The sequence below is a fragment of the Streptomyces sp. NBC_00344 genome, assembly GCF_036088315.1.
Classification (GTDB): Bacteria; Actinomycetota; Actinomycetes; order Streptomycetales; family Streptomycetaceae; genus Streptomyces.
The window spans coordinates 2712264-2768649 of record NZ_CP107996.1 but is presented as its reverse complement, the minus strand read 5'-3'; the positions used below and the strand labels follow the sequence as shown (position 1 = coordinate 2768649).

Genomic DNA, 56386 nt, shown 5'->3' with positions numbered 1-56386 from the left:
GGAGACGCCTTCGGGCATGCCGGGGTACGTGGTGAGGCCTGATGCCGGTGGGACCTGATGCCGGTGGGACCTGGCCGCGGCGGGTTCCGGCCGCAGTGGCATCCGACCGCGGTGGGTTCCGGCCACCGGGCCGGCGGGCCGGTCAGTCGCGCCAGGGCAGTTCCGCGATGATCGTGGTCGGGCCGCCGGGGGGCGAGTCGACGACCAGGAGTCCGTCGACGGCGTCCAGCCGCTCGGCGAGCCCGGCCAGACCGCTGCCGGCGCTGGTGTCCGCGCCGCCCCTGCCGTCGTCGGTGACCTGGAGCATGATCCGGTCGTCCACCCGCCAGACATCCACGCCGGCCCGCGTCGCCCGGGCGTGCTTGCTGATGTTCTGCAGCAGCTCGGAGACCGTGAAGTACGCGATGCCCTCGATGGCCGCGGCCGGCCTGGCCGGAAGGTCCACCTCCACCTGCACCGGCACCGTGCAGCGGGAGGCCACGGCGGAGAGCGCCGCGTCGAGGCCGCGGTCGGTCAGTACGGCGGGGTGGATGCCGCGGGCCAGGTCGCGGAGCTCCTGCAGAGCGATCTTCACCTCGCCGTGCGCCTCGTCGACCATCCGGGCGGCGGCTTCCGGATCCGCTGTCAGCTTCTCCTTGGCGAGCCCGAGGTCCATCGCGAGCGCGACCAGCCGGGCCTGGGCGCCGTCGTGCAGATCGCGCTCGATGCGCCGCAGGTCGGCGGCCGCGGTGTCCACGACCACTCCGCGGTCCGACTCCAGCTCGGTCACCCTGCTGTCCAGCCGCGACGGGCCGAGCAGCCCGGCGACCATCAGCCGGTCGACACTCGCGAGACCGCGGATCACCCAGGGCGTGGCGAGCACGAGAAGCAGACCGGACAGGCTGGTCAGGGTGATCTCGAAGGGGTTGTCGAGGTAGACGCTGTGATGTGTGTCGCCGTACAGCTGTATGCCGCCGGTGCCGGTGTACAGCGGGAAGACCCACTGCCACAGCGGATAGGTGAACATGGCCCAGGCGTACGCCCAGAGGGTCAGCGAGACACAGAAGGCGAAGACCGCCCAGGGGAAGTGGATCAGCGAATAGACCAGATGACGCCAGGAGGCACCGCTCTTCAGCACCGCGCCCACCCACGGCATCAGACCGCGGGTCCTGCCCCGCACCGGAGCCGGAGCCGCCACCTCGACCCTCAGCAGCGCCTTCGCTCGGGCCCGCTCCATCGCCCCGAACCCCCGGCACATCGCCAGTCCGGCCGCCAGGACCGGAATGCCGAGGAAGGTGATCACCAGGCCGGCACCCAAAGAGAACAGGGTGATCGCGAAGCTGAACAGCACCACGCTGATCGGCAGCGACAGCATCAGATAGGTGAACTCGCGCCAGGTGCGTCCCTCGAAGGGTGCGCGCAGAGCGGCGGGCATCCGGTGCTCCCGCGTCTGCATGCCGTAGTCCGTGGCCATGGCGTCTTCCGTTCTGCTCGGCTGGGCTGATCGCTTCATCCGCATTCATCGTCCCGGGCCGGGCAGGCAGCGGCCATGAGGCGGAGCACCGTCTTCTACCGGGGGTTTTCCCCACCCCCGGGGGGTGGGGAGCCCGGCGCACCCCCCCCCGGGGGGGTGCGGTCCGGGCCGGGGCGCTCAGGCCCGGCCGCGGTCCCGCCAGGGCAGCTCGGCCGTCACCGTGGTCGGCCCGCCGACGGGGGACTCCAGTACGAAGAGACCGTCCACGGCGCCCAGGCGGTCGGCGAGCCCCGACATGCCGGTACCGCCGTCGAGGCTCGCCCCGCCCCGTCCGTCGTCGTGCACCTGGATCAGCAGCCGGTCGGCGGAGCGCCAGACGTCGACGGACGCGGTACGCGCCTGGGCGTGCTTGCTGATGTTCTGGAGCAGTTCGGAGACCGTGAAGTACGCGATGCCCTCGATGGCCTGGGCCGGCCGCTCGGTCAGGTCCACCCGGACCTTCACCGGGGCGGTGCAGCGTGAGGCGATCGAGGAGAGCGCCGCGTCGAGGCCGCGGTCGGTCAGTACGGCGGGGTGGATGCCGCGGGCCAGGTCGCGGAGCTCCTGCAGAGCCAGCTTCACCTCGCCGTGCGCCTCACCGACCATCACGGCGGCCGCGTCCGGGTCGTCGAGCAGCTTCTCCTTCGCGAGCCCGAGCCCCATCGCAAGGGCGACCAGCCGGGCCTGGGCGCCGTCGTGCAGATCGCGCTCGATGCGCCGCAGGTCGGCGGCCGCGGTGTCCACGACCACTCCGCGGTCCGACTCCAGCTCGGCGATCCTGCGCTCCAGCTCGTCGGACGGGGAGAGCAGACCGCGCACCATCGCCCGGTCCACGGTGGTGAGACCCCGCGCGATGAACGGCAGCACCGGCCAGAGGACGAACAGGCTGGGCATCACCAGACCGAAGGTCAGCACCCCCCACGGCAGACGAATGAATCCGTACAGCACCGCTCGCCAGCCCACCGGGTCCTTCAGGCTCGTCCACAGCCTGGACAGGAACCCCCCGTCGCGCTCGACGAACAGCGGGCTCGGCTCCTCGATCACGACCCCGAGCAGCGCCCGCGCCCGGGCCCGCTCCGTCCTGCCGAGCCATCGCGCACCCAGCAGACCGGCGGCGAGCAGCGGCAGCCCGATCACCGTGACCGCGAGAGCACTGCCCGTGGCAACCATGACCACTGCGTAAACAAAACCGGCGATCGCCGTCGGCAGATTGGACAGGAGATGCGCGATCTCCTTCCAGGTGTGCCGGTCGAGGGCGAAGCGCGCGGGAGGTGGCCGCCCGGAGTCGGGGCGGCGGGAGTTGGTCACGGTCATGAGGACAAGCCTGCCGGGCCCGGGCGGCGGATGCCATGGGGCAGCTGGGTGCGATGAAGTAGGGATAACCCCACCGTGTGCCTGATGCTGCTGCTTACCGAGTCTTTAACAGGGCCTAGACTCCCGTGCGTACAGGTCCCCGCATGCGGCGGACGTGACGGACGAGGCGACGAACAGCGCGCAGGGAGCGAGGGGCGGACGTGCCGGGACCGACCGTTCTCGCGGCGGATCAAGCGGCGGACCACGCGGAGTATTTCCACACCTATGCGGTCATCGGGGTGCTCGCGGTCATCGGCGTGCTCTTCGTCGCCGTGGCCTTCGGCGCCGGCCGGCTGCTGCGGCCCGTGGTGCCGACGCCGGAGAAGCTGCTGACCTACGAGTGCGGGGTCGACCCCGTCGGCGAGGGCTGGGCGCACACCCAGGTCCGCTACTACGTCTACGGCTTCCTCTACGTGATCTTCGCCGTCGACTCGATCTTCCTCTTCCCGTGGGCGACGGTCTTCGCCGCCGGAGGATACGGGGCGACCACGCTGGTGGAGATGTTCATCTTCCTCGGCTTCCTGGCCGTGGGACTGCTCTATGCATGGAAGAAGGGTGTCCTCGAATGGACCTGACGGCCCCCGGGACATCCGCGACCCCCGAGTTCCTGCCGGAGCCACGCCGTCTCGGCGTGCTCTCCAGGCTGGCACCCGAGCCCATGAAGGTGGTCCTCAACTGGGGCCGCCGCTACAGCCTCTGGGTCTTCAACTTCGGGCTGGCCTGCTGCGCGATCGAGTTCATCGCCGCCTCCATGGCCCGCCACGACTTCATCCGGCTCGGCGTCATCCCCTTCGCGCCGGGTCCGCGCCAGGCCGACCTGATGATCGTGTCCGGCACCGTCACCGACAAGATGGCCCCCGCGGTCAAGCGGCTGTACGAGCAGATGCCCGAGCCGAAGTACGTCATCTCCTTCGGCGCCTGCTCCAACTGCGGCGGCCCCTACTGGGACTCGTACTCGGTGACCAAGGGCGTCGACCAGATCATCCCGGTCGATGTCTACGTCCCCGGCTGCCCGCCCCGCCCCGAAGCGCTGCTCCAGGGCATCCTGAAACTCCAGGAGAAGATCGCCCGCGAGTCGCTCGGCGAGCGCTACTCCACCCCGTCGGCCGCCCAGCTGACGAGCGGACTGGTGACTCCGCCGCCGGTGCCGGGGGCGGAACAGTGACCGGGAACGCGTACGACCGGCTGCCCGATGCCGTCACCGAGCTGTTCGGCGAGGACGCCACCGCGGAACACAGCTACGACCTGCTGACCGTCGACGTTCCTGCGGCGTCGTGGACCGATGCGCTGCAGACCGCCAGGGACTCTCTGGGCTGCACCTACTTCGACTGGCTGAGCGCGGTCGACGAGCCGGACACCGGTTTCCGCGTCTGCGCCCATGTTGCCGCGCTCGGGGACGGCACCGTGCGCCGTCTGCTGGTGCGCACCACCGTCCCGCACGCCGCACCGGTACTGCCGTCCGCCGTCGGGATCTACGCGGGCGCGAGCTGGCACGAACGTGAGACCCACGAGATGTTCGGTGTCTCCTTCACCGGTCATCCGCACCTGATCCCGCTGCTGCTGCCGGAGGGCTTCGAGGGCCATCCGCTGCGCAAGGACTTCGTCCTCGCCGCCCGGGTCGTCAAGGCCTGGCCCGGGGCGAAGGAGCCGGGTGAGTCGAGCGCCTCGCACGGCGGTGGCGCCAGGCGACGGCAGATGCTGCCGCCAGGAGTCCCCGATCCCAACGAGTGGGGGCCGCAGAAGGGCCAGTTGCCACCGGCCCCGGCCCGCCCGGCCCGCACCCCGCGGGCGGCGGGCGACCGGCCGGTACGTCGGACGCGCAGCGTCAGCGAGGGTTCCGCCGGCCAGGCACCGCAGGCTGCACCGGGGGGAGCCGCACCGCAGGCTCCCGCACCGGGGACCTCGGCACCGGAGACTTCCACGCCGGAGACTTCCGCACCGCAGAAACCGGCCTCGCAGACAGCGGCACCGCAGACACCTGCACCGCAGGCTGCACCCGGGGACGCGGCACCGGAGGCCTCGGCACCGGAGACTCCGGCAGTCCCCGGATCGGCGGCAGCCGAACCGGCGGCGACGGGCGACGCCGCGCCGGCGGGCCCGGCAGCCGGCGAGGACGCTCCCTGGCGCAACGCACGCCCCGCGTTCGACCCGGCCGGTGCCGAAGGCGCGGAGCCGGCGAGCGGCACCGGCCGACGCCGGGATGCCGAGGCGGGCAGCGGGCAGGAACCGCGCACCGGACCGGAGGCGAGCAACGAACCGGAGCCCGGCGCCGGAAACGAAGCCGTCGGCGAACCGGACTCCGCTGTCGAGCCCGCACCCGGGCCCGGCGATGGCGACAAGCCCGGATCCGACCGCGAGCCCGGAGACAAGCCCGAGCCCGCACCCGACCCCGGCGACAAGCCCGACCCCGAGCACCGACCCGACACCCCCGCCGGAGGCGATACCGCGTGAACGACGTACTCGACGTCGCCCTCCGGCTGATCATCGTCTTCGCGGTCTTCCTCGTGCTGCCGCTGGCTGTCGGTCAGACCGAGCACAAGGTCATGGCCCACATGCAGGGGCGTCTGGGCCCCATGTACGCGGGCGGCTTCCACGGCTGGGCGCAGCTCGTCGCGGACGGAGTGAAGTTCGCGCAGAAGGAGGACATCGTCCCGGCCGACGCCGACCGCCGGGTCTTCCAGCTGGCGCCGGCCGTGGCACTGCTCCCGTACCTGCTCGTCCTCGTCGTGGTCCCGATCGGCCCGGGGGAGGGCGCGGTCGGTCAGGTGGTCGACGCGGGCATCTTCTTCGTGCTCGCCGTGATGGGCATCGGCGTACTCGGCTCGCTGATGGCCGGCTGGGCATCGGCCAACAAGTACTCCCTGCTCGGCGGCCTCCGTACCGCCGCGCAGCTTCTCGCGTACGAACTGCCGATGCTGCTCACCGCCGCATCGGTGGCGATGGCGGCCGGTACGGTCTCTCTGCCGGGCATCCTCGACGCCTTCGCGTGGTGGTGGATCCCGTGGCAGATCGTCGGCGGTCTGGTCTTCTTCACCGCGGGTCTCGCGGAACTCCAGCGCCCGCCGTTCGACATGCCGGTGGCCGATTCGGAGATCATCTTCGGTGCGTACACCGAGTACACCGGTCTGCGCTTCGCGCTGTTCCTGCTCGCCGAGTACGCGGGCATCGTCGTGCTGTGCGCCCTGAGTTCCGTACTCTTCCTGGGCGGCTGGCACGGACCCTGGGGCAGCGACGGTTTCGGCTGGGTCTGGATGCTGCTCAAGACGGCGGTACTCGCCTTCGGCGTCATCTGGCTCCGGGTGACCTATCCGCGGCTCCGTGAGGACCAGCTCCAGAAACTCGCCTGGACCGTACTCATCCCGCTCGCCCTCGCGCAGATCGCGCTCACCGGAATCGTGAAGGTGGCGATCAGCTAGTGCCCCCCATCCCCGGATCCGGCCTGGCCAAGGGCCTCGCCGTGACGCTCCGCACCATGACGAAGAAGACCGTCACCGCGCAGTACCCGGACGTCCAGCCCGAGCTCCCGCCGCGCTCCCGCGGCGTCATCGGGCTGTTCGAGGAGAACTGCACGGTCTGCATGCTGTGCGCCCGTGAATGCCCCGACTGGTGCATCTACATCGACTCCCACAAGGAGACGGTGCCGGCTGCCGCACCCGGTGGCCGGGAGCGCAGCCGCAACGTCCTCGACCGCTTCGCCATCGACTTCGCGCTCTGCATGTACTGCGGCATCTGCATCGAGGTGTGCCCGTTCGACGCGCTCTTCTGGTCCCCGGAGTTCGAGTACGCGGAGACGGACATCCACGAACTCACCCATGAGCGGGACAAGCTGCGGGAGTGGATGTGGACGGTCCCCGCGCCGCCCGCGCTCGATCCCGCGGCCGAGGAGCCCAAGGAGCTGGCCGCGGCCCGCAGGACGGCCGACAAACTCGCGGCCGAAAAGGCCGAGCAGGCCGAGCAGGCCGAGCAGGCCGAGCAGGCCCAGCAGGGTGATCAGCGGGAGGGGGACGCGTGAGCCTCGCCGCTGCCGTTTCCGCCGCTTCCGCCGTTTCCTCTGCGGGCCATCCCGGCTTCCTTTCCCCGTCCGGTGTCGAGATCGTGTTCCTGCTGGTGGGTATCGCCACCCTCGGCGCCGCCGTCATCACCGTCACGACCAGGCAGCTGGTGCACGCCGCACTCTGGCTGATCGTGGCGCTCGGCGGCCTGGCCGTCGAATACCTGCTGCTGACAGCCGAGTTCATCGCCTGGGTCCAGGTCCTGATCTATGTCGGGTCGGTGGTCGTCCTGCTGCTCTTCGGGCTGATGCTCACCAGGGCCCCCATCGGCCGCTCCCCGGACGCCGATTCGGAGAACCGGTGGGTTGCCCTGGTGGTGGCCGCGGCCGCCGCCGGTTCACTGGTCTGGGTCGTCGTCGACGCGTTCCGCACGACCTGGGTCAATCTGCACGGACCCGTCCAGGGGTCCACCGAAGTCACCGGTCAGATCCTCTTCCGGCACTGGGTGCTGCCCTTCGAAGCCCTGTCCGTGCTGCTGCTCGCGGCACTCGTCGGCGCGATCGTCCTGTCCCGCAAGTCCAGCAGGGAGCAGCGCTGATGCACCTCGCCTATCCCGCCGTGCTCGCCGTCCTGCTCTTCTGCACCGGGCTGTACGGAGTCCTGGCCCGGCGCAACGTGATCCTGGTTCTGATGTCCGTCGAGCTGATGCTCAACGCGGTCAACCTCAATCTGGTCGCCTTCGACGTGTGGCTGCGGGACACCCTGCATGCCGGCCAGGCGCTCACCCTCTTCACCATCGCCATCGCGGCCGCCGAGATCGGCATCGGCCTGGCGATCGTCCTGGCCGTGTACCGGGGCCGCGGTACCACCGATGTCGACAAGCTCCGGGACACGGCCGAACCGCCGGGTCCCGGCGGACCCGACGACCCGGACCGGGCTCCGGACACGCCGGCAGATCCCGAAGACCGCGAGGAGAAGGCAGAGGCTGCCGCGTGACCACGACGACCCTCGCCGTCCTCGTCCCCCTCCTTCCCTTCCTGGGTGCCGTGGCCGGCCTTCTGTTCGGCCGCACCGCACCGGGGTTCACCCGGCCGCTGGCGGTCCTTCCGACCTTGGCCGCGGCTGTGCTGGCCGTGGTGGTCGCGGTACGCCAGGGCGGCGGCCACACCATCGACGCGGTGACCCGGCTCACTCCCACCGGCTCGGTCCCGGTCGATCTGTCCCTGCACATCGACGGATTCGCCGCGCTGGTCGCCGTGCTGGTGGTGACCGTCGCGGGCTGTGTGCAGATCTACTCGACGGGCTATCTGCGCGACGACCCCCGCTATCCCTCGTACGCGGCGATCGTCTCCCTCTTCACCTCCGCGATGCTGCTGGTCGTCTACTCGGGCGACCTGATGGTGCTGCTGGTCGGCTGGGAGGTCATGGGCATCTGCTCGTACTTCCTCGTCGGTCACTACTGGGAGACGCCCGAGGCCCGAGCCGCCTCCCTGAAGGCCTTCCTGGTCACCAAGATGGGCGATGTCCCCTTCCTGATCGGGCTGTTCGCACTCGCCACCGACGCCGGCACGTTCAGGATCACCGGCATTCTGCAGACGGTCGCCGACGGCGCACTGCACCACCCCACACTCGTCGCGCTGCTGTTGCTGGCGGGCGTCGCGGGTAAGTCCGCACAGTTCCCGCTGCACACCTGGCTGCCCGATGCGATGGCCGGCCCCACTCCGGTCTCGGCGCTGATCCACGCGGCCACCATGGTCGCCGCCGGTATCTACTTCGTCGCCCGGCTGCTTCCCGTCTTCGCCGCGTCATCGGCCGCCATGATCGTCCTTGCGGTCATGGCCGCCGTCACCATGGTCGGTTCGGCGCTCGCCGCTCTCGCGCAGGACGACATCAAACGGGTCCTCGCCTACTCGACCATCGGACAGCTCGGCTATATGTCCGGCGCCCTGGCATCCGGTGACCGCGGCGCCGCGGTCTTCCACCTCCTGTCGCACGGCGCGTTCAAGGCACTGCTCTTCCTCGGCGCCGGTGTGGTCATCCACGCCGCCGGCACCAACTCGCTGGCTGCCATGAGCCGGATGGACCACCTGGCCAAGCGGATCCCCGACGCGTTCTGGACGATGACCATCGCCCTGCTCGCGCTCGCCGCCATCCCACCCTTCGCCGGGTTCTTCTCCAAGGAGTCCGTCCTCGGCGCCGCCGAGCACACGGCCTTCGGGCACAGCTCCATCGCCCCTGCGGGTGCGGGCTGGACCGTACTGGTCTCCGGCCTGGTCACCGCCCTGCTGACCGCCGCCTACGCCACCCGCCTCTGGCTGCTGGCGTTCCGCGGCAGGGGAACGGAAGCCCCCGACCACGGCAAGCAGCCCCTGGTCATGAACGGCGTGCTCTGGCTCCTCGCCGTCCCCACCATCGGCTTCGGCCTCACCGCGGGAGCCATCAGTGACTGGTTCGACGGTCAGAGCCTCGCCCCGGCCCTCACCACTTCCGTGCTGAGCACGGGCGTGGCGCTCGTCGGCGGCCTGATGACCTACGGCACCTGGCGCACCGTGCGATTCAGGGAGGCCGTCACCGGCCTCTCCCGCCCCGAGCTGGGTGCCGCCGCCGTCACCGCCCACCCCGACGCCGGCCCGGCGACGGTCGAGGCGGAGGCCATCGCGACCCACACCGCGGCCTACGGCAACATCGCGTCCGCCCCCGACCCGGCCGACCCCGGCCGTCTCCTCCTCGGCCCGCTCCACCGGCACGCGGCGAGCGGCTTCCACCTCGACGCGCTCTACTCGGCGCTGTTCGTACGCCCTGTGCTCGCCGCAGCCCAACTGGTCCGCTTCCTCGACCGCGAGGTCATCGACACGTATGTACGCGGCGCGAGTGCTCTACCGAGGTGGCTGGGCGCTGCCGTCCGCCGGGCCCAGACCGGCAACGTGCAGACCTACCTCAGCGCCCTGCTCGCCGGCTCCGTCGTCCTGGCCATCGCCGCCGTCGCCCTTGCCAACGCCTACGCCGGATCGTGAGCCATGATCGATATCAGCGCATCCGTGATGCAGTACCTTCTGGCGTTCATCGTCGCCGGCCCGCTCATCGGTGCGGTGGCAGCACTGCTGCCCGTCCGCCCGTCGTCCCTCCGCCACCCGTCGGCGGACGGTGAGGGGAACCCGGCCGACCGGACCGCCCTTCGCCTGGGCGTGATCGTCACCGGCGCTGTCCTGCTCGCCGCGGTCGTTCTCGCGCTCGGCTTCGACCGGGACCATCCCTCGACGATGCAGGCCACCACCGACATCAGCTGGATCCCCGCGCTCGATGTGCACATCCACCTCGGCACCGACGGCATCTCGCTCCCCCTCCTCGTGCTGACCGCGCTGCTGACCTTCCTCTGTGCGCTCTACAGCTGCTTCAACCTGCCCGCAGGCCCCTCCCCTAAGGCCTTCGTCGCGCTCGTCCTGGTCCTGGAGTCCGGCACTCTCGCCACCTTCGCCGTCCTCGACCTGCTGCTCTTCTTCCTGGCCTTCGAGATGGTCCTCATCCCGATGTACTTCCTGATCGCCCGGTGGGGCGGCGCCCGGAAGCAGGCGGCCGCCTGGAAGTTCATCCTCTACACGGTGCTCGGCTCCGTGGTTATGCTGCTGGGCCTCCTCCTCATCGGTGTGAAGAGCGGCACATTCGACATGGTGACACTCGCCACTGACAACGGCCGCGGCCTCACCCACACCACCCAGGTCCTCGCGGTACTCGCCATCGCGGCCGGCCTCGCCGTCAAGACCCCCATGTGGCCGCTGCACAGCTGGCTCCCCGACGCCCACACCGCCGCCCCCACCGTGGGATCGGTGCTGCTGGCGGGGGTGATGCTCAAGATGGGCACCTACGGATTCATCCGGATCGCGCTTCCCATCGCACCCGAAGGCATGCACACCTTCGCGCCCTACCTCGCGGCCTTCGCCGTCGCCGGCATCATCTACGGATCGCTCGCCTGCCTGGCCCTCGCCAAACGCGGCGCCAGGGGCGACCTCAAGCGGCTCATCGCCTACTCGTCCGTCGGGCACATGGGCTTCGTGCTCCTGGGCATCGCGTCGATGACCCCCACCGGCGTCAACGGCGCGCTCTTCGCCAACATCGCCCACGGGCTCATCACCGGCCTGCTGTTCTTCCTGGTCGGCGCTCTGAAGGACCGCTACGGCACCGCGGACCTGGACACCCTGGCCGGAGCGACCGGCGCGGCACTCTACGGCAGGGCCCCCCGCCTGGGCGGCCTGCTCGCCTTCGCCGCCGTGGCGTCGCTCGGGCTGCCGGGACTCGCCGGGTTCTGGGGCGAGATGCTGACCATGTTCGGTGCGTTCGACCCCGCCCGCGGCCTCAGCCGCCCCGCCTTCCTGACCTTCATGTCCGTCGCCGCCTTCGGCACCCTGCTCACCGCCGGCTATCTGCTGCTCGTGGTCCGCCGCGTCTGCATGGGCGGCGCACCACAGGAACAGCTCCAGGGGCCGGAACGGCGGGCGGACGGAGAGTCCGGTGCGGAAACACCACAGGGCGGAGCGACACCGGTCGGCGGCATCCAGGACGTCCGGACCTACGAGGTCATGACCTGGACCCCGCTCGTCGCCCTCACCGTCCTCGCCGGCCTGTGGCCCGCGGTCCTCCTCGGCCTCACCGACCCGGCCGTGCAGAAGCTCCTCGCAGGAGGCAAGGCATGAGCTCCCTCGTCCAGTCCGTCGACTGGCTCGCGATCGCTCCGCCCACCATCGTGGCGGCGACCGCACTGATCGTCCTGGTCAGCGACCTCTTCGTACCCGAGCGGCACAAACCACTGCTCGGCTGGGGCACGGTGGCCGGTCTTGCCGCCGCGGTCCTCATGCTGCTGCCGCTGCGCAAGGGCGACCGAGCGACTTTCTGCCTCTCGGGAGGCCACAGCGCGTGCAGCTACACCGCCGACCACTTCACCCTGGTCATCCAGCTCCTGGTCATCGGCGGCGCCCTGCTCACCGCACTGCTGTCCATCAGTGAGACCGGCGGCGACGGGCTCCCGGCGGGCGAGTACTGGTTCCTGCTGCTCGCGTCGGCATCGGGCGCCGCGCTGCTGCCCGCTTCCCGTGACCTCGCCACCCTCGTCGTCGCCCTCGAGGTCGCCTCCCTGCCGGCCTTCGCCCTCGTCGGCATCAGGCGCGGCAACCGGCTCTCCGCCGAAGCGGCGCTGAAGTTCTTCCTCTCGTCCGTCACCGCGACCGCCGTGATGCTGCTCGGCGTCAGCTTCGTCTACGCGGCGACCGGCACCCTGCACCTCACCCGGATCGCCACCGCCCAGGTCGACCCGCAGCTCGACACCCTCGCCCAGGCCGGTGTCGTCCTCACCCTGGTCGGTTTCGCCTTCAAGACCGCCGCCGCGCCCTTCCACTTCTGGGTCCCGGACACCTACGTCGGTGCCCCGCTTCCCATCGCGGGCTATCTGTCGGTGGTCGGAAAAGCGGTCGGCTTCTCAGGGCTCATCCTGGTCACCGTCATCGCGTTCCCCGACTACGCGGACGTCTGGGGGCCGGCCATAGCGGCGCTCGCCGCGCTGACGATGACGGTCGGCAATGTGGCCGCCCTGCGCCAGATCGCCTCCCGGGCGCACAGCGCGGTCCGGCTGCTCGCCTGGTCATCGGTCGCCCAGGCCGGCTACCTGCTGGTGCCGATCGCCGCCGCCGCGTACACATCGGACGACGAGATCGGCTCCACCGTCGCGTACGCGCTGATGTACGCGGTGGTGAACCTCGGCGCGTTCGGTGTCGCCGCGCTGGTCGCCCGTACCGGGCCCGGCAAGCGGATCACCGACTACCGCGGTCTCTACGCCACCCGTCCGTACACCGCGCTCGCGATGGCCTTCTTCCTGCTCTGCCTGGCGGGCCTGCCGCCCGGCATCATCGGTCTCTTCGCCAAGGTCGTCGTCTTCCAGTCCGCTGTCGACGCCGGACTGGGCTGGCTGGCCGTCCTCATGGCCGTCAATGTCGTCCTCGCGCTGTACTACTACCTGCGGTGGACCGCGGTCCTCTTCCGTAGGCCGGAGCACCCGCCCGCCGCGGCGCCCGCCGGGCAGCGCGTCCCGGCCCCGCTCACCGCGGCCGTCGGGCTGGCGGCCGCCGCCGGTGTCGCCCTCTCCGGGGCGCCCCAGCTGGCGCTGCACTTCGCATCGGGCAGCCTCTTCTGAGATTTGCTACGGTCTTCCGCCTGGCGTAGACCTGGAACGGCAGGCTTGCCGCCCACCCACGGTGGCGTCGCACCCCCCACCCCCAAGAGCGTCGAGGAGCAAGCAGTGCTGAGCGGGTTCAAAGACTTCATCCTCCGCGGAAACGTCATCTCACTGGCGATCGGCCTCGCCGTCGGATCCGCGTTCACCGCGGTGGTCACCGCGCTCAGCACGGCCTTCATCACCCCGCTGATCGGCCTCGCCACCAGCTCGGCCATGGGCGACTTCAGCAAGGCCCAGTTCACCGTGGACGGAGCACACTTCCGCTACGGCTTGCTCATCAACGCCGGCGTCGCCTTCTTCGTCACGGCAGCGGTCCTCTACTTCGCCGTCGTCGCTCCGCTGGCCAAGATCCAGTCCCGCTTCACCGCGGAGAAGCCCTTCGACATCAAGGCCGCCCTCCGCGACTGCCCCTACTGCTACACCGAGATCCCGGCCATCGCCTCCCGCTGCGGCCACTGCACCAGCCAGGTCGAGCCCGAGCAGGAAGCGCTGCGTCTCGCGAAAGTCCCCAGCCAGAGCTGACCCACCCGTACGGCGGACCCGGCGGCCGCGCGCACAAGGGAACCAGCTCCCCTCGCCTGGCGTTGACCAGTGAGGGAGGGTCCACTGGAACAGTGGGCTGAGTCACCGAGCAAGGGTCCCCTGCCGCACCATTTGGAGGGCGTACCGTGCACCGCCGGCACAATGGGCTGAGGACCGCCGTCCTCCTCGGGGGCCTTTCCGCCCTCATCATCGTCATCGGCAGCTTCTTCGGCCGTACCGGGCTGATCGTGGCGCTCGTCGTCGCGGTCGCCACCAACGCATACGCCTACTGGAACAGCGACAAGCTGGCGCTGCGCGCCATGCGTGCCCGTCCGGTCAGCGAGTTCGAAGCACCGGCGCTCTACCGCATCGTCCGTGAGCTCTCCACCGCGGCCCGCCAGCCCATGCCGCGCCTCTACATCTCGCCGACCCAGGCCCCCAACGCCTTCGCCACCGGACGCAACCCGCGCAACGCGGCCGTCTGCTGCACCGAAGGCATCATGCAGATCCTCGACGAACGGGAACTGCGCGGGGTGATCGGCCACGAGCTCAGCCACGTCTACAACCGCGACATCCTGATCTCGTCCGTGGCGGGCGCCCTGGCCTCGGTCGTGATGTTCCTCGTCAACTTCGCCTGGCTGATCCCCATCGGCCGCTCCGACGACGACGAGGGCCCCGGCATCCTCGGCATGCTGCTGATCATGATCCTGGGCCCGCTGGCCGCCTCCGTCATCCAGCTGGCCGTCAGCCGCTCGCGGGAATACCAGGCCGATGCCTCGGGCGCCCAGCTCACGGGTGATCCGCTGGCCCTCGCCGGCGCCCTGCGCAAACTCGACGCCGGAACGAAACAGCTGCCGCTCCCGCCCGAGCCGCGCCTCGAGACCGCGAGCCACATGATGATTGCGAACCCTTTCCGACCCGGTCAGGGACTGTCCAGGATGTTCTCCACCCATCCGCCGATGGCGGAGCGCATCTCCCGGCTCGAGCAGATGGCAGGTCCCCGCTCATGAAGACCGTTCTGAACATCATCTGGCTCATCCTCTGCGGCTTCTGGATGTTCCTCAGTTACCTCCTCGCGGGTGCCCTGCTCTGCATCACGATCATCGGCATCCCCTTCGGCATCGCCGCTTTCCGCATCGGCGTCTACGCCCTCTGGCCGTTCGGCTACATGGCGGTGGACCGCCACGACGCGGGCGCCCCGTCCTGTGTCGGCAACGTCCTGTGGCTGGTCCTCGCGGGCTGGTGGCTGGCGCTCGGCCACATCGTCACCGGCATCGCCCTCTGCGTCACCATCATCGGAATCCCGCTGGGCATCGCCAATTTCAAGCTCATCCCGGTATCGCTGATGCCCCTGGGCAAGGAGATCGTCCCGACCGACCAGCCGTTCGTCGGACGCTAGGGTCTCAGCGGCCCCTTCCGGTGAGCCGGACGAGGTACGCCCGGCCGAACACGGCCCGGCGACCGGGGGCACCCGGAGATCCGGGCGCTCCGGCAGCGGGGTCTTCCTCCCCGCCGGGCAGCCACCCGCGCATTCCTCGGCCGACCCGGCCGGCCTCCGGTGCAACCACCGCGGCCCCTGCGACGTCCCTGTTCACAAGAGCGTCCGGCAGCGGACGTTCAGGAGAACTGGTCCGTTTGGAAGTCCGTAGGGAAGGCAGGCTCTGCTCATGGGAATCATCAGTTGGATCATCCTCGGCCTGCTCGCCGGGGCCGCCGCCAAGATCCTCCTCCCCGGCCGTGACCCGGGCGGTCTGGTCGGCACCACGCTCATCGGCATCGCCGGAGCGTTCATCGGAGGATGGGCCGCGGCCAAGTTCTTCGACCACCCGGTCTCCAAGCACTTCTACGACGGCGCCACATGGGTCTCGGCCATCGGCGGCGCCCTGGTCCTGCTGATCGCCTTCCGGCTGCTCTTCGGCAACTCCCGCGAACACCGCTGAACCGCCGGCCCGGCCCGGATCAACCGAGCCCCGTCTGCCGCAAGGTGATGTTCAGTCGCCCGCCGGCCAGGCCCAACGCCGGGTCGCCCGTGCCCGGAAGGACCTTGGGGACGCCGTGATGGGCGAACCGTGAGGGCCCGCCGAAGACGAACAGGTCCCCGGACGCCAACTCCACATCCGTCCAGGGGCGGCCCCGCCCCTCCGTGTTCCCGAACCGGAAGACACAGCTGTCGCCCAGACTCAGGGACACCACGGGGGCTGAGCACCGCTCTTCCCTGTCCTGGTGCATCCCCATCCGCGCGTCGCCGTCATAGAAGTTCACCAGCGCCGCATCCGGCGCGTACGCCCCGGCCTCCCCGTACGCCTCGGCCACCGCGGAGCGTCCCAGCTCCGCCAGCCAGTCCGGGAATGCGGCGACCGGCGCACCGTTCACGTCGTCGGCCGTCCGCGCGTACCGGTACGGCTGCCAGTGCCACCCGAGACAGACGGTCTGCACGGACATCACGCCGCCGCCCGGCAACCGGGTGTGCCGCAGCGGCACCGGCCCCCGGGCCCACTCCCTGCACGCCGCCACGAGCTCCCGCTGCCGCTGCGCGGGCAGCCAGTCGGGCACGTGCACGGCCCCTGGCCCCACCTCGCCCCTGACCCGCGGGAACAGTCCCGTCATCGCCTGTTCCCTTCCCACCGCGCCGTGGCAGCTGTGCCGCCGGAACACCTGCGCGCAGAAGTCTGCGGGTCCCCGGCCGCCCGGTCCGGCGGTATCGCGACTTCACATCCGGGCGGCGGGGTGATGCAGGGGGTCAGCGGTAGTTGACGAACTGCAGGGCGAAGTCGAAGTCCTTGCCCTTCACCAGAGCCTGTACGGCCTGCAGATCGTCACGGCTCTTCGAGCTGACCCGCAGCTCGTCGCCCTGGACCTGCGCCTTGACGCCCTTCGGGCCCTCGTCACGAATCACCTTCGCGACCTTCTTGGCATTGTCCTGCGAGATGCCCTCCTCGATAGAGGCGAAGATCTTGTACTCCTTGCCGGACAGCTGCGGCTCGCCGGCGTCCAGCGCCTTGAGCGAGATCCCGCGCTTGATCAGCTTCGTCTGGAAGACGTCCAGGATCGCGTTCACGCGCTCCTCGGAGTTCGCCTGCATCAGGATCTTCTCGCCGGACCAGTCGATCGAGGCGCCGACGTTCTTGAAGTCGTAGCGCTGCGAGATCTCCTTGGCGGCCTGGTTGAGGGCGTTGTCGACCTCCTGCCGCTCGACCTTCGAGACGATGTCGAAACTGGAGTCGGCCATTCCTGTGGCTCCTTGTGTCGGGTGCGGTGAGGGGTGCGGCCGGTACCCGGCCTGTCGTGAGCAAGCCTAGCCACCTCTGCGCAGCGGTCCCTGATCAATCGGGTGGCGGAGCACCCCGGGTCATCAGGTATCGTTTACGTCGTTGCCACGGAGCACCACCTCACGGTGGGTCCGTAGCGGCAAATCCCTGGCGGTGTGCCCGAGTGGCCAAAGGGAGCAGACTGTAAATCTGCCGGCTCAGCCTACCCAGGTTCGAACCCTGGCGCCGCCACAGGATGTGAAGGGCCCGTGATCAGCAGAAATGCTGATCACGGGCCCTTCTGCGTCGGCGGCATCAATGTGCGTCGCTGGGCTCGCGAAGGGGAAAGTGCCTGTTCGGAGGCGCTGAAATCAGCCCGCTGGGGAGTTGCCACCCAGCCGCAGGAGTCGCGGACGCCGGTCGCCGGAAGCTGAACGAGGCACCGGGTGCACATGGGCGGGTGCTCCACGGTGCGGCCGCGCCCGGCGCCCACCGGTAGACGTCGGCGCTGCGGGCAAGATGGGTGACGACGTGGCCGCGGCTCCAGCCGGGCAGTGCCGACGGCTCGCGGGCCTGGAGGTGGGTCAGCGAGTCCAGCCCGGCTCCGACGCGCGCCACCGAGCCTCGGATCTCGTCGAGGAGACGATCGATGTCCGCGAGAGCGATGCCGGTGGTCCCGGTCACGAGCCGTTACTTTACGGCCGGTTGGCGGGCCGGCCACCAGGGGCCGTGAAGCCCCGTCCCGGCGGGGCGGCTCTCACCGGAGTTCCCCTGGGGAGTCATGGGGTCCGAGCGGCCGGGACGCGGGTCCTGGTGGCATCTCTCCGCGGGGCTGCATCGCAGAGCCAAGCGGCGGCCAGGGACCCATGGCCGGAGCACGGTCACGGGCCCTCGGCCAGGCCCGCGGTCACGAGTCCTCGAGCCGGAACGCGAGTTCCATCTCCCACTTGGACATGTCGGGTTCCTCCCGGGGGTCCGTCCGGTAGATCTCCAGTCGGCACCCCCACTCCTCGACCACGTCGGTCCTCTCCATGTCCCACTCCATGCCCCGCGCGGCCGCCCACTCCAGCAGCCCGGCGGTGACGCCCAACAGCTGGTCCGGATGGCCGATATGAGAGACCGTCAGGTAACGGCCGGCGGGCAGGACGCCGGCGAACACGTCACCGCTTTCGCTGTCCCCCGCGGCCGGTGGCGGAGACGCCACCGGGACGCCCGCCTCGATCTCCATCCCGCGCTCCATGTCGATCACGTCGTACCGGAAGAACGGCGCTCCGGCCGGTTCGATCCCGTGCTCGGAGAGCCAGTTGAAGATGTCCGTCAACCGGTCGGCGATCACCGGGATGGTGTCCATGGTGACGGTCGCTTTGATCGCCGCGTACGGCTGCGCGCCGCGCTCCACGGCCACGGGTGGGTTCTGCATCAGTTGCCCGCCATGTCCTTCACGGCGACCGGGACCGGGACCGAGCCGCTGATCAGTTCCAGGGTGAGACCCGCGGTGGCCGGGGTCTCGAGCAGCTCCGCCAGGACGGCCGCCACGTCGTCGCGGGTGACCGGACCGCGGCCGGTACGGGCTTCGAGGCGCACCAGCCCGGTACCGGCGTCATTGGTCAGGGCGCCGGGGCGCAGGACCGTCCAGTCGAGGCCGGTGCGGGAGCGCACGGCGTCGTCCGCGGCGCCCTTGGCGCGGAGGTAGGCGTCGAAGACCTCGTCGCCCCCGTGCTGCGCGTCGGCGCCCATGGAGGAGACGATGAGGTAGCGGCGGACACCGGCCTGTTCAGCCGCGTCCGCGAGCTTGACGGCCGCGTCACGGTCGACTGTCTCCTTGCGTTCGACGGTGCTGCCCGGTCCCGCCCCGGCGGCGAAGACCACCGCGTCGGCGCCGCCCAGGGCCTCGGTTACCTGTGCCACTGACGCCGATTCCAGATCGAGGACGACCGGCTCGGCACCCACGGCTCTCAGGTCGTCGGCCTGTTTCGCGGCGCGGATGATGCCCGCGACCTCGTCACCGCGCGCGGCGAGCAGACGCTCCAGCCGCAGCGCGATCTGACCATGTCCACCTGCGATGACAATGCGCATGATTCCGACGGTACGCCCCGGTGGCCCGGCTCGCTCAGGATCGGCCCGCACGAGGGTCCGTGGCGTCTCAGGGGGCCTTGTCCGGCCGCCCCTGGCGCGGGAGTTCGAGCGCGGAGCCGGCCGCTGGGTCGCAGTACTCGCGTACCGCGCTGGTCCGGGCGACGACCCGCCCGCGATGGATGACGATCCTGCTGTACGCGAGGGACAGCACCCCGGAGAGCTGTTCCCCGCGTACCGCCATGAGCTCGGCGGGAAAGCCCGCTTCGAGGCGGACCTCGGGCAGCCCCATCGCCCGGCGTGCGGCGGGGCCGACCGTCTCGTACGCGTCCTTCGCCGGCAGCCCGCTCTGCGAGGCGAGCAGATACGCGGCTTCCAGCGGGTCGCCGCGCCCCACCGGGTTGGCGCGGTCGCGCAGCGCGCCGCTGCCCGCGGCCACCCGTACGCCGGCCGAGCGGAGCAGCCGTACGGGGGCGACGCCTGCCCTTTCCACCCCGGTGCAGCCGCCCTGGGGCAGGACGATCACGGTGACACCCGCGGCGGCGAGCCGGCCCGCGGTGCGGGCAGCCGCGTCCGGGGACAGCCGGGAGAGTCCGCCGCAGGGCCCGATGGAGACACCCGGGCCGTGTCCGCCGGCGATCGCGGCGAGGCGGGCGAGGCGGGCAGAGTCGTCACCCTCCGTGTGCAGATCGACGGCGCACCCGTGTTCGGCGGCGACCTCCAGAACGGTCTCGGCGTACCCGGTCGGATCGGGGTCCAGGTCGGGGCAGCCGCCGACGACGGCTGCCCCCATCTTCAGGGCGTCGCGCAGCATGGCCAGGCTGTCGGCGCCGGCGATACCGGTGAGCAGCCGGGGTACGGCGACGGTGGTGAGATCGGTGAGCCCGCGCAGCGTCCGTCCGGCCTGGAGCACGGCTTCCAGCGGGCCGAGCCCCTGGACGTCCCCGATGCGGACATGGGTGCGCTGGGCGGTGGCTCCGTGGCTGAGCTGCAGGAGGGCGGCTTCGGTGGCGCGGCGCCGGATGTCGGCGGGGCCGTAGCCGGCCGGGGCGGCCGGTTCCGCGCCCTGGCCGAGTGCCGTGAGCGCGGTGTCGCCGTGGGCGTGCGGCTCGACGGGAGCGGGGATCAGCAGAAATCCGCCGAGGTCGAGGTGGGCGCCGTGAGTGGTGAGGCTGCCGGCTGTGCCGACGGCTTCGATACGGCCGCCGTTGAGCCGCACATCCACGGTGCGGCCATCGGTGAGGCGGGCGCCGCGGAGCAGGAGCGCAGTGGTGTCGGCGGCGACTCGCTCGGGCGGCCGCGGCTGGCTGTCGGGCATCGCGCTCCTGGGGTCCTGGGCCGGGCGTGACATGCGATGTCACGCAGCGTGAGGCGAGCCTAGGGTGCCGTCGTACGGGCTTCGAGGAGGGGCGCAAAAGTCGTACCGGTGTGGCCTTCTGTGACCCGTGGGGAAGGCGGGAGGAGAGCGCCGGGAGGGGGCTCCTTAAGGATTTGGGCGATCGGCGACAGACCGTGTAATGTCTTCATCGCTCGCCCCAATAGCTCAGTCGGTAGAGCGTCTCCATGGTAAGGAGAAGGTCTACGGTTCGATTCCGTATTGGGGCTCTGGTGCGGTAGCCCTCACCTTCGGGTGAGGGATTCCGTATCAAAGCGGTGTAGCTCAGTCGGTAGAGCAAGCGGCTCATAATCGCTGTGTCACCGGTTCAAGTCCGGTCACCGCTACACACGGTAGCCGATTGTGGGGTCGGTCCTTCGATCGGCTACTCTTTTTTGCGTTCATCCGTCCATCCGTCCAAGGAGCACTCACGTGGCTGCCACCGACGTCCGCCCGAAGATCACGCTGGCCTGCGTGGAGTGCAAGGAGCGGAACTACATCACCAAGAAGAACCGGCGTAACGACCCGGACCGTCTTGAGATGAAGAAGCACTGCCCGCGCTGCAACTCGCACACCGCGCACCGCGAAACGCGCTGAACCAGGCGCTTTTCTCCACAGGCACAGGCATGAGGTCGTCCCCTTCACGGGGGGCGGCCTTGCGTCGTTTCCATGGTTCTCTTTCCGGTTTCCCGGCAACCATCCAGGAGGTAGTGAGCGATGGCGCTCGACCAGTCCTTCGTGGGGCGGACGTATCCGCCCACCGCCCCGTACGAGGTCGGCCGGGAGAAGATCCGCGAGTTCGCGGAAGCGATCGGTGACGCCAATCCCGCGTACGTCGATCAGGATGCGGCAAAGGCGCTCGGCCACCCGGATGTGGTGGCTCCGCCGACCTTTGTCTTCTCGATCACGTTCAAGGCCGCGGGCGCCGTGGTGGGGGACCCGCAGCTGGGCCTGGACTACAGCCGGGTGGTGCACGGCGACCAGAAGTTCGCGTACACACGTCCGGTCCGTGCGGGGGACCGCCTGATGGTCACGTCGACCATCGAGGGCATCAAGTCCCTTGCGGGAAACGACATCATCGACATCCGCGGTGAGGTCCACGACGAGTCCGGCGAGCACGTCGTGACCGCGTGGACCAAGCTGGTGTCGCGAGCGGCCGAGGAGGCGTGACGGTGACGGCAAAGGTTTCGTACGCGAGTGTCGAGGTCGGCACCGAGTTGCCGGCCCAGCTGTTCCCGGTGACGCGAGAGACGCTGGTGCGCTACGCCGGTGCGTCCGGTGACTTCAACCCCATCCACTGGAACGAGAAGTTCGCGGTCGCGGTCGGGCTGCCCGACGTCATCGCCCATGGAATGTTCACCATGGCCGAAGCGGTCCGGGTGGTGACCGACTGGGCCGGTGATCCCGGCGCGGTGATCGAGTACGGCGTCCGCTTCACCAAGCCGGTCGTCGTCCCCAACGACGACAAGGGTGCGCTGATCGAGGTCAGCGCGAAGGTCGCGGCCAAGCTCGACGACAACCAGGTGCGGGTCGACCTCACCGCGGTCAGCGAAGGCAAGAAGGTGCTGGGGATGTCCCGCGCGGTGGTCCGGCTGGCCTGAGGACGGTCGCGGGGGAGTGCGCAGTGCCGAGGGGCGTCCGCAGGTGTGGACGCCCCTCGGCCGTGCCCGCCGGGTGTCCGCAGGTGTGCGGGCCCCTTGGCCGTGCCCGCCGCCGCACGCCCCCTTGACATAGTTAGTGAGTGGCCACTAACTTCGTTGCATGGTCAGGATGAGCGCAGAGGAGCGACGCGAGAGCGTCATCCGGGCGGCGATGGTCGAATTCGCCCGCGGCGGATACCACGGCACCTCCACCGAGGCGATCGCCAAGCGGGTGGGCGTTTCGCAGCCGTATCTCTTCCGGCTCTTCCCGAACAAGGAAGCGATCTTCTCGGCGGCCTCCGGCCGTTGCATGGAGGAGACCACGGCCGTCTTCCGGAAGGCGTCCGAGGGGCTGGAGGGCGAGGAGGCCCTGCATGCCATGGGTGAGGCGTATCAGTCGCTCATCGCGGACGACCCGGACAAGCTGCTGATGCAGATGCAGACCTATGTCGCGGTGGCATCGGCCGAGGCGTCGGGGGACCACGAGTTCGGGGAGGCGGTCCGGGCCGGCTGGATGGGGCTGTACGACACCGTCCATCTGGCTCTCGGCGCCGAGGCGGGCGAGACCATCACCTTCCTGGCGTACGGGATGCTGATCAACACCCTGGTCTCGCTGGGCTTTTCGCCCGAGCACCGCGTCTGGACCGGCTTCTACGGATCGGCGCAGCCGAAGAATTGATCATGTTCCACCGGACGGCCCTTACGTATGCCCAGAAAAGTTAGTCATCAATAACTAACCCTCAGGGGGAGCAATGAACGAGCGAACGGCCCGGCGCGGGGGCGCCACCTGGGCTCTGATCATCACCAGCGTCGCCGGCTTCATGGCGGCTCTCGACAACCTGGTCGTCACCACGGCACTGCCCTCCATCCGAGAGAATCTCGGAGGCGCTCCGGAAGACCTCCAGTGGACGGTGAACGCCTACACGCTCACCTTCGCGGTCCTGCTGATGTTCGGCGCGGCCCTCGGCGACCGCTTCGGCCGCCGGAAGCTCTTCATCACCGGCCTGACGATATTCACCGGTGCGTCCGCCGCGGCCGCCCTGGCCCCGGATATCGCCCCGCTGATCGCCGCCCGTGCGGTGCAGGGTGTCGGCGCCGCGATCATGATGCCACTCACCCTCACCCTGCTCACCGCTGCCGTTCCAGCCGCCCGCCGCGGCGCCGCCCTGGGCATCTTCAGCGCGGTCACCGGCCTCGCCGTTGCCAGCGGACCGCTGATCGGCGGCAGCCTCACCGAGCACATGTCGTGGCAGTGGATCTTCTGGCTGAACGTGCCGATCGGCCTGGTCCTGCTGCCGCTCGCCCGGCTGCGCCTGAACGAGTCCCATGCCCCGAACGCCCGCCTCGACATCCCCGGCACCGTTCTCGTCAGCGGTGGACTGTTCGGCATCGTCTACGGACTGGTCAACGGCCGGACGGACGGCTGGAGCAGCCCCACGATCCTCATCAGCCTCTTCGCCGGCGCCGCGTTGCTGGCCGGTTTCATCCACCACGGATTCACCAGCGCGCGTCCCATGCTTCCCATGCGGCTCTTCCGGAACCCTGCCTTCTTCGGGATCAACATCGCCGGCCTGCTGATGTTCCTGGGGATGTTCGGATCGATCTTCCTGCTCAGTCAGTTCTTCCAGGGCGTCTCCGGATACTCGCCCACCGAGGCCGGCCTGCGGATGCTGCCCTGGACCGGTATGCCCCTGCTGGTCGCCCCGTTCGCCGGTATCCTCTCCGACCGGATCGGCGGCCGTCCGGTGGTCACTGCCGGCCTGGCGCTCCAGGCGGCCGGTCTCGGCTATTTCGCCCTGGTCACCAGCGTGGATACGGCCTACGCGACGCAGCTGCCCGGTCTGATCCTCGGCGGTGTCGGCATGGCGCTGTACTTCGCTCCGGCCGCCAGTGTGGTCATGTCCAGCGTGAGCCCCGGTGAGCAGGGCATCGCCTCCGGCGCCAACAACGCGCTGCGTGAGGTCGGCGGAGCACTGGGAGTCGCCATCCTCGGAGCGGTCTTCGCCGCCCAGGGCGGGTACCAGTCCCCGGCCGCCTTCACGGACGGCACGGTTCCCGCGCTGTGGATCGGTGCCGGAGTCGTCGCGGTGGCGGCCCTCACCGCCCTGCTGATCCCGCGCAAGGGTGCGGCGCCTGCGGAGAAGGACACACAGCCGGACACCTCGGGCGAGGACCGCGAGCTCGTCTCCGCCTGAGCGGACGTCCCCGCGGACGCGCCGCCTGCCCGGCCGGCACCCCGCGCGACCGGTCCGATGGAGGCCGCGGACACAGCCCTGCCCGACGGGCAGGGCCGTTCTCGTACGCTTGGGCCCGTGCAGGAACTCCACGATGCCCCCCTCGCCCCCCTGACCACCTTCCGGCTCGGCGGCCCGGCGACCCGGCTGATCACCGCTGAGACCGATGCCGAGGTGATCGAAGCCGTCCGCGCGGCCGACGCCGCGGGCACTCCGCTGCTCGTGATCGGCGGTGGGTCCAATCTCGTCATCGGCGACAAGGGCTTCGCGGGCACCGCACTGCGGATCGCCACCCGGGGTTTCGAACTCGACGGCACCACGCTGGAACTGGCGGCGGGCGAGGTCTGGACCGACGCCGTCGCACGCACCGTCGAAGCGGGTCTCGCGGGCATCGAGTGCCTCGCCGGGATCCCCGGCTCCGCCGGCGCGACGCCGATCCAGAACGTCGGCGCCTACGGCCAGGAGGTCTCCTCCACCGTCACCGAGGTCGTCGCCTACGACCGCACCACCGGTGCGACGGTCGCCATCCCCGGCGCCGAGTGCGGGTTCTCGTACCGGAACAGCCGGTTCAAGGCGGAACCCGACCGCTTCGTCGTCCTGCGGGTCCGTTTCGGGCTCGAGGACGCGGGAGGTCTTTCGGCGCCGATCAGATATCCGGAGACGGCCCGGGTCCTCGGCGTCGACGCGGGCGACCGGGTACCGGCGGCGACCGCCCGCGAGACCGTGCTGAAGCTGCGTGCGGGCAAGGGCATGGTGCTGGACCCGGCCGACCACGACACCTGGTCCGCCGGCTCCTTCTTCACCAATCCGATTCTGGACGATCGGCAGTTCACCGCCTTCCGCTCGCGGGTGCACGACCGCCTGGGTCCTGAAGCGGTCCCACCCGCGTTCCCGGCCGGACAGCGGCACACCAAGACCTCGGCCGCCTGGCTGATCGACAAGGCCGGCTTCACCAAGGGATACGGCACGGGCCCCGCCCGCATCTCCGGCAAGCACACCCTGGCCCTCACCAACCGGGGCGGGGCCACCACCGAGGATCTGCTGGCGCTCGCCCGCGAAGTGGTGGCGGGGGTGCACGAGGCGTTCGGTGTGACGCTGGTCAACGAGCCCGTGACGGTGGGCGTCAGCCTCTGACCGCGCCGCCCGTGACGGCTGGCGTCAGCCTCTGACCGCGGGGACCCCGCCGCCCGCCGACCGCCGCCCCCGCTCCCGGCCTCACCCTCACGGGCGAGGGGCGGGGGAGGGCCGTACCGCGCGGCGGTCAGCCGCTGAGCCAGTCGTCGACGCCGGCCAGCATCTTCTGCCGTATGTCGACGGGCGCCGCCGATCCCCGCACCGACTGCCGGGCCAGCTCGGCCAGTTCCGAGTCGCTGAATCCCTGGGCGCGCGCCAGCTCGTACTGCGCGGCGAGCCGTGACCCGAAGAGCAGCGGGTCGTCGGCGCCGAGCGCCATCGGCACCCCCGCGTCGAACAGCCGTCGCAGGGGTACATCCTCGGGCTTCTCGTAGACGCCGAGCGCCACATTGGATGCGGGACACACCTCACAGGTCACTCCGCGGTCGGCCAGCCGCTGCAGAAGCCGCGGGTCCTCGGCGGCCCGCACCCCGTGCCCGATCCGGGCCGCGTGCAGATCGTCCAGACAGTCCCGCACCGAGGAGGGACCGCTGAGCTCTCCGCCGTGCGGCGCCGCGAGCAGTCCGCCCTCGCGGGCGATGGCGAAGGCCCGGTCGAAGTCACGGGCCATGCCCCGCCGTTCGTCGTTGGAGAGGCCGAAGCCCACCACACCCCGGTCCGCGTAGCGCACCGCGAGACGGGCGAGGGTGCGGGCATCGAGCGGGTGCTTCATCCGGTTCGCAGCGACCACGACCCGCATCCCAAGACCGGTCTCACGGGAGGCGGCGTCCACCGCGTCCAGGATGATCTCGAGTGCCGGGATGAGACCGCCGAGCAGTGGGGCGTACGAGGTGGGATCGACCTGTATCTCCAGCCAGCCCGACCCGTCCCGGACGTCCTCCTGAGCGGCCTCGCGGACCAGGCGCTGGATGTCCTCGGGGGTGCGCAGGCAGGACCGGGCGATGTCGTAGAGCCGCTGGAAGCGGAACCAGCCCCGCTCGTCGGTGGCCCGGAGCTGCGGAGGCTCCCCTCCGGTCAGCGCGTCGGGCAGGTGCACACCGTGTCTGCCGGCCAGTTCCAGCAGCGTGGTGGGCCGCATCGACCCGGTGAAGTGCAGATGCAGATGGGCCTTCGGCAGCAGCCTGATGTCACGTACGTGCTCCATCCCAAGATCCTGCCGTACGGACCCGCCACCCCGGTAGCCGCTTTCCACCAACGGGTACTTTCCCGAACGAAGACCCGAGGGCCGCGCGGCGTGGAGAAAAGGCGGAACGGGCCCCCGGCAGCAGCCGGAGACCCGTCCCTGGGAGTTCTTGGTGGTCTGCGTCAGGCCTTGGCCTCGCCCAGCAGCTTCTGCATCCGGGAGACGCCCTCGATCAGGTCGTCGTCGCCCAGCGCGTAGGAGAGCCGCAGATAACCGGGGGTGCCGAAGGCCTCACCGGGCACCACGGCCACCTCGACCTCGTCGAGGATCAGCGCGGCGAGCTCCACCGAGCTCTGCGGGCGCTTGCCCCGGATCTCCTTGCCGATGAGTCCCTTCACCGAGGGGTACGCGTAGAAGGCGCCCTCGGGCTCGGGGCAGATCACACCGTCGATCTCGTCGAGCATCCGGACGATGGTCTTCCGGCGCCGGTCGAAGGCGGTGCGCATCTCGTCGACGGCGTCCAGGTCGCCCGACACGGCGGCCAGCGCGGCGGCCTGCGAGACATTGGCGACATTGGACGTGGCGTGCGACTGGAGATTGGCCGCGGCCTTCACGATGTCCTTGGGGCCGATGAACCACCCGACGCGCCAGCCGGTCATCGCGTAGGTCTTGGCGACACCGTTGACCACGATGCACTTGTCGCGCAGCTCGGGGACGATCGCCGGCAGCGAGGTGAACTTCGCGTCGCCGTACACCAGGTGTTCGTAGATCTCGTCGGTCAGCACCCACAGCCCGTGCTCGGCCGCCCACTTCCCGATCGCCTCGGTGTCGGCCTCGCTGTACACGGCGCCGGTCGGGTTCGAGGGGGAGACGAAGAGGACGACCTTCGTCTTCTCGGTCCTGGCGGCTTCGAGCTGCTCGACGGAGACCCGGTAGCCGGTGGTCTCGTCGGCGACCACGTCGACCGGGACACCGCCCGCCAGCCGGATCGACTCGGGGTAGGTCGTCCAGTACGGGGCCGGGACGATGACCTCGTCGCCCGGGTCGAGGATCGCGGCGAAGGCCTGGTAGATGGCCTGCTTGCCGCCGTTGGTGACCAGCACCTGGGAGGCGTCGACCTCGTATCCGGAGTCACGCAGCGTCTTCGCTGCGATGGCGGCCTTGAGCTCGGGGAGCCCGCCGGCCGGGGTGTAGCGGTGGTACTTCGGGTTGCGGCAGGCCTCGATCGCGGCCTCGACGATGTAGCCGGGCGTGGGGAAGTCGGGCTCACCGGCACCGAAGCCGATCACCGGGCGCCCGGCGGCCTTGAGGGCCTTGGCCTTGGCGTCGACGGCCAGGGTCGCGGACTCGGAGATAGCACCGATGCGGGCGGAGACCCTGCGCTCGGTCGGAGGAGTTGCAGCGCTCATGGGGCACATCGTCCCAGACCCCGAACGCACTCGGCACACAGGTTTCGAGGACCGGACACCCGTCGGAAACCGGGCGGCCACGGATCGTCCCGGGAGCGGGCCGGGCTTGCTGTTCGACGTCAGGGCGCTGACCACGTACACTCACTCGTCGTTGGCCCACACCAACCGTCCCGTCGTACGCACTCGGTGCACTCGGTCGGATGCGGTAGGTTGGGAGAACCACAAAGGGTCGTAGCTCAATTGGTAGAGCACTGGTCTCCAAAACCAGCGGTTGGGGGTTCAAGTCCCTCCGGCCCTGCTACACACACCTTCGCCAGGCTGTGTGCGCATGTACGTACTTCAATGCATCGCCGTGCGGCTCCACCGGGCGCGGCACGGCCACGACCCGGAATCAGGTGAGAGAACGTGACGGACGCCGTCGGCTCCATCGACGTGCCTGATGCGCAGGATGAAGCGCCGGAGTCGAAGCGGGCGCGCAAGGGCGGAAAGCGTGGCAAGAAGGGCCCTCTGGGCCGTCTTGCTCTTTTCTACCGCCAGATTGTCGCCGAACTGCGCAAGGTTGTCTGGCCGACTCGTAGCCAGCTGACGACCTACACCTCCGTGGTGATCGTCTTCGTCGTGATCATGATCGGCATCGTGATGGTCATTGACTATGGTTTCAATCAAGCCGCCAAGTACATCTTTGGCTGATCCGCGAAGGGCGCCCCGAGCGGCGCTCCTTTCGCATGTTCCACCCGATTTGTATCCAGGAAGAAGCAGCCACCGTGTCTGACCCGAATCTGAACGAGGCCGTCGAGCCGGGCGAAAGCTTCGAGTCCGCGGAGGACGAGCTCGACATCGTCGAGGCGGCGGATGCTGTGGAGCCGGACCAGGCAGAAGCCGCTGACGCCGTTGCCGGCGAGCCCGCCGAAGAGGCCGCAGTGCACACCGAGGGCGAGGCCGTCGCCGAGGCCGAGACCGCTGAGGACGAAGAGGCCGTCGAAGCCGAAGCCGAGGCCGGCGACGACGAGCAGGCCGAGGCCGAGGACGTGCCCCCCGTCGACCCGGTGGAGGCCCTGCGCCAGGAGCTTCGCGGACTGCCCGGCGAGTGGTACGTCATCCACACGTACGCCGGTTACGAGAAGCGTGTGAAGGCGAACCTGGAGCAGCGTGCCGTCTCGCTGAACGTCGAGGAGTTCATCTACCAGGCCGAAGTGCCCGAGGAAGAGATCGTCCAGATCAAGAACGGCGAGCGCAAGAACGTCCGCCAGAACAAGCTTCCCGGTTACGTCCTGGTCCGTATGGACCTCACCAACGAGTCCTGGGGCGTGGTCCGCAACACCCCCGGCGTCACCGGATTCGTCGGCAACGCCTACGACCCGTACCCGCTGACCCTGGACGAGATCGTCAAGATGCTCGCCCCGGAGGCGGAGGAGAAGGCGGCCCGCGAGGCGGCCGAGGCCGAGGGCAAGCCGGCTCCGTCCCGCAAGGTCGAGGTCCAGGTGCTGGACTTCGAGGTCGGCGACTCGGTCACCGTCACCGACGGCCCGTTCGCGACGCTGCAGGCGACGATCAACGAGATCAACGCCGACTCGAAGAAGGTCAAGGGTCTCGTCGAGATCTTCGGCCGGGAGACCCCGGTCGAGCTCAGCTTCGACCAGATCCAGAAGAACTGACGCTTCGTCGAGCTTCCGGACACAAGCCTTCCAAGCAGGTCAGACGGGCTCTCGCAGCCGGTCTGACCTGCTTGGTTTTTGGTCGCGCAGCTATACCCGTTATCGTTGTGCGGTATGCCTCCATCCGGATGACCGGATCGGCGGCTGAACACTCTCACTAGGACCCGGAGAGAGCAATGCCTCCCAAGAAGAAGAAGGTCACGGGGCTTATCAAGCTCCAGATCAAGGCCGGTGCGGCCAACCCGGCTCCGCCGGTCGGCCCCGCACTGGGTCAGCACGGCGTCAACATCATGGAGTTCTGCAAGGCCTACAACGCCGCGACCGAGTCGCAGCGTGGCATGGTCGTGCCGGTGGAGATCACGGTCTACGAGGACCGTTCCTTCACCTTCATCACGAAGACTCCGCCGGCCGCGAAGCTGATCCTCAAGGCCGCAGGTGTGGAGAAGGGCTCCGGCGAGCCTCACAAGACCAAGGTCGCGAAGCTCACCGCCGACCAGGTCCGCGAGATCGCCACGACCAAGCTTCCCGACCTGAACGCCAACGACCTCGACGCCGCGTCGAAGATCATCGCTGGCACCGCCCGTTCGATGGGCATCACGGTCGAGGGCTGATCCAGCCCCCCCCCGTAGCACCACAGTGGCAGGGCCAGCGCCGGCCCGGACCACGACTCCCACTCCACATCTAGGAGCAGAAGTGAAGCGCAGCAAGACTCTCCGCGCTGCGGACGCCAAGGTCGACGCGGACAAGCTGTATGCCCCGCTCGAGGCCGTCCGTCTCGCCAAGGACACCACCGCGACCAAGTTCGACGGCACCGTCGAGGTCGCCATGCGTCTGGGTGTTGACCCCCGCAAGGCGGACCAGATGGTCCGTGGCACCGTGAACCTGCCGCACGGCACCGGCAAGACCGCCCGGGTCCTGGTCTTCGCGACCGGTGACCGTGCTGCGGCCGCGGAGGCCGCGGGCGCCGACATCGTCGGCGCCGACGAGCTCATCGACGAGGTTGCGAAGGGCCGTCTGGACTTCGACGCCGTCGTCGCCACCCCGGACCTCATGGGCAAGGTCGGCCGCCTCGGCCGGGTGCTCGGTCCGCGTGGTCTGATGCCCAACCCGAAGACCGGAACGGTCACCCCTGATGTGACGAAGGCTGTCACGGACATCAAGGGCGGCAAGATCGAGTTCCGCGTCGACAAGCACTCGAACCTGCACTTCATCATCGGCAAGGTTTCCTTCGACGAGACGAAGCTGGTCGAGAACTACGCCGCGGCGCTGGAGGAAGTCCTCCGTCTGAAGCCGTCGGCCGCCAAGGGCCGCTACATCAAGAAGGCCACGCTGGCCACCACGATGGGCCCCGGCATCCCGCTGGACGCCAACCGCACCCGCAACCTCCTGGTCGAGGAGGACCCGGCCGCCGTCTGATCCTCCGGGTCGGCAGGCAGCCGCGGTCCACGCGCGTTGTGACAGCCGGGCCCCGCACCTCTTCCGAGGTGCGGGGCCCGGCTTTTTCGATCGCGGTCCCATCGGTGCCCGGAGGCAAGGCACCCCGGCACGGAGCCCGTACGGGTCACCCCGGCCGCCGCTGTGCAGCGCGCCGCCGACAGCCAGGTGCCCACCCGGTGGACCCCGACGGCGGCGGCGCGGACCCGCTCGGTCCCGCCGGCTCCGGGGCGGGCGCTGACCCAGCGGACGAGTCCGCGGCGATGTCCGCCTCCAAGGACCTCAGGAAGGCCGCTACGGAGACCGTGAACGGACGGGCACCACGCACTACGCGGGCACGGTGGCCTTTGACGCGCTGAAGGCGTGGACGACGCGCTGAAGGCGCGGACGCGGGGGCGGGGCGCCGATACGAGCCCGGTCACCGTGAAGACGCCGCCGGCCGCCGGGACGCTGGACCTGGCGGACATGATGGGCGGTGCGAAACGCCGCCTGAGAGGCGCGCTGCCGCCCCGCGGGCAGGCTCGGGAGTGGGCGGGGGGCAGGCGATTTGCCTGGCCCGGACCCGTTCGCGTACTCTCCTCAACGAAGCCAAAGACCGCTGGTCGTTGCCGCGCTCTCGCAAGAGGGTGTGGCGGCCGAAGGATCCGCTGGGTGCGGACGACCTGCGCAGGTGATTTCGTGGAAGTGCTCCCGGACTCTGTCCGGTGGAGCTCACGCCCCGTGCACCTGTGCCGGGGCGTATTTGTTTTGCCCAGCCCCTTCTGAGCGGTCCTCATCACCCGGAAGGAGGCCGACGCTCTATGGCAAGGCCCGACAAGGCTGCCGCGGTAGCCGAGCTCGCGGACCAGTTCCGCAGCTCGAACGCCGCTGTGCTGACCGAGTACCGGGGTCTCACCGTGGCCCAGCTCAAGCAGCTGCGCCGTTCGCTCGGTGAGAACGCCCAGTACGCCGTGGTGAAGAACACGCTGACCAAGATCGCGGCCAACGAGGCCGGGATCAACACGCTGGACGACCTGTTCGCAGGTCCGACGGCGGTTGCCTTCGTCACCGGTGACCCGGTGGAGTCGGCGAAGGGTCTTCGTGACTTCGCCAAGGACAACCCCGATCTGATCATCAAGGGCGGTGTCCTTGATGGTAAGGCGCTGTCCGCCGATGAGATCAAGAAGCTTGCGGACCTCGAGTCCCGCGAGGTTCTGCTCGCCAAGGTGGCCGGTGGGATCAAGGCGTCGATGGCCAAGGCCGCGGCGACTTTCCAGGCCCCGCTGTCGGAGTTCGTCCGCACCGCGGACGCCCTTCGCGCCAAGGCCGAGCAGGGCGGTGCCGGTACGCCGGCTCCCGCCGAGGCCGACGCCGAGTAATTCGGTATCGCGTCACAGCGGGCCCCGTACGCCCGCCGTCATATACACCCGGCACCTGCCGAAAAAGTGGAAGGACGCCATCATGGCGAAGCTGTCCCAGGGCGAGCTGCTTGAGCAGTTCGAGACTCTGACCCTCATCGAGCTCTCCGAGTTCGTCAAGGCCTTCGAGGAGAAGTTCGACGTCAAGGCTGCCGCCCCGGTCGCCGTTGCCGCCGGTGCTGCCGCGGGCGCGCCCGCCGAGGCCGAGGCCGAGCAGGACGAGTTCGACGTCATCCTCACGGGTGCCGGCGACAAGAAGATCCAGGTCATCAAGGTCGTGCGTGAGCTGACCTCGCTGGGTCTCAAGGAGGCCAAGGACCTCGTGGACGGCGCCCCGAAGCCCGTCCTCGAGAAGGTCGCCAAGGACGCCGCCGAGAAGGCTGCCGAGTCCCTCAAGGGCGCCGGCGCCTCCGTCGAGGTCAAGTGACTCCTGAGAGTCTTCTGACTCTCTGAGTACGCCGTGAGGCGTACGACGTCATCGCGAAGGGCGATCACCCATCCGGGTGGTCGCCCTTCGTCGTCCCGTGACGCTTCTGATGGCTGCCTTGCTCTTGCCGTTCCGACGAGTATGGTGATCTTCGTTGTGCGCCGGACCTGGCGCCTTCCGGTGCTCCGGCAGTGCCGCTGAGGGCGGTCCCCGGTGTGTGGGGGCCTTGACGAACCGCACGGAGCGCGCAATTCTCAGGACGCGTCGTCACATCGATCCGTATCCGAGGCATGGATCGGCGACGAAGAGGGAAGCTTTGCCGCAGGTGTTGAGAAGAAGAATGAGGGTCTCAAAAAACCCGCTCTGGACATCAGTGAGCCTAGTGGCTACACTGACCCTTTGCGCTGCCTGTTAGCTGCCTCCTGCCCGTCACCAGGGGCATGCCCTCGCTCGAGCATCGATGATTGATTTCCCTGACCTGGGACGTCTGTCTCCCTGCACGGCTTGGGACCGGTACGCGCGTAGTGAGTCCGAGCCCTCGGAAGGACCCCCTCTTGGCCGCCTCGCGCAACGCCTCGACCTCCAATACGAACAACGCCGCCAGCACCGCCCCGCTGCGCATCTCCTTTGCAAAGATCAGGGAGCCCCTCGAGGTTCCGAACCTCCTTGCGCTGCAGACCGAGAGCTTTGACTGGCTGCTCGGGAACGCCGCTTGGAAGGGTCGCGTCGAGGCCGCTCTCGAGAGTGGACAGGACGTTCCCACCAAGTCCGGTCTGGAAGAGATCTTCGAAGAGATCTCGCCCATCGAGGACTTCTCGGGGTCGATGTCGCTGACGTTCCGCGACCACCGTTTCGAGCCCCCGAAGAACTCGATCGACGAGTGCAAGGACCGCGACTTCACGTTCGCGGCCCCGCTCTTCGTCACAGCCGAGTTCACCAACAACGAGACCGGCGAGATCAAGTCCCAGACGGTCTTCATGGGCGACTTCCCGCTCATGACCAACAAGGGCACCTTCGTCATCAACGGCACCGAGCGTGTCGTGGTGTCCCAGCTGGTGCGCTCGCCGGGTGTCTACTTCGACTCCTCGATCGACAAGACGTCCGACAAGGACATCTTCTCCGCCAAGATCATCCCTTCCCGGGGTGCCTGGCTGGAGATGGAGATCGACAAGCGCGACATGGTCGGTGTCCGCATCGACCGCAAGCGCAAGCAGTCCGTCACCGTGCTCCTCAAGGCCCTCGGCTGGACGACCGAGCAGATCCTCGAGGAGTTCGGCGAGTACGAGTCGATGCGCGCCACCCTGGAGAAGGACCACACCCAGGGCCAGGACGACGCGCTGCTCGACATCTACCGCAAGCTGCGTCCGGGCGAGCCGCCCACGCGTGAGGCTGCTCAGACGCTGCTCGAGAACCTCTACTTCAACCCGAAGCGCTACGACCTCGCCAAGGTCGGCCGCTACAAGGTGAACAAGAAGCTCGGCGCCGAAGAGCCGCTCGACGCCGGTGTGCTCACCAGCGACGACATCATCGCCACCATCAAGTACCTGGTCAAGCTGCACGCGGGCGAGACCGAGACGGTCGGCGAGTCCGGACGTTCGATCGTCGTCGAGACCGACGACATCGACCACTTCGGCAACCGTCGTCTGCGTAACGTCGGCGAGCTCATCCAGAACCAGGTCCGTACGGGCCTGGCCAGGATGGAGCGCGTGGTGCGTGAGCGGATGACGACCCAGGACGTCGAGGCGATCACGCCGCAGACCCTGATCAACATCCGGCCGGTCGTCGCCTCCATCAAGGAGTTCTTCGGCACCAGCCAGCTGTCGCAGTTCATGGACCAGAACAACCCGCTGTCGGGTCTCACCCACAAGCGCCGTCTGTCGGCGCTCGGCCCGGGTGGTCTCTCCCGTGAGCGGGCCGGCTTCGAGGTCCGTGACGTGCACCCGTCCCACTACGGCCGCATGTGCCCGATCGAGACCCCCGAAGGCCCGAACATCGGCCTGATCGGCTCGCTCGCCTCCTACGGCCGGGTCAACGCGTTCGGCTTCGTCGAGACGCCGTACCGCAAGGTCGTCGAAGGTGTCGTCACCGACGACGTCGACTACCTGACCGCCGATGAGGAAGACCGCTTCGTCATCGCCCAGGCCAACGCGACGCTGTCCGAGGAGATGCGGTTCACCGAGCCGCGCGTCCTGGTCCGCCGTCGTGGCGGCGAGGTCGACTACATCCCCGGCGACGACGTCGACTACATGGATGTCTCGCCGCGCCAGATGGTGTCGGTCGCGACCGCCATGATCCCGTTCCTCGAGCACGACGACGCCAACCGTGCCCTGATGGGCGCGAACATGATGCGTCAGGCCGTGCCGCTGATCCAGTCCGAGGCGCCGCTGGTCGGCACCGGCATGGAGTACCGCTGCGCGGTCGACGCCGGTGACGTCCTCAAGGCGGAGAAGGACGGTGTGGTCCAGGAGGTATCCGCGGACTACATCACCATCGCCAACGACGACGGCACGTACTCGACGTACCGCATCGCCAAGTTCTCCCGCTCGAACCAGGGCACATCGGTCAACCAGAAGGTCGTCGTCAACGAGGGCGACCGGGTCATCGAGAACCAGGTTCTGGCCGACGGTCCCGCGACCGAGAACGGCGAGATGGCGCTCGGCAAGAACCTGCTGGTCGCGTTCATGCCGTGGGAGGGTCACAACTACGAGGACGCGATCATCCTGTCGCAGCGCCTCGTGCAGGACGACGTCCTCTCCTCGATCCACATCGAGGAGCACGAGGTCGACGCCCGTGACACCAAGCTCGGCCCGGAGGAGATCACCCGGGACATCCCGAACGTCTCCGAGGAGGTCCTCGCGGACCTCGACGAGCGCGGCATCATCCGTATCGGTGCCGATGTCGTGGCCGGCGACGTCCTGGTCGGGAAGGTCACGCCCAAGGGCGAGACCGAGCTGACCCCGGAGGAGCGTCTGCTCCGTGCGATCTTCGGTGAGAAGGCGCGCGAGGTGCGCGACACCTCGCTGAAGGTGCCGCACGGCGAGATCGGCAAGGTCATCGGCGTCCGCGTCTTCGACCGTGAAGAGGGCGACGAGCTGCCGCCGGGCGTGAACCAGCTGGTCCGCGTCTACGTGGCACAGAAGCGCAAGATCACCGATGGTGACAAGCTCGCCGGCCGTCACGGCAACAAGGGCGTCATCTCGAAGATCCTGCCGATCGAGGACATGCCGTTCCTGGAGGACGGCACCCCGGTCGACATCATCCTCAACCCGCTGGGTGTCCCGTCCCGAATGAACCCGGGACAGGTCCTGGAGATCCACCTCGGCTGGCTCGCCAGCCAGGGCTGGAAGGTCGAGGGCAACGAGGAGTGGATGGAGCGCCTCAAGTCCATCGGCGCCGACGATGTCGCCCCCGGCACCAACGTCGCGACCCCGGTCTTCGACGGTGCCCGCGAGGACGAGATCTCCGGTCTCTTCGAGTCCACGATCCCCAACCGCGACGGCGACCGCATGGTCCTCCCGTCCGGTAAGGCCCGGATGTTCGACGGCCGCTCCGGTGAGCCGTTCCCGGACCCGATCTCGGTCGGGTACATGTACATCCTCAAGCTGCACCACCTGGTCGACGACAAGCTGCACGCCCGTTCGACCGGTCCGTACTCGATGATCACGCAGCAGCCGCTGGGTGGTAAGGCCCAGTTCGGCGGTCAGCGCTTCGGTGAGATGGAGGTGTGGGCGCTCGAGGCTTACGGCGCCGCTTACGCCCTCCAGGAGCTGCTGACGATCAAGTCCGACGACGTGACCGGCCGCGTGAAGGTGTACGAGGCCATCGTCAAGGGCGAGAACATCCCCGAGCCCGGCATTCCTGAGTCCTTCAAGGTCCTCATCAAGGAAATGCAGTCGCTCTGTCTCAACGTGGAGGTGCTGTCCTCGGACGGTATGTCCATCGAGATGCGCGACACGGACGAGGACGTCTTCCGTGCAGCGGAAGAGCTCGGTATCGACCTGTCCCGGCGCGAGCCGAGCAGCGTCGAAGAGGTCTGACGGGTTGGCCGGCCGGATCGCCTGATCCGGCCGGCTCTCCCCGGACCCGTTCAGACCATTGCTGAAGTGCCCATTCCCTCGCTGGCGCGAGGAGGGGCTCGAACCCCCGAAAGAGGGATTGACGACAAGTGCTCGACGTCAACTTCTTCGACGAGCTGCGGATTGGCCTCGCCACCGCGGACGACATCCGGACCTGGTCCCACGGCGAAGTGAAGAAGCCGGAGACCATCAACTACCGCACGCTCAAGCCCGAAAAGGACGGACTCTTCTGCGAGAAGATCTTCGGTCCTACCCGGGACTGGGAGTGCTACTGCGGCAAGTACAAGCGCGTGCGCTTCAAGGGCATCATCTGTGAGCGCTGCGGCGTCGAGGTCACTCGCGCCAAGGTGCGCCGTGAGCGGATGGGCCACATTGAGCTGGCCGCGCCCGTCACGCACATCTGGTACTTCAAGGGCGTCCCGTCCCGTCTGGGATACCTGCTGGACCTCGCGCCGAAGGACCTCGAGAAGGTCATCTACTTCGCCGCGTACATGATCACCTTCGTGGACGAGGAGCGCCGGACGCGCGACCTGCCCTCGCTGGAGGCGCACGTCTCCGTCGAGCGCCAGCAGGTCGAGAACCGCCGCGACTCGGACCTCGAGGCCCGCGCCAAGAAGCTCGAGACCGACCTGGCCGAGCTGGAGGCCGAGGGTGCCAAGGCCGACGTGCGCCGCAAGGTGCGCGAAGGTGCCGAGCGCGAGATGAAGCAGCTGCGTGACCGTGCGCAGCGCGAGATCGACCGTCTCGACGAGGTGTGGAGCCGCTTCAAGAACCTCAAGGTCCAGGACCTCGAGGGCGACGAGCTGCTCTACCGCGAGCTGCGTGACCGCTTCGGCACGTACTTCGACGGCTGCATGGGCGCTGCCGCCCTGCAGAAGCGCCTCGAGTCCTTCGACCTCGACGAGGAGGCCGAGCGCCTCCGCGAGATCATCCGCACCGGCAAGGGCCAGAAGAAGACCCGTGCGCTCAAGCGCCTGAAGGTCGTCTCCGCGTTCCTGCAGACGGCCAACAAGCCCAAGGGCATGGTGCTCGACTGCGTGCCGGTCATCCCGCCGGACCTGCGTCCGATGGTGCAGCTGGACGGTGGCCGCTTCGCGACCTCCGACCTGAACGACCTGTACCGCCGTGTAATCAACCGCAACAACCGCCTCAAGCGTCTCCTTGACCTCGGCGCCCCCGAGATCATCGTGAACAACGAGAAGCGGATGCTGCAGGAGGCCGTCGACGCACTGTTCGACAACGGCCGCCGAGGTCGCCCGGTCACCGGACCCGGTAACCGCCCGCTCAAGTCCCTCAGCGACATGCTGAAGGGCAAGCAGGGTCGTTTCCGTCAGAACCTGCTCGGCAAGCGTGTGGACTACTCCGCGCGTTCCGTGATCGTCGTCGGTCCGCAGCTCAAGCTGCACCAGTGCGGTCTGCCGAAGGCCATGGCACTCGAGCTCTTCAAGCCGTTCGTGATGAAGCGCCTGGTGGACCTGAACCACGCGCAGAACATCAAGTCGGCCAAGCGCATGGTCGAGCGCGGCCGCACCGTGGTGTACGACGTCCTCGAAGAGGTCATCGCCGAGCACCCGGTGCTGCTGAACCGTGCGCCGACCCTGCACCGTCTGGGCATCCAGGCCTTCGAGCCGCAGCTGGTCGAGGGCAAGGCCATTCAGATCCACCCGCTCGTCTGCACCGCGTTCAACGCGGACTTCGACGGTGACCAGATGGCCGTGCACCTGCCCCTCTCGGCAGAGGCGCAGGCAGAGGCCCGCATCCTGATGCTGTCCTCGAACAACATCCTGAAGCCGGCCGACGGCCGTCCCGTCACCATGCCCACCCAGGACATGGTGCTCGGACTGTTCTTCCTCACGACCGACGAGGAGGAGCGCAAGGTCATCGGTGAGGGCCGTTCCTTCGGCTCTGCGGCCGAGGCGATCATGGCGTTCGACAGCCGGGAGCTCTCGCTCCAGGCGAAGGTCGACATCCGCTTCCCGGTGGGCACCATCCCGCCGCGTGGCTGGGTGCCGCCGGTCATCGAGCCGGGCGAGCCCGAGTACCAGCCGGGCGACACCTTCCGGCTGCGTACGACGCTGGGCCGCGCGCTCTTCAACGAGCTGCTGCCCGAGGACTACCCGTTCGTCGACTACTCGGTGGGCAAGAAGCAGCTCTCCGAGATCGTCAACGACCTGGCCGAGCGCTACCCCAAGGTCATCGTGGCGGCGACGCTCGACAACCTGAAGGCGGCCGGTTTCCACTGGGCGACCCGCTCCGGCGTCACCGTCGCCGTTTCGGACATCGTCGTCCCGGAGGCCAAGAAGGCCATCGTCCAGGGCTACGAGGCCCAGGACGAGAAGGTCCAGAAGCAGTACGAGCGCGGTCTGATCACCAAGGACGAGCGCACGCAGGAGCTCATCGCGATCTGGACCAAGGCGACCAACGAGGTTGCCGAGGCGATGAACGCGAACTTCCCCAAGACGAACCCCATCTTCATGATGGTTGACTCGGGTGCCCGAGGAAACATGATGCAGATGCGGCAGATCGCCGGTATGCGTGGTCTGGTGTCGAACGCGAAGAACGAGACCATCCCGCGGCCCATCAAGGCGTCGTTCCGTGAGGGCCTCTCCGTGCTGGAGTACTTCATCTCCACCCACGGTGCCCGTAAGGGTCTCGCGGACACCGCCCTGCGTACCGCCGACTCGGGTTACCTGACCCGTCGTCTGGTGGACGTCTCGCAGGACGTGATCATCCGCGAGGAGGACTGTGGCACCGAGCGCGGTCTGAAGCTCCAGATCGCGGTCAAGGGCGAGGACGGTGTGCTCCGCAAGACGGAGGACGTCGAGACCTCGGTCTACGCCCGGATGCTCGCCGAGGACGTCGTCGTCGACGGCAAGGTCATCGCGCCGGCCAATGTCGACCTGGGCGATGTCCTGATCGACGCGCTGGTCAACGCCGGCGTCGAGGAGGTCAAGACCCGCTCGGTCCTGACCTGTGAGTCCGCGGTCGGCACCTGTGCCTTCTGCTACGGACGTTCGCTGGCCACCGGCAAGCTGGTCGACATCGGTGAGGCGGTCGGCATCATCGCCGCCCAGTCCATCGGTGAGCCCGGTACCCAGCTGACGATGCGTACCTTCCACACCGGTGGTGTGGCGGGTGACGACATCACGCAGGGTCTGCCGCGTGTCGTCGAGCTCTTCGAGGCCCGTACGCCCAAGGGTGTCGCGCCGATCTCCGAGGCCGCGGGCACCGTCCGCATCGAGGAGACGGAGAAGACGAAGAAGCTCGTCGTCACTCCGGACGACGGCAGCGAGGAGACGCCGTTCCCGATCTCCAAGCGTGCCCGTCTGCTGGTGGGCGATGGCGACCGCGTCGAGGTGGGCCAGAAGCTCACCGTGGGTGCCACCAACCCGCACGACGTGCTGCGTATCCTCGGTCAGCGTGCGGTCCAGGTCCACCTGGTCGGCGAAGTCCAGAAGGTCTACAACTCGCAGGGCGTGTCGATCCACGACAAGCACATCGAGATCATCATCCGGCAGATGCTCCGCCGGGTGACGATCATCGAGTCCGGCGATGCCGAGCTGCTGCCCGGCGAGCTCGTCGAGCGCTCGAAGTTCGAGACCGAGAACCGTCGTGTGGTCACGGAAGGCGGCCACCCGGCCTCCGGCCGTCCGCAGCTGATGGGTATCACCAAGGCCTCGCTGGCCACCGAGTCGTGGCTGTCGGCGGCGTCCTTCCAGGAGACGACCAGGGTTCTGACCGACGCGGCGATCAACGCCAAGTCGGACTCCCTGATCGGCCTCAAGGAGAACGTCATCATCGGTAAGCTCATCCCGGCCGGTACGGGTCTCTCCCGCTACCGCAACATCCGGGTGGAGCCCACCGAGGAGGCCAAGGCCGCGATGTACTCGGCCGTCGGTTACGACGACATCGACTACTCGCCGTTCGGCACCGGCTCCGGCCAGGCCGTTCCGCTGGAGGACTACGACTACGGTCCGTACAACCAGTAGCAGCGCGTAGCAGGATCCACAGGGCGGTCATCCTTCGGGATGGCCGCCCTGTGGCGTGGGAACGGCCGGTTTCGGCGCTGTCCGGTCCCGCGCGTCCATAGTTGTTTTGACCGGAGCCGATGCGATAGGTACGCTCTGACCTTGTGCCTGGGGTGTGCCCTGGCTCCTGTGCGTGTCTTCAGCCGCATGACGAGCCGTAAGCAGCCACCGCAATCTGTGTCCTCTCCGCTCTGTCGGCGGGGGTCTGCAGTATTCGACACACCCGACCGCGTGGGTCGGAGATGTTCCAGGTTAGTTTCACTACACGGCACACAGAAACCGGAGAAGTAGTGCCTACGATCCAGCAGCTGGTCCGGAAGGGCCGGCAGGACAAGGTCGAGAAGAACAAGACCCCTGCGCTCGAGGGTTCGCCCCAGCGCCGTGGCGTCTGCACCCGTGTCTTCACGACCACCCCGAAGAAGCCCAACTCGGCCCTCCGTAAGGTCGCGCGTGTTCGCCTGACCTCGGGGATCGAGGTCACGGCCTACATCCCGGGTGAGGGACACAACCTGCAGGAGCACTCCATCGTGCTCGTGCGTGGTGGCCGTGTGAAGGACCTGCCTGGTGTTCGCTACAAGATCATCCGCGGTTCCCTCGACACCCAGGGTGTCAAGAACCGCAAGCAGGCCCGCAGCCGCTACGGCGCCAAGAAGGAGAAGTAAGAATGCCTCGTAAGGGCCCTGCCCCGAAGCGCCCGGTCATCATCGACCCGGTCTACGGTTCTCCTCTTGTCACCTCGCTGATCAACAAGATCCTGCTCAACGGCAAGCGTTCCACTGCCGAGCGGATCGTGTACGGCGCCATGGAAGGCCTCCGCGAGAAGACCGGCGCTGACCCGGTCATCACGCTGAAGCGCGCTCTCGAGAACGTCAAGCCGTCTCTCGAGGTCAAGTCCCGCCGTGTCGGTGGCGCCACCTACCAGGTGCCGATCGAGGTCAAGCCCGGTCGCGCCGCCACCCTCGCGCTGCGCTGGGTCGTCGGTTACTCCCGCGCCCGTCGCGAGAAGACCATGACCGAGCGCCTCATGAACGAGCTGCTCGACGCGTCCAACGGTCTTGGCGCAGCCGTCAAGAAGCGTGAGGACACCCACAAGATGGCCGAGTCCAACAAGGCCTTCGCGCACTACCGCTGGTAGTCGCTACCCACCTCGAGACCGAGAGAAGATTGAGCCTTATGGCCACCACTTCGCTTGACCTGGCCAAGGTCCGCAACATTGGGATCATGGCCCACATCGACGCGGGCAAGACGACCACCACTGAGCGGATCCTCTTCTACACCGGTGTGAGCTACAAGATCGGTGAAGTCCACGACGGCGCTGCCACGATGGACTGGATGGAGCAGGAGCAGGAGCGCGGCATCACGATCACGTCTGCCGCGACGACCTGCCACTGGCCGCTCAACGATGTCGATCACACGATCAACATCATCGACACCCCGGGTCACGTCGACTTCACCGTCGAGGTGGAGCGTTCGCTCCGCGTCCTCGACGGCGCTGTCACCGTGTTCGACGGTGTCGCGGGCGTTGAGCCGCAGTCCGAGACCGTCTGGCGTCAGGCGGACCGCTACGGCGTGCCGCGTATCTGCTTCGTCAACAAGCTGGACCGTACCGGCGCCGAGTTCCACCGCTGCGTCGACATGATCGTCGACCGCCTCGGTGCGGTGCCGCTGGTCATGCAGCTCCCGATCGGCGCCGAAGGCGACTTCAAGGGTGTTGTCGACCTCGTGTCGATGAAGGCCTTTGTCTGGTCCGCCGAGGCGACCAAGGGCGAGATGTACGACGTCGTCGACATCCCGGACACGCACACCGAGGCGGCCGACGAGTGGCGCGGCAAGCTGCTCGAAGCCGTTTCGGAGAACGACGACGAGATGATGGAGCTGTACCTCGAGGGCCAGGAGCCCACCGAGGAGCAGCTGCACGCGGCGATCCGCCGGATCACCCTTGCTTCCAAGGGCTCTGCGGACTCCGTCACCGTCACCCCCGTCTTCTGCGGCACGGCCTTCAAGAACAAGGGTGTTCAGCCCCTGCTCGACGCGGTCGTCCGCTACCTGCCCTCCCCCCTGGACGTCGAGGCCATCGAAGGCCACGACGTCAAGGACCCCGAGGTCGTCGTCAAGCGCCAGCCGTCCGACGACGAGCCGTTCTCCGGTCTTGCGTTCAAGATCGCGAGCGACCCGCACCTCGGCAAGCTCACCTTCGTCCGGATTTATTCGGGCCGCCTCGAGGCCGGCACCGCGGTGCTGAACTCGGTCAAGGGCAAGAAGGAGCGCATCGGCAAGATCTACCGCATGCACGCGAACAAGCGTGAGGAGATCGCGTCGGTGGGCGCAGGCGACATCATCGCCGTGATGGGTCTCAAGCAGACCACCACCGGTGAGACGCTGTGCGACGACAAGCAGCCGGTGATCCTGGAGTCCATGGACTTCCCGGCGCCGGTCATCCAGGTCGCCATCGAGCCGAAGTCCAAGGGTGACCAGGAGAAGCTGGGTGTAGCCATCCAGCGGCTCTCGGAGGAGGACCCCTCCTTCCAGGTGCACTCCGACGAGGAGACCGGCCAGACCATCATCGGTGGTATGGGCGAGCTTCACCTCGAGGTGCTGGTCGACCGCATGCGTCGCGAGTTCCGCGTCGAGGCGAATGTCGGCAAGCCGCAGGTCGCCTACCGCGAGACGATCCGCAAGACCGTCGACCGCATCGACTACACGCACAAGAAGCAGACTGGTGGTACTGGCCAGTTCGCGAAGGTGCAGATCTCGATGGAGCCCATCGAGGGCGGCGACGCGTCGTACGAGTTCGTGAACAAGGTCACCGGTGGCCGCATCCCCCGTGAGTACATCCCCTCGGTGGACGCGGGCGCCCAGGAAGCCATGAAGTTCGGCATCCTGGCCGGTTACGAGATGGTGGGTGTCCGCATCACCCTTCTCGACGGTGGCTACCACGAGGTGGACTCCTCGGAGCTCGCCTTCAAGATCGCCGGTTCGCAGGCGTTCAAGGAGGGTGCCCGCAAGGCGTCCCCCGTGCTCCTCGAGCCGATGATGGCCGTCGAGGTCACCACGCCCGAGGACTACATGGGCGATGTGATCGGCGACCTCAACTCCCGCCGTGGCCAGATTCAGGCCATGGAGGAGCGCAGCGGCGCTCGCGTCGTGAAGGGCCTCGTGCCTCTTTCGGAGATGTTCGGCTACGTCGGAGACCTCCGCAGCAAGACCTCGGGTCGCGCAAGCTACTCGATGCAGTTCGACTCCTACGCCGAGGTTCCGCGGAACGTCGCCGAGGAGATCATCGCGAAGGCCAAGGGCGAGTAACTCTTCCGAGCTCACGCTTTAGGCTTATCACCGGAGCCACTGGGGCATTCAGCGCGCAATGTGCTGAATGCCCCGGGCCCCGGCATCCCAGCAAAGATCACCTGGCGCCGATGAAGCAAGGCGTACAGAACCACTCCGCAGGAGGACCCAGTGGCGAAGGCAAAGTTCGAGCGGACTAAGCCGCACGTCAACATCGGCACCATCGGTCACATTGACCACGGTAAGACGACCCTTACGGCCGCCATTACCAAGGTGCTTCATGACGCGTACCCGGACCTGAACGAGGCCTCGGCCTTCGACCAGATCGACAAGGCTCCTGAGGAGCGCCAGCGCGGTATCACGATCTCGATCGCGCACGTCGAGTACCAGACGGAGTCGCGTCACTACGCGCACGTCGACTGCCCGGGTCACGCCGACTACATCAAGAACATGATCACGGGTGCCGCGCAGATGGACGGCGCCATCCTCGTGGTCGCCGCCACCGACGGCCCGATGCCGCAGACCAAGGAGCACGTGCTCCTGGCCCGCCAGGTCGGCGTTCCGTACATCGTTGTCGCGCTGAACAAGGCCGACATGGTGGACGACGAGGAGATCCTTGAGCTCGTCGAGCTCGAGGTCCGTGAGCTCCTCTCCGAGTACGAGTTCCCGGGCGACGACGTTCCGGTCGTCAAGGTCTCGGCGCTCAAGGCGCTCGAGGGCGACAAGGAGTGGGGCCAGTCGGTCCTGAACCTGATGGCCGCCGTCGACGAGTCGATCCCGCAGCCCGAGCGTGACGTCGAGAAGCCGTTCCTGATGCCGATCGAGGACGTCTTCACGATCACCGGTCGTGGCACCGTCGTCACCGGTCGTATCGAGCGTGGTGTCCTCAAGGTCAACGAGACCGTTGACATCGTGGGCATCAAGCAGGAGAAGACCACCACCACGGTCACCGGCATCGAGATGTTCCGCAAGCTGCTCGACGAGGGCCAGGCCGGTGAGAACGTCGGTCTGCTCCTCCGTGGCATCAAGCGCGAGGACGTCGAGCGCGGCCAGGTCATCATCAAGCCCGGTTCGGTTACGCCGCACACCGAGTTCGTGGCCCAGGCCTACATCCTGTCGAAGGACGAGGGTGGCCGTCACACCCCCTTCTTCAACAACTACCGCCCGCAGTTCTACTTCCGTACCACGGACGTAACGGGCGTTGTGACCCTTCCCGAGGGCACCGAGATGGTCATGCCGGGCGACAACACCCTCATGAACGTCTCGCTGATCCAGCCCGTCGCCATGGAAGAGGGCCTGAAGTTCGCCATCCGTGAGGGTGGCCGGACCGTGGGCGCCGGCCAGGTCACCCAGATCGTCAAGTAATCACCTGACTGTCTGACCTGGTTGCTCCGCACAGAGCACCGAGCAGTACCAGAAGGGCCCCCGGCCCGCCGTTCGCGGCGGTGTCCGGGGGCCCTTCTGCGATGCGCTACACGGAACGGACCGGGCGCCAGATCCACGGCTGCGCCCCCGGCCCGAGCCCGGCGACGGCGGGTTCGCCGGCCGGGCCGCCCGACATGTGGAGCGCCGTACCCTCGAGCGGCACCGCCCCTTCGCGGCGGACCAGGACCCGTCCGTTCTGCAGCAGCCTGGTCCGCCCTCGGCCGTCCGGGCCCGGCAGTACGGGGGTGGCGGGGGCGGCGCCCGGATGCGTACCGCCGAGATGCACGGCTGCGATGCGGGACGAGGCGGGCTTCGGGTAGTAGACATCGACACCCCCGTCGGCTGCCGCGACCGCGGTGGGGAAGTCGCCGGGCAGCGGGAGGCCGGGCTCCTGAAGCCAGGAGAGCGGACCGCCGGGCGCGCTCTGGGCCCAGTGGTGCACGGTGTCCCGGCCGGCCGCGAAGACATGGACGAGTCCTGCCCCGTCCGCCACGGCCGAGAGCCCGTCCTGGATCTGACCGCCGCCGAGATCGCGCCAGCCGCCCCAGCGGCCCGCCGCGTCACGCACCCGGGAACTGATGCCCTGGGACGCGTTGCGCACGAAGAGGTGGACCCGTCCATCGGGTGCGGTGACCGTGACCGGGACCCCGATCCGTCGTCCGCTGTCCGGGTCGGTCTCCGGGTTGCCGAGACCGGTCCAGGCGGCGAACTCCCCTCCGGGTGCGCGCTGTTGGAGAAGTACGACCTCGCGGGTGTTGGCGGCGCCGTGTCCGGCGAGCGAGGAGAAGCGCAGACCGAAGAGCAGTTGCGTGCCGTCGGCGAGGGCCGTCCCGCCGAGTGCGGGTGCCAGGGGCCCGCCACCGAGGTCGTCGGGCGGCCCCCACTGGCCGCTGCCCGGTGCCGTCTCCCGCCAGCGAACCGCGCGCAGACCGAGGACCCCGTAGCCGACGAGGCGGCCGTCCTTCTCCGTGGCCAGGACGGGCCGCGGCCCCGGATAGCGGTAGTGGGTGGAGCGGACCCAGCCCTTCTTGTTGGTCAGGGGACGGCGCCCGCCCACGTTGTAGTCGCCGCAGCCGCCCTGGTTCCCGCACTCCCACGCGGCGCTGCCGCCGTAGGGCACCAGATGCGAGGCCTTCTCCCGGACCACCTGGGGCGACAGGTTCTTCGGCCAGTGACGGTTGTAGTAGCCCCGGTACGCCGTGGTGACGAAGGCCGGTACCTCGCCGCCTCCGCCGGTGGCCTCGGCGACCCAGCGGATCAGCGCGGCCCAGCTGAAGGAGGCGGTGGCGGTGTGGTCGGCGTGGTCCGAGTAGCCGACCTGCTCGCTGTCCTTGCGGCGCACCGCGGTGGGGCTGTGCTGGATGTCCGGATCGGGGTCCAGGGTGTGCACGACGGTCGGCCGGTACTGGCTCAGCAGCCCGGTGAGCACATCCACCAGCGCGTCATAGGTGTACGGCTTCGCTGTCTGCAGCGGGGATCCCTCGGCGATGACGGTACGCAGGTCGAGCCCGCGGTACGCCCAGAGCGACGGCAGGCCGAGGTGCCCGCGAGCCGTGTGCATGGCGAGGTCGAGGAAGATGAGCTCGACCCGGCGACCGCCCCTGTCCAGCGTATTGATCTCGGCCTGGTGACCGCCCCGCAGTTCGGTGACGCCCTTGGTCCACGGTGTGTAGGGAGCCAGACCGAGCAGCGCCGCATACGCCTGGCGCAACCCCTGGTGGCGGGCCGACGAATAGGCGGGCTTGTCGGGGCGCGGGCGCGGACGGCCGGCTATCGCGTTGATGCCGTTGGCCTCGCCCGCGGTCACGTACACGCAGACCAGCGGGGTGCCGGAGTCGAGCATCCGCTGGGTGTCCGGGTTCATGAAGTACAGGTCGTCGTCCGGGTGGGCGAGTATCTGCATCAGCCGCTCGTGCCGGGCTATCGATATCGCCTTGCCCGGCAGCGGATCGGCTGCCCGGGTGCCGCGGCGCGGGGCCTCGGGGACGGAACAGGCGGTGAGCGCCGTGGAAGCGGCGGCGCTGCCGAACGCTGCCAGCAGAAGCCGTCTGGACAGGCCGGGTTGATGTGCCGCGCGCATGATGGTGCTCCGTCCGATCCCCCCGCACGGGCCGTCCCATGCGCTCCCGGTCTGGTTGACGGAGTTGCCCGCGCGGTGGTTGTCCCGCCCATCGGACACACGGCGAGAGCTGCGACACATGCCGGGCCGCCAGGACCCGGATACCTGGCATCGTGACCGATGAGCGCCAGGCCTCTCGCTTGAGCGGTACCCCAGAGGGCAGACTGAGGCCGCCGGCCGCCTGCCCGTACCGCTCACGGGCGGCCGTCGCACGCGCCGGACAGAAAGGGACACCGCTGTGACACTGCCTCCCTCGACTTCGTCGACCACGTCGAAGTCCTCGAAGGACAGGCTCGCTTCGCTGCGCGCCGAGATCGAGCACCGTAATCCTGCCCAGCCCGAGTTCCACCAGGCCGTCCATGAGGTGCTGGAGACTCTCGCGCCGGTACTCACCGCGCGTGAGGACTACGCACAGGCAGGGATCGTCGAGCGTCTCTGTGAGCCCGAGAGGCAGATCATCTTCCGGGTTCCCTGGCAGGACGACCGGGGGAAGGTACACGTCAACAGGGGCTTCCGGGTGGAGTTCAACAGCGCCCTCGGTCCCTACAAGGGCGGTCTGCGCTTTCACCCCAGCGTCAACCTGGGCATTGTGAAGTTCCTCGGCTTCGAGCAGATCTTCAAGAACGCCCTGACCGGACTGGGCATCGGCGGCGGCAAGGGCGGCAGCGACTTCGACCCGCGCGGCCGCTCCGACTCCGAGGTGATGCGCTTCTGCCAGTCGTTCATGACCGAGCTGCAGCGCCATATCGGCGAGCACACCGACGTCCCGGCCGGTGACATCGGGGTCGGCGGCCGGGAGATCGGCTACCTGTTCGGCCAGTACCGGCGGATCACCAACCGCTGGGAAGCGGGCATCCTCACCGGCAAGGGCCTGTCCTGGGGCGGCTCCGCGATCCGCCCGGAGGCGACCGGCTACGGCAACGTGTACTTCGCCGCCGAGATGCTGAAGCGGCGCGGCGAGGACCTGCAGGGGCAGACGGCCGTCGTGTCGGGCTCAGGCAACGTCGCCCTCTACACCATCGAGAAGCTCAGGGCCCTCGGCGCGAATCCGCTCACCTGCTCCGACTCCGGCGGCTACGTGGTGGACGAGAAGGGCATCGATGTCGCGCTGCTCAAGCAGATCAAGGAGGTCGAACGAGGCCGCGTCAGCGAGTACGCGGAACGGCGAGGTGAGTCCGCGCGCTACATCCCCGGCGGCAGCGTCTGGGACGTGCCCGCCGACATCGCGCTCCCGTCGGCCACCCAGAACGAGCTCGGCACCGATGCCGCGGCAGCTCTGATCCGTAACGGTGTGAAGGCCGTGTCCGAGGGCGCGAACATGCCCACCACGCCCGACGCCGTGCACCTGTTGCAGGAAGCGGGTGTCGCCTTCGGACCGGGCAAGGCCGCGAACGCGGGCGGGGTCGCGGTCAGCGCGCTGGAAATGCGGCAGAACGCCGCCCGTGACTCCTGGGCGCCCGAGCGGGTCGAGGAGGAGCTGGTCCGGATCATGCGGGACATCCACCACACCTGCTACGAGACGGCCGAGCGGTACGGCGCCCCCGGCAACTACGTGGCCGGAGCCAACATCGCCGGATTCGAACGGGTCGCGGACTCGATGCTGGCGCAGGGGGTCATCTGACCGAGACCGGGGAGGGTGCCGTGGGATCCGCTGCTGGGTGAGTCCCATGGCACCCTCACCGCGTACGGGGGCAGAAAAGGGCCGCGGGAAGAGCCCTCAGCGGCTCGCCTGCCCCGGCTCGGAGTAGTCGGGGCTTGCCTTCTGGACGGAGCCCGCCTTCTGGACGGCGCCCGCCGTCCGGAGGGTTCCTGCCTCGCGGACGAAGTCGGCGCGGGCGGCCGCCGGGTTGTTGTACGAGTGGGTGCGGACGGCCGTCCGCCCGTCCGGGAGGCGCACCGGCACCCGCTCGATGTACCCCTCCGCCTCCAGCTCGTCCATCGCGGCGGCGATCTCGTCCCGCCCCTCGGTGAACCGGTGATCGAGCGTGTCGATGTCCACCGGTGCGCCACCGGGCAGCATCTGGATGTATGTCGCGAGGCCGATCGCCGTCATCGACAGCCCGGGGTGCTGGGCGAGGTAATTGCTGATGATCGTGAAACCGGGCTGCGGGGATGCGGTCATCCTGGTCACTCCGTAGGGGGTCGACGAACGACGTTCCTGGCGGACTTCGCCTGCTGCCGTCGACCCGAACGTGCCACCTCAACCGGCCGGGCGAACAGTGGAGTTGTTCGAGTTCACCCGTGTGAGTGACGCGCGGGCGGTGGGGGCCCGCACTCTCCTGCGGGCGCTCGGCCGTCATGCTGGGCGGCCCCGGCGCGTGCTGTGGCAGTCGATGCCTGCCCGTGGAGGGCGGTGTCCGGTGCGGAGGGAGCGCGTGCCGGGCGTCCCGACGGGGTGAGCGTCGCCTGCCGCGCCTCCAGGCCGGAGCGGCAGGCGTGGCAGCGGCCCGGTGCGGGGGCCCTGAACGCGTGGTCGCAGTTGTCGCAGTTCTGGAGGGGGTCCGGACGTTCAGCTGCCCGCGTGGACCGGACAGCGGGGAGCGGGGGTGGCAGGAGGGCAGTCAGACGGTGGGCGAGGAGGGCTGCGGGGTGGTTGAGGGATTCGGGGAGGTTGGCGGTGAGGGCGTGGCGCACGGCGTCGGGGTGGGTGTCGCGTTCGAGCCACGCGGCGACAGCGGGGGTGAGGCGGCGGATGTCCTGCTCGGCGAGGAGCATGCGGGGTTCGTGACGGCGCAGGCCGGCGAGGAGGACGGCGGCGGCGCGGTGGTGTTCCCCATCGTGGAGCTGCGGCCGGGGGAGCGGTGCGCGGGCTCCGGCGCGGGTGTGAGCCGGTGGTGCGGCGGCCTCTGCGGACGGTTTCGGCGTGGCGGGTGCTGCGGCGCGGGGTGAGGTGGAGGCGGTGGCTTCCGCGTGCGGCTGGAGCGCGTCGGCGAGGGTGGTGCCCGGTGTGGATGACGGTTGTGCAGGCACAGGCGCGGGGTAGGGGGCCGGTGCCGGTACGGGCGCCGGTGCCGTGGCTGCGGACCCTGGGGCCGGGCGGCGAGGGCCGGGCGACGGCTCGGGTGCTGTGGTCGGGCCGGATGTGGGCGGTCCTGCCGTGGTGGGGGCGGCAGCGGCGCGGGGCTGGTTGTAGGAGACGGTGCGGGTGATGACGCGGCCGTTCGGCAGCCGTTCCCGGGTGCGTCGCAGGTATCCGTGGGCTTCGAGTTCGCGTAGTCCGGCGGCGATGCGGGTCTCGCTGTCCGGGTAGCGCTCGGCGATGGCCTTGATGCCGACCCTGGCTCCGGCGGGCAGCGACTGGATGTGCGTGGCCAGTCCGACGGCCAGAAGCGTGAGCTCGCGGTGCTGGGCGAGGTGGTTGCCGATGACGGTGTAGTGGCTGTGGTGCCGGGCGTTGGAGTGCACAACACCACCGGACGCCGAAGTGGCGCCCCCGCGAACGGGGGACTGGGCGCGCGAGGGCGCGCTAATCTGCTGGGTATCCATCGGGAAGCCTCTTACTTCCTCGGTGGTCAGGCCCTCGATCGGGATTGCGAGTCCCGGCCGGGGGCCGTCGCATGTCTGGAGTTGTCAGGGGCGAGCATATGCCAGCCAACCCACCGCGAATCCAGCCTAATTGGCCAACATCACCCATGCGGGTGATGACGGCGGGGTGGGGTGGGGAACGGTGATTTCCCTGGTTCTTTGAGGACGTCTTTCCTTTGGTCTTTGATGGCGCGGGGTACCGCGTCGCGGTCGACCGGGTCGTGGATAACCGCGATCCGGCGGAGGCGGTCACGACGCGAGATCGACCTCCGCCCGGACGACCTCGCGTGGGTAAGGGCGCCGGCGTCACACCACGGCGGTCGGCGGACGCTTCGACGATCAGCAGGCCGCGTCCGGACTTGGTGGGGCCGGCGGGCACCGCCGTAAAAATCCGTGAGCAGTTCTCGGTGGTGTGTGCACGGCCCGCTCAACTGAGCCCGCAGTGCACACACCAGGCACGAGTATTCACGTTTTTTGGCGCCCCCTGGGCCCCACCGGCCGGGTCGGCGTTCGGAGGTGCCCGGCCCCGCTTCTTCGAGGCCCTGGCGGAAGCCGTGATCCGGTGTGAGGGGTGTCACGGCAGAAGGTCCAGCTCGGCCCAGACGGCTTTTCGGGGCGGGCATCCCGGCGGGACGCCCCAGCGGTCGGCGTACGCCTCGACGATCAGCAGTCCCCGACCGTGCTCCGCGTCACCGCCCGGCGCGGAGGCCGTACCGGGGCCGGGCGGGAGATGTTCGCCCCGCGCGTCGCTCACCCCGATCCGCAGGAGCGTGCCGCTGCGCACGGTGAGGCTCAGGGGCGGTGGCCGGCGGACGGGCGAGCCTGGCCCCCGCCGGATCGCCGGATCGCGCTGCCGCTGCGCGGCGGGGCGGCTGCCCGCCCCGCGCGGTGAGTCCGGCGACGGGGTAGCGGCGGTCCGGCATATGACCGGGGTGCCCCGTTCGCCCGGCGCGGTGACACCGCGGGACGTGCGCCGCGTTTGACCGGCGGACACCGGGGAGTAGGATCTCCCGCCCGATTGGCCAGGGCCAGGGCTGCTATGGCAGACTATCGGGGTTGCTCGGTTGAGTGCCGATGCTGCACGCCTCCCGTCGGGAGGACTGGAAGCAAGTCCCACAGTACTCGTCGCCCCAACTGCCGTAAGGCAGCGCTGAGGCGGACGTACGGGAATCTTCCGGGAAGTGTCAGCGGGGCGCCGACCAGGCACCCGGTGGGTGTTCACCCCCGGCCTGCGGTCTCGGCCCGCACCCCTTGGTTGGGAAATCCTTCGGGAGATCTACGTAGAGGGAATGCGACACGCCCGACCGCGTGGGTCGGAGGAGATCGCAGTACCCCCCGGGTCCCAGAGCGTTACGAGAGACAGGACTACTGAGTAGCCATGGCGGGACAGAAGATCCGCATCCGGCTCAAGGCCTACGACCACGAGGTCATCGACTCTTCGGCGAAGAAGATCGTCGAGACGGTGACGCGCACTGGTGCGTCGGTCGCAGGCCCGGTGCCGCTGCCCACTGAGAAGAACGTGTACTGCGTCATCAAGTCGCCGCACAAGTACAAGGACTCGCGCGAGCACTTCGAGATGCGCACGCACAAGCGCCTCATCGACATCCTCGACCCCACGCCGAAGACAGTTGACTCGCTCATGCGTCTCGACCTGCCGGCTGGTGTCGACATCGAGATCAAGCTCTGAGGTGACGCGCGAGATGACTAAGAACATCAAGGGCGTCCTGGGCGAGAAGCTCGGCATGACCCAGGTCTGGGACGAGAACAACCGGGTTGTCCCGGTGACCGTCGTCAAGGCTGGGCCGTGCGTCGTGACGCAGGTCCGTACGAACGACATCGACGGCTACGAGTCGGTCCAGATCGCCTTCGGCGAGATCGACCCGCGCAAGGTGAACAAGCCCCTCAAGGGCCACTTCGCCAAGGCCGACGTGACTCCGCGCCGCCACCTGGTGGAGCTCCGCACCCCTGACGCCAGCGAGTACACGCTGGGCCAGGAGATCACTGCTCAGGTGTTCGAGTCCGGCATCAAGGTTGATGTCACGGGCAAGAGCAAGGGCAAGGGCTTCGCCGGTGTCATGAAGCGCCACAACTTCAAGGGTGGCAAGGCTTCCCACGGTGCCCACCGAGTGCACCGTAAGCCCGGCTCCATCGGTGGCTGTGCCACCCCTGGCCGTGTCTTCAAGGGCATGCGCATGGCGGGCCGCATGGGCAACGAGCGGGTCACCACCCAGAACCTGACCGTCCACGCCGTTGACGCGGAGAAGGGTCTGCTGCTCATCAAGGGCGCAGTCCCCGGTCCGAACGGCGGCCTCGTCCTGGTCCGTACCGCGGCCAAGGGGGCTTGAGGAACCGATGAGCACCATTGACATCCTTTCGCCGGCAGGCGACAAGGCCGGGACCGTCGAGCTCCCCGCGGAGATCTTCGACGCCAAGGTCAGCATTCCGCTGATCCACCAGGTCGTTGTCGCACAGCTGGCCGCGGCCCGACAGGGCACGCACAAGACCAAGACCCGCGGTGAAGTCCGTGGTGGCGGTAAGAAGCCTTACCGTCAGAAGGGCACCGGCCGCGCGCGCCAGGGTTCGACCCGTGCGCCGCAGTTCGCCGGCGGTGGCGTCGTCCACGGCCCGCAGCCGCGTGACTACTCGCAGCGGACCCCCAAGAAGATGAAGGCTGCCGCTCTTCGCGGTGCCCTCTCCGACCGGGCCCGTAACGCTCGCATCCACGTCGTTTCCGGCGTGGTCGAGGGCGCAGCGTCCACGAAGGCCGCCAAGTCCCTGCTGGGCAAGGTCAGTGAGCGCAAGCACGTGCTCCTGGTCGCCGAGCGTTCGGACGAGGCCGCGTGGCTCTCCGCCCGCAACCTGCCCCAGGTGCACCTCCTGGAGCCGGGCCAGCTGAACACGTACGACGTGCTCGTCTCCGATGACGTGGTCTTCACCAAGGCCGCCTTCGAGTCCTTCGTGTCTGGCCCCAAGGCCACCACTGAGACCGAAGGGAGCGACGTCTGATGGCTGAGGCGACCGTTACCAGCAAGACCTTCACGGACCCGCGTGACGTCCTCGTCAAGCCGGTTGTTTCCGAGAAGAGCTACGCGCTGCTCGACGAGAACAAGTACACGTTCATCGTCGCGCCGGGCTCCAACAAGACCCAGATCAAGCAGGCCGTGGAAGCGGTCTTCTCGGTCAAGGTCACCGGAGTCAACACGATCAACCGCCAGGGCAAGCGCAAGCGCACCCGCACCGGGTTCGGAAAGCGCGCTGACACCAAGCGCGCCATTGTGACCCTTGCCGAGGGCGACCGTATCGACATCTTCGGCGGCCCGGTCTCCTAACGGAGTCCGAGTCGTCCGGAATCGGACGAGGACTGAGAAATGGGTATCCGCAAGTACAAGCCGACGACCCCGGGCCGTCGTGGCTCCAGCGTCGCCGACTTTGTCGAGATCACGCGGTCCACGCCGGAGAAGTCGCTGGTTCGCCCTCTGCACAGCAAGGGCGGCCGTAACAACACCGGCCGGATCACCGTTCGCCACCAGGGTGGCGGACACAAGCGTGCCTTCCGTGTGATCGACTTCCGTCGTCACGACAAGGACGGCGTGCCGGCCAAGGTCGCGCACATCGAGTACGACCCGAACCGCACCGCGCGCATCGCGCTGCTGCACTACGCAGACGGCGAGAAGCGCTACATCCTCGCCCCGGCCAAGCTCGGCCAGGGCGACAGGGTGGAGAACGGCGCGGGCGCCGACATCAAGCCCGGTAACAACCTGCCGCTGCGCAACATCCCGGTGGGTACGACCGTGCACGCCATCGAGATGCGTCCCGGCGGCGGAGCGAAGATCGCCCGTTCCGCGGGTGCTTCGGTACAGCTGCTCGCGAAGGAAGGCGCCATGGCGCACCTTCGTATGCCGTCCGGTGAGGTTCGCCTGGTCGACATCCGCTGCCGCGCCACCATCGGCGAGGTCGGCAATGCCGAGCAGTCGAACATCAACTGGGGCAAGGCCGGCCGTATGCGCTGGAAGGGCGTTCGCCCCTCCGTTCGCGGTGTCGCGATGAACCCGGTCGACCACCCGCACGGTGGTGGTGAGGGCAAGACTTCAGGTGGTCGCCACCCGGTCAGCCCGTGGGGTCAGAAGGAGGGTCGTACTCGCTCGCCGAAGAAGGCTTCGAGCAAGTACATCGTCCGCCGCCGCAAGTCGAACAAGAAGCGCTAGGAGCGGGTTTAGATGCCGCGTAGTCTCAAGAAGGGGCCTTTCGTCGACGGACACCTTGTCAAGAAGGTGGACGTACAGAACGAAGCAGGCACCAAGAACGTCATCAAGACCTGGTCCCGGCGCTCGATGATCATCCCGGACATGCTGGGACACACCATCGCGGTGCACAACGGCAAGATCCACGTCCCGGTGTTCGTCACCGAGTCGATGGTCGGCCACAAGCTCGGCGAGTTTGCGCCGACCCGCACCTTCCGCGGCCACGTCAAGGACGACCGCAAGTCGAAGCGCCGCTAAGGCGGGGTGCGAAGACTATGAACGACACCGAAGGGACAACCATGGAAGCCAGGGCCCAGGCGCGGTACATCCGCGTCACGCCCATGAAGGCCCGCCGCGTGGTGGACCTTATCCGTGGCATGGATGCCACGGAGGCTCAGGCGGTCCTGCGTTTCGCCCCGCAGGCCGCGAGCGTGCCGGTCGGCAAGGTGCTTGACAGCGCCATTGCCAACGCCGCACACAACTACGACCACACCGACGCCGGCAGCCTCGTCATTTCTGAGGCGTACGTCGACGAGGGCCCGACCCTGAAGCGGTTCCGTCCGCGCGCCCAGGGCCGTGCCTACCGGATCCGCAAGCGGACCAGCCACATCACCGTGGTCGTCAGCAGCAAGGAAGGAACCCGGTAATGGGCCAGAAGGTTAACCCGCACGGGTTCCGGCTCGGCATCACCACGGACTTCAAGTCCCGCTGGTACGCCGACAAGCTGTACAAGGACTACGTCAAGGAAGACGTTGCCATTCGTCGCATGATGACGAAGGGCATGGAGCGCGCCGGTATCTCGAAGGTTGAGATCGAGCGCACCCGCGACCGCGTCCGCGTCGACATCCACACCGCTCGTCCGGGCATCGTCATCGGCCGCCGCGGCGCCGAGGCCGACCGCATCCGCGGCGAGCTGGAGAAGCTGACCGGCAAGCAGGTCCAGCTCAACATCCTCGAGGTCA

The 56386-nt window shown here is 68.6% G+C and carries 55 protein-coding genes and 4 tRNA genes (1 of these 59 running past the window's edge); 45 read left to right on the top strand and 14 right to left on the bottom strand.

Annotated features, from left to right (window positions below; genetic code table 11):
- Positions 1-142: 142 nt before the first annotated feature.
- Both OHS16_RS12515 and OHS16_RS12510 read right to left on the bottom strand, forming a co-directional pair.
- The gene (locus OHS16_RS12515; protein ID WP_328540818.1) at positions 143-1453 is read right to left on the bottom strand and encodes a sensor histidine kinase; all 1311 of its coding nucleotides are present in this window, start codon (positions 1451-1453) and stop codon (positions 143-145) included.
- A gap of 177 nt (positions 1454-1630) precedes the next feature.
- Positions 1631-2806, bottom strand: coding sequence for a sensor histidine kinase (locus OHS16_RS12510; protein WP_328537258.1), 1176 nt, complete (start codon positions 2804-2806; stop codon positions 1631-1633).
- A 200-nt stretch (positions 2807-3006) separates the two neighbouring features.
- On the opposite strand from OHS16_RS12510, the gene OHS16_RS12505 reads away from it, so the two are divergent.
- The 14 genes from OHS16_RS12505 (at position 3007) to OHS16_RS12440 (ending at position 15519) form a co-directional block, all read left to right on the top strand.
- Entirely contained in the window at positions 3007-3420 is a 414-nt protein-coding gene (locus tag OHS16_RS12505; protein WP_328537257.1) for an NADH-quinone oxidoreductase subunit A, read from the top strand.
- Positions 3411-4010, top strand: coding sequence for an NADH-quinone oxidoreductase subunit B (locus OHS16_RS12500; RefSeq protein WP_328537256.1), 600 nt, complete (start codon positions 3411-3413; stop codon positions 4008-4010). The genes OHS16_RS12505 and OHS16_RS12500 overlap by 10 nt, the downstream gene beginning before the upstream one ends.
- Entirely contained in the window at positions 4007-5296 is a 1290-nt protein-coding gene (locus tag OHS16_RS12495; RefSeq protein ID WP_328537255.1) for an NADH-quinone oxidoreductase subunit C, read from the top strand. Before OHS16_RS12500 ends, OHS16_RS12495 begins: the two co-directional genes overlap by 4 nt.
- Entirely contained in the window at positions 5293-6261 is a 969-nt protein-coding gene (locus tag OHS16_RS12490) for a complex I subunit 1/NuoH family protein (protein WP_328537254.1), read from the top strand. The genes OHS16_RS12495 and OHS16_RS12490 overlap by 4 nt, the downstream gene beginning before the upstream one ends.
- Positions 6261-6857, top strand: a complete 597-nt coding sequence (locus OHS16_RS12485; protein ID WP_328537253.1) for a NuoI/complex I 23 kDa subunit family protein — start codon at positions 6261-6263, stop codon at positions 6855-6857. Before OHS16_RS12490 ends, OHS16_RS12485 begins: the two co-directional genes overlap by 1 nt.
- Positions 6854-7435 (top strand): NADH-quinone oxidoreductase subunit J family protein, encoded by a 582-nt coding sequence (locus OHS16_RS12480; protein WP_328537252.1) that lies wholly within the window; start codon positions 6854-6856, stop codon positions 7433-7435. The genes OHS16_RS12485 and OHS16_RS12480 overlap by 4 nt, the downstream gene beginning before the upstream one ends.
- Complete coding sequence (gene nuoK / locus OHS16_RS12475) at positions 7435-7833, top strand: NADH-quinone oxidoreductase subunit NuoK (protein WP_328537251.1); 399 nt, start codon at positions 7435-7437, stop codon at positions 7831-7833. Before OHS16_RS12480 ends, nuoK begins: the two co-directional genes overlap by 1 nt.
- Positions 7830-9851 (top strand): NADH-quinone oxidoreductase subunit 5 family protein, encoded by a 2022-nt coding sequence (locus OHS16_RS12470; protein ID WP_328537250.1) that lies wholly within the window; start codon positions 7830-7832, stop codon positions 9849-9851. Before nuoK ends, OHS16_RS12470 begins: the two co-directional genes overlap by 4 nt.
- 3 nt (positions 9852-9854) lie before the next feature.
- A complete protein-coding gene (locus OHS16_RS12465) occupies positions 9855-11525 on the top strand; it encodes a complex I subunit 4 family protein (protein WP_328537249.1) in 1671 nt (556 codons plus the stop codon).
- Entirely contained in the window at positions 11522-13015 is a 1494-nt protein-coding gene (locus tag OHS16_RS12460; protein ID WP_328537248.1) for an NADH-quinone oxidoreductase subunit N, read from the top strand. Before OHS16_RS12465 ends, OHS16_RS12460 begins: the two co-directional genes overlap by 4 nt.
- A gap of 105 nt (positions 13016-13120) precedes the next feature.
- Positions 13121-13579: an MscL family protein gene (locus OHS16_RS12455; protein ID WP_328540817.1), complete on the top strand. Its 459-nt coding sequence runs from the start codon at positions 13121-13123 to the stop codon at positions 13577-13579.
- Positions 13580-13725: 146 nt separating this feature from the next.
- Positions 13726-14589, top strand: a complete 864-nt coding sequence (htpX, locus tag OHS16_RS12450) for a zinc metalloprotease HtpX (protein ID WP_328537247.1) — start codon at positions 13726-13728, stop codon at positions 14587-14589.
- Entirely contained in the window at positions 14586-14978 is a 393-nt protein-coding gene (locus tag OHS16_RS12445; RefSeq protein WP_328537246.1) for a YccF domain-containing protein, read from the top strand. The genes htpX and OHS16_RS12445 overlap by 4 nt, the downstream gene beginning before the upstream one ends.
- 268 nt (positions 14979-15246) lie before the next feature.
- Complete coding sequence (locus tag OHS16_RS12440) at positions 15247-15519, top strand: GlsB/YeaQ/YmgE family stress response membrane protein (RefSeq protein ID WP_328537245.1); 273 nt, start codon at positions 15247-15249, stop codon at positions 15517-15519.
- Positions 15520-15538: 19 nt separating this feature from the next.
- On the opposite strand, the gene OHS16_RS12435 is transcribed toward OHS16_RS12440, so the two are convergent.
- Both OHS16_RS12435 and OHS16_RS12430 read right to left on the bottom strand, forming a co-directional pair.
- A complete protein-coding gene (locus OHS16_RS12435) occupies positions 15539-16186 on the bottom strand; it encodes an alpha-ketoglutarate-dependent dioxygenase AlkB family protein (RefSeq protein WP_328537244.1) in 648 nt (215 codons plus the stop codon).
- 133 nt (positions 16187-16319) lie between these two features.
- Positions 16320-16808: a YajQ family cyclic di-GMP-binding protein gene (locus OHS16_RS12430; RefSeq protein WP_328537243.1), complete on the bottom strand. Its 489-nt coding sequence runs from the start codon at positions 16806-16808 to the stop codon at positions 16320-16322.
- Between the two features lie 189 nt (positions 16809-16997).
- On the opposite strand from OHS16_RS12430, the gene OHS16_RS12425 reads away from it, so the two are divergent.
- Positions 16998-17079, top strand: a tRNA-Tyr gene (locus OHS16_RS12425).
- A gap of 63 nt (positions 17080-17142) precedes the next feature.
- Here OHS16_RS12425 and OHS16_RS12420 read toward each other — a convergent pair.
- The 4 genes from OHS16_RS12420 to OHS16_RS12405 form a co-directional block, all read right to left on the bottom strand.
- The gene (locus OHS16_RS12420; RefSeq protein WP_328537242.1) at positions 17143-17511 is read right to left on the bottom strand and encodes a maleylpyruvate isomerase N-terminal domain-containing protein; all 369 of its coding nucleotides are present in this window, start codon (positions 17509-17511) and stop codon (positions 17143-17145) included.
- Between the two features lie 223 nt (positions 17512-17734).
- Complete coding sequence (locus tag OHS16_RS12415) at positions 17735-18247, bottom strand: GyrI-like domain-containing protein (protein WP_328537241.1); 513 nt, start codon at positions 18245-18247, stop codon at positions 17735-17737.
- Entirely contained in the window at positions 18247-18903 is a 657-nt protein-coding gene (locus tag OHS16_RS12410; RefSeq protein ID WP_328537240.1) for an SDR family oxidoreductase, read from the bottom strand. Before OHS16_RS12410 ends, OHS16_RS12415 begins: the two co-directional genes overlap by 1 nt.
- Before the next feature lie 67 nt (positions 18904-18970).
- Complete coding sequence (locus tag OHS16_RS12405) at positions 18971-20218, bottom strand: amidohydrolase family protein (protein WP_328537239.1); 1248 nt, start codon at positions 20216-20218, stop codon at positions 18971-18973.
- A 214-nt stretch (positions 20219-20432) separates the two neighbouring features.
- Here OHS16_RS12405 and OHS16_RS12400 point away from each other — a divergent pair.
- The 8 genes from OHS16_RS12400 to OHS16_RS12365 all read left to right on the top strand — a co-directional run bounded on the left by OHS16_RS12400 (position 20433) and on the right by OHS16_RS12365 (position 25283).
- Positions 20433-20505, top strand: a tRNA-Thr gene (locus OHS16_RS12400).
- A gap of 44 nt (positions 20506-20549) precedes the next feature.
- Positions 20550-20622 (top strand) — tRNA-Met (locus tag OHS16_RS12395).
- 85 nt (positions 20623-20707) lie between these two features.
- Positions 20708-20872 (top strand): 50S ribosomal protein L33, encoded by a 165-nt coding sequence (gene rpmG, locus OHS16_RS12390; protein WP_006604855.1) that lies wholly within the window; start codon positions 20708-20710, stop codon positions 20870-20872.
- Between the two features lie 120 nt (positions 20873-20992).
- A complete protein-coding gene (locus OHS16_RS12385) occupies positions 20993-21445 on the top strand; it encodes a MaoC family dehydratase N-terminal domain-containing protein (protein ID WP_328537238.1) in 453 nt (150 codons plus the stop codon).
- 2 nt (positions 21446-21447) lie between these two features.
- A complete protein-coding gene (locus tag OHS16_RS12380; RefSeq protein ID WP_328537237.1) occupies positions 21448-21876 on the top strand; it encodes a MaoC family dehydratase in 429 nt (142 codons plus the stop codon).
- A 160-nt stretch (positions 21877-22036) separates the two neighbouring features.
- Positions 22037-22594: a TetR/AcrR family transcriptional regulator gene (locus OHS16_RS12375; protein ID WP_328537236.1), complete on the top strand. Its 558-nt coding sequence runs from the start codon at positions 22037-22039 to the stop codon at positions 22592-22594.
- Positions 22595-22667: 73 nt separating this feature from the next.
- A complete protein-coding gene (locus OHS16_RS12370) occupies positions 22668-24110 on the top strand; it encodes an MFS transporter (RefSeq protein WP_328537235.1) in 1443 nt (480 codons plus the stop codon).
- Positions 24111-24227: 117 nt separating this feature from the next.
- Positions 24228-25283 (top strand): UDP-N-acetylmuramate dehydrogenase, encoded by a 1056-nt coding sequence (locus OHS16_RS12365; protein ID WP_443042603.1) that lies wholly within the window; start codon positions 24228-24230, stop codon positions 25281-25283.
- Between the two features lie 127 nt (positions 25284-25410).
- Here OHS16_RS12365 and OHS16_RS12360 read toward each other — a convergent pair whose 3' ends face one another.
- Positions 25411-26427 (bottom strand): adenosine deaminase, encoded by a 1017-nt coding sequence (locus OHS16_RS12360; RefSeq protein WP_328537233.1) that lies wholly within the window; start codon positions 26425-26427, stop codon positions 25411-25413.
- Between the two features lie 161 nt (positions 26428-26588).
- Positions 26589-27815, bottom strand: a complete 1227-nt coding sequence (locus tag OHS16_RS12355; protein WP_328537232.1) for a pyridoxal phosphate-dependent aminotransferase — start codon at positions 27813-27815, stop codon at positions 26589-26591.
- 225 nt (positions 27816-28040) lie between these two features.
- Between OHS16_RS12355 and OHS16_RS12350 the strand changes: the two genes are divergently transcribed.
- The 13 genes from OHS16_RS12350 to tuf all read left to right on the top strand — a co-directional run bounded on the left by OHS16_RS12350 (position 28041) and on the right by tuf (position 45479).
- Positions 28041-28113: transfer RNA gene (locus tag OHS16_RS12350), tRNA-Trp, on the top strand.
- Positions 28114-28220: 107 nt separating this feature from the next.
- Complete coding sequence (gene secE / locus OHS16_RS12345; protein WP_328537231.1) at positions 28221-28505, top strand: preprotein translocase subunit SecE; 285 nt, start codon at positions 28221-28223, stop codon at positions 28503-28505.
- A 74-nt stretch (positions 28506-28579) separates the two neighbouring features.
- Complete coding sequence (gene nusG / locus OHS16_RS12340; RefSeq protein ID WP_328537230.1) at positions 28580-29470, top strand: transcription termination/antitermination protein NusG; 891 nt, start codon at positions 28580-28582, stop codon at positions 29468-29470.
- A 176-nt stretch (positions 29471-29646) separates the two neighbouring features.
- Positions 29647-30081, top strand: coding sequence for a 50S ribosomal protein L11 (gene rplK / locus OHS16_RS12335; RefSeq protein ID WP_328537229.1), 435 nt, complete (start codon positions 29647-29649; stop codon positions 30079-30081).
- A gap of 82 nt (positions 30082-30163) precedes the next feature.
- Positions 30164-30886 (top strand): 50S ribosomal protein L1, encoded by a 723-nt coding sequence (gene rplA / locus OHS16_RS12330; protein ID WP_328537228.1) that lies wholly within the window; start codon positions 30164-30166, stop codon positions 30884-30886.
- 818 nt (positions 30887-31704) lie between these two features.
- Complete coding sequence (rplJ, locus tag OHS16_RS12325; protein ID WP_328537227.1) at positions 31705-32262, top strand: 50S ribosomal protein L10; 558 nt, start codon at positions 31705-31707, stop codon at positions 32260-32262.
- A gap of 82 nt (positions 32263-32344) precedes the next feature.
- Complete coding sequence (gene rplL / locus OHS16_RS12320; RefSeq protein WP_328537226.1) at positions 32345-32728, top strand: 50S ribosomal protein L7/L12; 384 nt, start codon at positions 32345-32347, stop codon at positions 32726-32728.
- Positions 32729-33282: 554 nt separating this feature from the next.
- Positions 33283-36765, top strand: coding sequence for a DNA-directed RNA polymerase subunit beta (gene rpoB, locus OHS16_RS12315; RefSeq protein WP_328537225.1), 3483 nt, complete (start codon positions 33283-33285; stop codon positions 36763-36765).
- Positions 36766-36893: 128 nt separating this feature from the next.
- Entirely contained in the window at positions 36894-40793 is a 3900-nt protein-coding gene (locus tag OHS16_RS12310; protein WP_328537224.1) for a DNA-directed RNA polymerase subunit beta', read from the top strand.
- Between the two features lie 329 nt (positions 40794-41122).
- Positions 41123-41494 carry a 30S ribosomal protein S12 gene (gene rpsL, locus OHS16_RS12305; RefSeq protein ID WP_003948652.1) on the top strand — a complete coding sequence of 124 codons (372 nt, stop codon included), beginning with the start codon at positions 41123-41125 and terminating at the stop codon, positions 41492-41494.
- A 2-nt stretch (positions 41495-41496) separates the two neighbouring features.
- Positions 41497-41967, top strand: coding sequence for a 30S ribosomal protein S7 (gene rpsG / locus OHS16_RS12300; RefSeq protein WP_014047773.1), 471 nt, complete (start codon positions 41497-41499; stop codon positions 41965-41967).
- Positions 41968-42005: 38 nt separating this feature from the next.
- Positions 42006-44135, top strand: coding sequence for an elongation factor G (gene fusA / locus OHS16_RS12295; RefSeq protein WP_328537223.1), 2130 nt, complete (start codon positions 42006-42008; stop codon positions 44133-44135).
- A gap of 150 nt (positions 44136-44285) precedes the next feature.
- Entirely contained in the window at positions 44286-45479 is a 1194-nt protein-coding gene (tuf, locus tag OHS16_RS12290) for an elongation factor Tu (protein WP_328537222.1), read from the top strand.
- A gap of 106 nt (positions 45480-45585) precedes the next feature.
- Here tuf and OHS16_RS12285 read toward each other — a convergent pair whose 3' ends face one another.
- The gene (locus OHS16_RS12285; protein ID WP_328537221.1) at positions 45586-47619 is read right to left on the bottom strand and encodes a PIG-L family deacetylase; all 2034 of its coding nucleotides are present in this window, start codon (positions 47617-47619) and stop codon (positions 45586-45588) included.
- A 283-nt stretch (positions 47620-47902) separates the two neighbouring features.
- Here OHS16_RS12285 and gdhA point away from each other — a divergent pair, with 283 nt between their 5' ends.
- Positions 47903-49279 carry an NADP-specific glutamate dehydrogenase gene (gene gdhA, locus OHS16_RS12280; RefSeq protein WP_328540816.1) on the top strand — a complete coding sequence of 459 codons (1377 nt, stop codon included), beginning with the start codon at positions 47903-47905 and terminating at the stop codon, positions 49277-49279.
- 96 nt (positions 49280-49375) lie between these two features.
- Here the strand turns inward: gdhA and OHS16_RS12275 are convergent, their stop codons facing one another.
- The 3 genes from OHS16_RS12275 to OHS16_RS12265 all read right to left on the bottom strand — a co-directional run bounded on the left by OHS16_RS12275 (position 49376) and on the right by OHS16_RS12265 (position 51967).
- Positions 49376-49780, bottom strand: coding sequence for a hypothetical protein (locus tag OHS16_RS12275; RefSeq protein WP_328537220.1), 405 nt, complete (start codon positions 49778-49780; stop codon positions 49376-49378).
- Positions 49781-49893: 113 nt separating this feature from the next.
- Positions 49894-51144: a hypothetical protein gene (locus OHS16_RS12270; RefSeq protein ID WP_328537219.1), complete on the bottom strand. Its 1251-nt coding sequence runs from the start codon at positions 51142-51144 to the stop codon at positions 49894-49896.
- Positions 51145-51757: 613 nt separating this feature from the next.
- On the bottom strand, positions 51758-51967 hold the full coding sequence (locus OHS16_RS12265) for an ATP-binding protein (RefSeq protein WP_443042602.1): 210 nt from the start codon (positions 51965-51967) through the stop codon (positions 51758-51760).
- 594 nt (positions 51968-52561) lie between these two features.
- Between OHS16_RS12265 and rpsJ the strand changes: the two genes are divergently transcribed.
- The 8 genes in view from rpsJ to rpsC are tightly spaced (at most 41 nt apart) and all read left to right on the top strand, a layout consistent with a single transcriptional unit that may run on beyond the window.
- Positions 52562-52870, top strand: a complete 309-nt coding sequence (gene rpsJ, locus OHS16_RS12260) for a 30S ribosomal protein S10 (RefSeq protein ID WP_003948644.1) — start codon at positions 52562-52564, stop codon at positions 52868-52870.
- A gap of 13 nt (positions 52871-52883) precedes the next feature.
- Complete coding sequence (rplC, locus tag OHS16_RS12255; protein ID WP_250299280.1) at positions 52884-53528, top strand: 50S ribosomal protein L3; 645 nt, start codon at positions 52884-52886, stop codon at positions 53526-53528.
- Positions 53529-53535: 7 nt separating this feature from the next.
- Entirely contained in the window at positions 53536-54189 is a 654-nt protein-coding gene (rplD, locus tag OHS16_RS12250) for a 50S ribosomal protein L4 (RefSeq protein ID WP_328537218.1), read from the top strand.
- On the top strand, positions 54189-54512 hold the full coding sequence (gene rplW / locus OHS16_RS12245) for a 50S ribosomal protein L23 (protein ID WP_327295858.1): 324 nt from the start codon (positions 54189-54191) through the stop codon (positions 54510-54512). Before rplD ends, rplW begins: the two co-directional genes overlap by 1 nt.
- A 39-nt stretch (positions 54513-54551) precedes the next feature.
- Positions 54552-55388 (top strand): 50S ribosomal protein L2, encoded by an 837-nt coding sequence (gene rplB / locus OHS16_RS12240; protein WP_328537217.1) that lies wholly within the window; start codon positions 54552-54554, stop codon positions 55386-55388.
- 12 nt (positions 55389-55400) lie between these two features.
- Positions 55401-55682 carry a 30S ribosomal protein S19 gene (gene rpsS, locus OHS16_RS12235; RefSeq protein ID WP_164264446.1) on the top strand — a complete coding sequence of 94 codons (282 nt, stop codon included), beginning with the start codon at positions 55401-55403 and terminating at the stop codon, positions 55680-55682.
- Positions 55683-55723: 41 nt separating this feature from the next.
- Positions 55724-56071, top strand: coding sequence for a 50S ribosomal protein L22 (gene rplV / locus OHS16_RS12230; protein ID WP_006604878.1), 348 nt, complete (start codon positions 55724-55726; stop codon positions 56069-56071).
- Positions 56071-56386: the beginning of a 30S ribosomal protein S3 gene (gene rpsC, locus OHS16_RS12225; RefSeq protein ID WP_328537216.1), read on the top strand. 527 nt of this gene lie beyond the right edge of the window; only the first 316 of its 843 coding nucleotides appear in the window; the start codon lies at positions 56071-56073; the stop codon falls past the right edge of the window. Before rplV ends, rpsC begins: the two co-directional genes overlap by 1 nt.

Excerpts from the sequence above, each read along its gene's own strand:
- OHS16_RS12285 (WP_328537221.1), bottom strand. The coding sequence starts at position 47,619 with ATGCGCGCGGCACATCAACCCGGCCTGTCCAGACGGCTTCTGCTGGCA.
- rpsS (WP_164264446.1), top strand. The coding sequence starts at position 55,401 with ATGCCGCGTAGTCTCAAGAAGGGGCCTTTCGTCGACGGACACCTTGTC.
- OHS16_RS12500 (WP_328537256.1), top strand. The coding sequence starts at position 3,411 with ATGGACCTGACGGCCCCCGGGACATCCGCGACCCCCGAGTTCCTGCCG.
- OHS16_RS12360 (WP_328537233.1), bottom strand. The coding sequence starts at position 26,427 with ATGGAGCACGTACGTGACATCAGGCTGCTGCCGAAGGCCCATCTGCAT.
- OHS16_RS12375 (WP_328537236.1), top strand. The coding sequence starts at position 22,037 with ATGGTCAGGATGAGCGCAGAGGAGCGACGCGAGAGCGTCATCCGGGCG.
- OHS16_RS12385 (WP_328537238.1), top strand. The coding sequence starts at position 20,993 with ATGGCGCTCGACCAGTCCTTCGTGGGGCGGACGTATCCGCCCACCGCC.
- OHS16_RS12460 (WP_328537248.1), top strand. The coding sequence starts at position 11,522 with ATGAGCTCCCTCGTCCAGTCCGTCGACTGGCTCGCGATCGCTCCGCCC.
- OHS16_RS12510 (WP_328537258.1), bottom strand. The coding sequence starts at position 2,806 with ATGACCGTGACCAACTCCCGCCGCCCCGACTCCGGGCGGCCACCTCCC.
- rplD (WP_328537218.1), top strand. The coding sequence starts at position 53,536 with ATGAGCACCATTGACATCCTTTCGCCGGCAGGCGACAAGGCCGGGACC.
- rplC (WP_250299280.1), top strand. The coding sequence starts at position 52,884 with ATGACTAAGAACATCAAGGGCGTCCTGGGCGAGAAGCTCGGCATGACC.
- rplL (WP_328537226.1), top strand. The coding sequence starts at position 32,345 with ATGGCGAAGCTGTCCCAGGGCGAGCTGCTTGAGCAGTTCGAGACTCTG.
- OHS16_RS12430 (WP_328537243.1), bottom strand. The coding sequence starts at position 16,808 with ATGGCCGACTCCAGTTTCGACATCGTCTCGAAGGTCGAGCGGCAGGAG.
- nuoK (WP_328537251.1), top strand. The coding sequence starts at position 7,435 with ATGCACCTCGCCTATCCCGCCGTGCTCGCCGTCCTGCTCTTCTGCACC.
- rpsJ (WP_003948644.1), top strand. The coding sequence starts at position 52,562 with ATGGCGGGACAGAAGATCCGCATCCGGCTCAAGGCCTACGACCACGAG.
- OHS16_RS12405 (WP_328537239.1), bottom strand. The coding sequence starts at position 20,218 with ATGCCCGACAGCCAGCCGCGGCCGCCCGAGCGAGTCGCCGCCGACACC.
- OHS16_RS12465 (WP_328537249.1), top strand. The coding sequence starts at position 9,855 with ATGATCGATATCAGCGCATCCGTGATGCAGTACCTTCTGGCGTTCATC.
- rplK (WP_328537229.1), top strand. The coding sequence starts at position 29,647 with ATGCCTCCCAAGAAGAAGAAGGTCACGGGGCTTATCAAGCTCCAGATC.
- OHS16_RS12410 (WP_328537240.1), bottom strand. The coding sequence starts at position 18,903 with ATGCGCATTGTCATCGCAGGTGGACATGGTCAGATCGCGCTGCGGCTG.
- OHS16_RS12435 (WP_328537244.1), bottom strand. The coding sequence starts at position 16,186 with ATGACGGGACTGTTCCCGCGGGTCAGGGGCGAGGTGGGGCCAGGGGCC.
- rplW (WP_327295858.1), top strand. The coding sequence starts at position 54,189 with ATGGCTGAGGCGACCGTTACCAGCAAGACCTTCACGGACCCGCGTGAC.
- OHS16_RS12275 (WP_328537220.1), bottom strand. The coding sequence starts at position 49,780 with ATGACCGCATCCCCGCAGCCCGGTTTCACGATCATCAGCAATTACCTC.
- OHS16_RS12440 (WP_328537245.1), top strand. The coding sequence starts at position 15,247 with ATGGGAATCATCAGTTGGATCATCCTCGGCCTGCTCGCCGGGGCCGCC.
- fusA (WP_328537223.1), top strand. The coding sequence starts at position 42,006 with ATGGCCACCACTTCGCTTGACCTGGCCAAGGTCCGCAACATTGGGATC.
- OHS16_RS12445 (WP_328537246.1), top strand. The coding sequence starts at position 14,586 with ATGAAGACCGTTCTGAACATCATCTGGCTCATCCTCTGCGGCTTCTGG.
- rplB (WP_328537217.1), top strand. The coding sequence starts at position 54,552 with ATGGGTATCCGCAAGTACAAGCCGACGACCCCGGGCCGTCGTGGCTCC.
- OHS16_RS12515 (WP_328540818.1), bottom strand. The coding sequence starts at position 1,453 with ATGGCCACGGACTACGGCATGCAGACGCGGGAGCACCGGATGCCCGCC.
- rplJ (WP_328537227.1), top strand. The coding sequence starts at position 31,705 with ATGGCAAGGCCCGACAAGGCTGCCGCGGTAGCCGAGCTCGCGGACCAG.
- OHS16_RS12415 (WP_328537241.1), bottom strand. The coding sequence starts at position 18,247 with ATGCAGAACCCACCCGTGGCCGTGGAGCGCGGCGCGCAGCCGTACGCG.
- rpsG (WP_014047773.1), top strand. The coding sequence starts at position 41,497 with ATGCCTCGTAAGGGCCCTGCCCCGAAGCGCCCGGTCATCATCGACCCG.
- OHS16_RS12370 (WP_328537235.1), top strand. The coding sequence starts at position 22,668 with ATGAACGAGCGAACGGCCCGGCGCGGGGGCGCCACCTGGGCTCTGATC.
- OHS16_RS12270 (WP_328537219.1), bottom strand. The coding sequence starts at position 51,144 with ATGGATACCCAGCAGATTAGCGCGCCCTCGCGCGCCCAGTCCCCCGTT.
- OHS16_RS12355 (WP_328537232.1), bottom strand. The coding sequence starts at position 27,815 with ATGAGCGCTGCAACTCCTCCGACCGAGCGCAGGGTCTCCGCCCGCATC.
- rplV (WP_006604878.1), top strand. The coding sequence starts at position 55,724 with ATGGAAGCCAGGGCCCAGGCGCGGTACATCCGCGTCACGCCCATGAAG.